Genomic DNA, 57671 nt, shown 5'->3' on the forward strand with positions numbered 1-57671 from the left:
CCCGCGACGGCCGCACCGCACCGATGGGCAAGGCCCCCGCACGCGGCACATGGCGCCGCCTGCCACGACCGGCCCTCATCCTCGGCATCCCCGCCGTCGCCGCCCTGGGCTGGGCACTGCCCATCCTGGGCATCACCCTCCTCGGCTTCCTGCTCCTGGACGTCGCCGTCGGGCTCGTCCGGCGCATGCGTGCCGGCTGACCGACCGCGACACCGCAGCCGAAGGCCCGGGCCGGGAGAACACCTCCCGGCCCGGGGCCATTTCACCGGGCAATACATCCAGCGCGCCGCACGATGTGGCTGAGAGTGGCGAGTCGTCGGGTGGGTGGGTGCGGGTTCATCTCGCTCCCTTCGGTCGCAAAGACGCCGGCTGCGGACGGGGAGGGAGGGTGCCGGGTTTTCGCGGCGGTGTGCGGGTGGGTGCGTGGCGGGGGTTCAGGCGCCGGAGCGGGGTCCCTTTCCGGGGGTGTCTGTCTCGTTGCCGTCCGCGGGTAGAGATGGCTGGTTGCCACGCCCACCCTTCGTGGATGGCGCGCCCGCCGTAACCGGCGTCTGCGGGTAATTCCCCGACAGGCGACGGGCCCGGCGGGTGGTCTGCCGAGATCGGGCTCTGTTTCACCGAAATAGTCGGCGAAAGCGGGCCCGATGTCCCCCGGCCCAAAGATCGGGCTCTGTTCCGCCGACATGTTCGGCGAAAGCGAGCCCGATCTCTCCCGGCCCAGAGAACGGGCTCTCTTCCGCCATATATGTCGGTGAAAGCGAGCCCGATCTCCCACGCCCCGCCAGCACCCCGAATCAGTCGCAGACGCCGGTCACGGCGGGCGCGCCCACCACCCACCGATGGCGTGGAAGCGGTCATCTATACCCGCGGACGGCCATGAGACCCGCGCCACCGGAAACGCGACCCGCTCCGGCGCCTGAACCCCCGCCACGCACTCACCCGCACACCGCAGCGAAGTCCCAGACCGCCACCCTCCCCTCCGCAGCCGGCCGCTCTGCGACCGAAGGGAGCGAGACGGCGGGACAGCCGCACCACCCACCCGCACTCTCACCCACCCGCCCCGCACCGTGCCGCCCGAGTGCGTTCAGGGCGGTCCGGCATGTGGATCTCCCTGTCCCCGGGCGGCGCACCCCGTAGGCTGGCGCGTGCAGCTGGTTCGCCCCGTCCGCCAGGCGGGATGCGTCGCAAGAGGGAACCCGGTGGGAATCCGGGACTGCCCCGCAGCGGTGAGCGGGAACGACCGCCGTCATACGCACTGGGCGCGCACGCGTCCGGGAAGCGACGGCCAATAGGTGTCTGCACGTCAGACGTGCCCGTGAGTCCGAAGACCTGCCACTGCCCGTGCCCCGCGGCGGGGCGCGGTTCCACCGGGACCTCGTGGGCGGGTCGGCGGCGGCCTTCGCGTGCCGTACGCATCTCCCGTGCCGGGGTCCTTGCGAACTCGCGAAGGAGAGTTCCATGGCACTCACCCACATCGGTGCGACCCTCCACGGCTATCCGCGCCAGGGGCCCGATCGGGAGCTCAAGCGGGCCCTCGAGGGCTACTGGGCGGGCCGCGTCGCGGCGGACGACCTGATCGCGACCGCCGCGTCCGTCCGGGCCGGCGCCCGGCGCCAGATGCGCACGGCGGGCATCACCGAGATCCCGACCGGCGGCTTCTCCCTCTACGACCACGTCCTGGACACCGCCTGGGCGGTCGGCGCGGTCCCCGCGCGCTACCGCGCCGGCGGAGTGACGGAGCTGGACGCCTACTTCGCCGCCGCGCGCGGCACGGCCGAGCTGGCGCCGCTGGAGATGACCAAGTGGTTCGACACCAACTACCACTACCTGGTGCCCGAGGTGGGCCCCGGCACCGTCTTCACCCCCGACTCCCGCAAGCAGCTCGCCGAGTACGCCGAGGCCCGGCTCGAGGGACTGACCGCCCGTCCGGTGCTGCTGGGCCCGGTCAGCTTCCTGCTGCTGTCCAAGCCCGCACCCGGCGCAGGCCCGGGCTTCACGCCGCTGGCACTGCTGGACCGGCTGCTGCCGGTGTACGCCTCCCTCCTGGCCGACCTGCGGGCCGTGGGCGTGGAATGGGTGCAGCTGGACGAGCCCGCACTGGTCCAGGACCAGCCGCGCGCCGTGCTCGACGCCACCGCCCGCGCCTACCGCGAGCTCACCGCAGCCGAGGACCGGCCGAAGCTGCTGGTCGCCACCTACTTCGACGCCCTCGGGGAGGCGCTGCCCGTTCTGGCGCAGTCCCCCGTCGAGGGACTGGCCCTGGACTTCACCGGCCCCGCCGCCGTGAACCTCGAAGCGCTCGCCGCCCTCGGCGGCCTGCCCGGCAAGCGACTGATCGCCGGGGTCGTCGACGGCCGCAACGTCTGGGCAGACGACCTGGAGGCCTCGCTCGCCACCCTGGCCACCCTGCTCGGCCTCACCGACCACCTCGACGTGGCGCCCTCGTGCTCCCTTCTCCACGTGCCCCTCGACCTCACGCTGGAACGCACCCTCGACCTGCAGGTCAGCCGCTGGCTCGCGTTCGCCCGGCAGAAGCTGGACGAGACCGTCACCCTGGCCCGGGCCCTGTCCGAGGGGCGTGAGGCCGTCGCCCCGCACCTCGCGGCGAGCCGGGCCGCCCGCGCCTCCCGCGCCGCCTCCGCCGTCACCCACGACCCCGCCGTACGGGCCCGCTGCGCGGCCACCGGGCCGGAGCACGCCCGCCGGCCGCAGGCGTACGCCGAGCGGGCCGCGGCGCAGCGGAACAGGCTCGCCCTGCCGCCGCTGCCGACGACGACCATCGGCTCGTTCCCGCAGACCTCCGACCTGCGCGCCGCCCGCGCCGCCCTGCGCGCGGGGACGCTGACGGCGGAGGAGTACGAGGAGCGGATCGCCGCCGAGATCCGCGAGGTCGTCGCCTTCCAGGAGAAGGCCGGCCTGGACGTCCTCGTCCACGGCGAACCCGAACGCAACGACATGGTGCAGTACTTCGCCGAGCGGCTGAACGGATTCCTCGTCACCCGGCACGGCTGGGTGCAGTCCTACGGGAGCCGTTACGTCAAGCCTCCCGTCCTTGTCGGTGACGTGTCCCGGCCCGCGCCGATGACGCTGCGCTGGACCTCCTACGCCCAGTCCCTCACCGGCAAGCCGGTCAAGGGCATGCTCACCGGCCCGGTCACGATGCTGGCCTGGTCCTTCGTCCGCGACGACCAGCCGCTCGCCGACACCGCCCGCCAGGTCGCCCTGGCCCTGCGCGACGAGGTCGCGGACCTGGAGGCGGCGGGGACCGCGATCGTCCAGGTCGACGAACCCGCCCTGCGCGAGAGCCTGCCGCTGCGGGCCGCCGCCCGCCCCGCCTACCTGGCGTGGGCCACCGAGGCCTTCCGCCTCGCCACCTCCGGGGTCCGCGCGGACACCCAGGTGCACACCCACATGTGCTACGCGGAGTTCGGGGAGATCCTGCCGGCCATCGAGGCCCTCGACGCCGACGTCATCAGCCTGGAGGCGGCCCGCTCGCACATGGAGATCGCCGGTGAGCTCGCCGCGGCGGGCTATCCCCGCGAGGCGGGCCCCGGGGTGTACGACATCCACTCGCCGCGGGTTCCCTCGGAATGGGAGATCTCCGACCTCCTCGACCGGGCGCTGCGGGCCCTGCCCGCCGAGCGGCTGTGGGTCAACCCCGACTGCGGTCTGAAGACCCGCGCCCCGGGCGAGGTCCGCGAGGCGCTGGAGAACCTCGTCGCCGCGGCCCGCCGGGTGCGGGGGTGACTGCGGTGGCCCCCCGGCACCGGACGCCCGCCGACTCGGCGGTCACGCTCGCCCACATCATGAGCGAGCACGACACCAACCTGTACGGGACCGTCCACGGCGGTGTCGTGATGAAGCTCGTCGACGACGCGGCCGCGGCGGCCGCGGCCCGCCACGCGTCGGGTCCCGCGGTCACCGTATCGGTGCAGGACATGACCTTCCTGCGTGCCGCCCACGCCGGTGACCTGCTCACCGTGCACGCCGTCGTCGAGCACGCCGGCCGCACCTCCATGGACGTCGGCGTCCGGGTCACGGCCGAACGCTGGGACACCCCCGGCCCGGCGGCCGACGTCGTGACGGCGCACCTGGTCTTCGTGGCCACGGGCGCCGACGGACGGCCGCGGCCGGTGGCGGAGCTCAGGCCGGCGTCGGCCGACGACGAGCGGCGGCAGGCCCGGGCGCTGCGGCGGCGTGCCCTGCGCGCGCGGCAGGCCGAGGCGGGCTGATCCGAGGGCCGGGCGGGCGGCGCCGGCCGCCGCTGCCCGACCGGCCCGCCCCGGACACGGCGCCCCTTCCCTCCCGGGAGGGGGCGCCTTGCCCGGGTCGTGGTGTTACGTATAACGTTCGCGCATGTCCCGTATCGCCCTGGTCACCCTCGTCGTCCGCGACCACGACGAGGCCATCGCCTTCTACACCGGCCCCCTCGGCTTCGAGCTCGTCGAGGACGAGCCGCGCCCCGGCGGCGGCCGGTGGGTCGTCGTGCGGCCGCCCGGCGGCGACGCCGCGGGCAGCGGTCTGGTGCTCGCCCGCGCCAAGAACGACGCGGAGCTGTCCCGGGTCGGTGACCAGACCGGGGGGCGGGTCGGCTTCTTCCTGCACACCGAGGACTTCGCGGGGGACTACGCGCGCATGCGCGCCGCGGGGGTGACCTTCCTGGAGGAGCCCCGCCACGAGGCGTACGGCTCGGTCGTCGTCTTCCAGGACCCGTACGGGAACCGCTGGGACCTCCTCCAGCCCGCCGGTCCCACCGCCACCACCGACCAGGAGCACACCGCGTGACCACGACCACGCCCGACACCGACCTGATCCGCCGGCTGCCGAAGGCCGTCCTCCACGACCACCTGGACGGCGGCCTGCGCCCGGCCACCCTGGTCGAACTCGCCGCGGAGATCGGCCACCCCCTGCCCGCCACCGACCCCGGCGAGCTGGCCGCCTGGTACTACGCCGCCGCCAACTCCGGCGACCTGGTCCGCTACATCGCCACCTTCGAGCACACCATCGCCGTGATGGGCACCCGCGAGGGCCTGCTGCGCGTCGCCGAGGAGTACGTGCTGGACCTCGCCGCCGACGGTGTCGTCTACGGCGAGGTGCGCTACGCGCCCGAACTGCTGGTGCACCGGGGCCTGACCCTGGCCGAGGTCGTCGAGACCGTCCAGGAGGGCCTGGCCGCCGGCATGGCGAAGGCCGCCGCCGCGGGCACGCCGGTCCGCGTGGGGACGCTGCTGTGCGCGATGCGCATGACCGACCGCAGCCGTGAGGTCGCCGGCCTCGCCGTCGCCTACCGCGACGCGGGCGTCGTCGGCTTTGACATCGCCGGCGCCGAGGACGGCTTCCCGCCCGCCGACCACCTCGCCGCCTTCGAGTACCTGCGCCGCGAGAACGTGCCCTTCACCATCCACGCGGGCGAGGCACACGGCCTGCCCAGCATCCACCAGGCGGTACAGGTCTGCGGCGCGCTCCGGATCGGCCACGGCGTCCGGCTCGCCGAGGACATCGTGGACGGCAAGCTCGGCCGCCTCGCGGGCTGGATACGCGACCGCCGCATCGCGCTGGAGGTCTGCCCGACCTCCAACCTCCAGACGGGCGCCGCCACCTCCATCGCGGAGCACCCCATCACCCTCCTGCGCGACCTCGGCTTCCGCGTCACCCTCAACACCGACAACCGGCTGGTCTCGGCGACGACCCTGACCCGCGAGATGGAACTCCTCGTCACCGAGGCGGGCTGGACGGTCGAGGACCTGCGCGAGGTGACCGTCAACGCGCTCAAGAGCGCCTTCATCCCCTTCGACGAGCGGAACGCGCTCATCAGCGACGTCGTCCTGCCGGGCTACGAGACGGTGCTCGCCGCGGGACGCTGACCGACGACGACGGCGGTACCGGGCCGGGCCCCGGTCCGGCACCGCCGTTGCGCGTGCGTCCCGTCATCGACCTCTTGGGGCCGCCTGTTCCGGATGTCCGCGGAGCGCGGCGGGAGCGTTCCATCCGCTCCGTCCGCCCGGTGCGCCGGCGTCCGGGTCGCTCTTGACGCCGCCGGGCCCCGTGCGAATGATGGCGATCACCCGCCCGTCCGCAGGCAGCCCCAGGGGGGATCCGCCACGTGACCCGTGCGCACCGCCGTCCTCGTACCGTCCTCGCCATGGGCGCCGAGGCCCGCGAGACCGTCCTCACCGCCGCGGCGCTCGAACGCCTCTCCCGTGTCGCCCGCGTCGATCCGGCCCTGCTCGTCGTGGACTTCGGCGACCCCGCCGTGGCGGAGCCGCTCGCCGAGGCCGAAGTGCTCCTCACCGGCTGGGGCTGCCCACCCCTGGACGCGGCGGCGCTGGCCCGCATGCCCGGGCTGCGCGGGGTCGTCCACGCCGCAGGATCGGTCAAGCACCACATCACCGACGCCGTCTGGCAGCGCGGCATCCCGGTCTCCTCCGCGGCCGCGGCCAACGCCCTTCCGGTGGCCGAGTACACCGTCGCGGCCGTCCTCTTCTCCAACAAGCGCGTCCTGGCCTCGGCGCGGGCCTACCGGGAGGCCCGCCACCGGGTGCCGCCGACCGCCGTGTCACCCGACGTCGGCAACTACCGCCGCACCGTCGGCGTCGTGGGTGCCTCCCGCATCGGGCGCCGGGTCGTCGAGCTGCTGCGCCCCTTCGACCTGCGCCTGCTCGTCCACGACCCCTACCTCGACCCCGGGGAGGCGGTCGCGCTCGGCGTGGAACCGGTGGAGCTGGACCGGCTGTGCCGGCTCAGCGACGTCGTCACCGTGCACGCCCCCGAACTGCCGGAGACCCGGCACCTCTTCGACTCCCGGCGGCTCGCGCTGCTCAGGGACGGGGCCACGCTGATCAACACCTCGCGCGGCTCGCTGGTCGACACCGCCGCGCTCACCCGGGAACTGGTCTCCGGCCGGCTGCACGCCGTCCTCGACGTCACCGACCCCGAGCCCCTGCCCGCCGACTCGCCGCTCTACGAGTTGCCGAACGTCCTGCTGACGCCGCACGTCGCCGGATCGCTCGGCAACGAGCTGACCCGGCTCGCCGACACCGCGATCGAGGAGATCGAACGCCTCGCCCACGGTGTGCCGTTCGCCCACGCCGTCCACCCCGACACCCTCGGACGCTCCGCCTGAGAGAGGGCCGCACGGCCGTGCCCGGGCCCACCCCCGCCCGGATCGCGTGGCAGGAGGCGGGATTCGGCCTCTTCCCGCGCTTCAGCGCTCGGTCGACCTCGACCACCTCGACCTCGCCGAGGACCTGACGGGCGGCCGGCGGGTCCGGGAACACGCCCGTCGACGCCGGCGCGGCCCTGCGCCGCGTCACGGGCTTCCGCACGGGGTGCGAGACGGGACCGGAGCCCCTCAGGTACGGCCGGTGCCGCGGTAGAGGTCGATTTCGCCGTCGAGTTCGAGGGCGAGCACGGTGGCATACGGGTCCAGCCCGCCCAGGGCCGGTGCGTCGATCCAGGTGACCCCGGGGACCTCGTGGAGCCCGCCGACCACCTGGTGGTCCAGCTCGGCGCCCGTGCCGACCACCGAGACACGGCGGATCCGGTTGCGCAGCCCCCGTACCGCGATGGTCTCGCGCGGGGCGTCGAAGCACACCAGGTACAGGGTGCGGCGGTCGGCGGACAGGGTGCTGGGGCCGTAGTGGTGCCCGGCCGGCAGGCCGGCGACGGTGCCGTACACGGCGTCGGCGTGGCCGCGGATCCAGTCGCCGAGCCCTTCCAGGCGCGCGGTCTGCTCCGGGGTGATGGTGCCGTCCTCGCGGGGGCCGACGTCCAGCAGCAGATTGCCGCCCGCGCCGATCGTCTCGGCGAAGTAGCGGACCAGCTGGCGCACCGACTTGTGCCGGTGGTCGGCGTGCTGGAAGCCCCAGGAGTCGTTCACGGTCAGGCACAGCTCCCACGGTCCGGCCGGGGGCTCGACGGGGATGCCCTGCTCGGGGGTGGCGTAGTCGCCGTGGCTCAGCATGCGCGCGTTGAGGACCGTCTCAGGGTTCCCGGCGAGGATCCGCGCGGCCAGCGCGTCCAGGCCCCACTGCTCCTCGCTGCGCTCCCACTCGCCGTCGAACCACAACAGATCGGGGCGGAAGCGGTCGACCAGCTCCCCGACCTGGGCGTCGCGGTAGGCGAGGTACCGCTTCCAGGCGGCCGGGTCCTCCTTGCCGTCGGCCGGGACGACGAAGCGGTTCGTCGCCACGTCCTCCATCGGCGGGTCGGGGTGGACGACGCTGGCGTAGTCCGGGTGGTTCCAGTCCGAGTGGGAGTAGTACAGGCCGACCTTGAGGCCCTGTTCGCGCAGCGCCTCGGCGTACGGGGCGATCAGGTCGCGTCCGGCCGGGGCGCGCCGGACGACCGACAGGTCGCCCTGCGCGGTGTCCCACAGGGCGACGCCGTCGTGGTGCCGGGCGGTGAGCACGGCGTACCGGGCGCCCGCGCGGGAGAAGAGCCGGGCCCAGGCGCCCGGGTCGTAGTGCGCGGCGGTGAAACCGTCGAGCTGGCGCATGTAGCGCTCGTGGGGGACCTCGCCGTGGTAGAAGGCCCAGGACTCGGGGACGCCGTCGACCGCGTAGATCCCGTAGTGGACGAAGATGCCGAGCTTGGCGTCGGCGAACCACGGCTGCAGGGGCATTGCTGACGCTTCCTCGGGGTGCGGGGGTGTTCGATGAACGGGTGCGGCGATACGTCGGAGGAGTCCTGTCTTCCGCCCCGACCCTAAGGGGAAGCGGGGTGACTGACAAGAAATACCTCCGATGTATCGCCGCGTTCGCTCTCCCGCGGCCCCTACTTCACGGAGCCGGCCATGACCCCCTGCACGAAGTGCCGCTGGAAGGCGAAGAAGACCACCAGCGGAACGATCAGCGACAGGAAGGCGCCCGGCGCCAGCACGTCGATGTTGGCGCCGAACTGCCGCATCTGCGACTGCAGGGCGACCGTGAGCGGCAGCGAGCCGCTGTCGGCGAAGATCAGCGCGACGAGCATGTCGTTCCACACCCACAGGAACTGGAAGATGGCCAGGCTCGCGATCGCCGGACGGCCCACCGGCAGCACCAGCTTGCGGAAGATCGTCCACTCCGTCCCGCCGTCCATGCGGGCGGCCTCCAGCATCTCGCGGGGGATCTCGGCGAAGTAGTTGCGCAGCAGGAAGATCGCGAACGGCAGCCCGTACGCCACGTGGAAGAGGACCACGCCCGCGGTCGTGCCGAACAGCCCCACCTCCCGGAACAGCCGGGCGACCGGCAGCAGCCCGATCTGCACGGGCACCACGAGCATGCCGACGACCACCAGGAAGACCCAGTCCCGCCCGGGGAACTCCAGCCAGGCGAAGGCGTATCCGGCCAGCGCGGCGAGAACCACCACGGCCGCCGTGGCGGGCACCGAGATCAGCACGGTGTTCCAGAACGCCCCGGTGAGCCCGCCGTCGCCGAGGATGGCCGTGTAGTTGTCGAAGGTCAGCGTGCCGGGGTGGAGCAGCGTCGTCCACCAGCCGGAGCCGGCGTTGTCGTCGGCGCTCCGCAGCGAGGCGAAGAACAGTCCCGCCGTCGGGGTGAGCCAGATCAGCGCGATGATCGTCAGCAGGGCCTGGACCAGACCGCCGCGCAGCGCCGCGACCAGCCGGCTCGCCGCGGAGGGGCGGCCGGGCCCGCCGGACGGCCTCCCGGGCGGGGTGGACGGGGCGGGGTGCGGAGCGGCGGTCTGCACGGTCATCGGTTGCTCCTGCGGAAGCGTCGGATGTTGAGGGCCATCGCGGGCAGCACCAGCAGCAGCAGGACGACGCCGATCGCGCTGCCCAGGCCCTGGTTGTTGCCGCCGCCGAAGGAGGCCAGCCACATCTGCAGCGCCAGGACGTTCGCGTCCTCCAGCACCGGGCCCGGAGCGATGATGTAGACGAGGTCGAAGACCTTCATCACGTTGATCACCAGCGTCACGAAGACCACGCCCAGCACGGGCGCGAGCAGCGGCACGGTGATCCTGCGGAAGATCTGCCACTCGCTCGCGCCGTCCATCCGGGCGGCCTCCAGCGTCTCGCGCGGCAGCGAGGAGAGCCCGGCGCCGATCAGCACCATCGAGAAACCGGTCCAGATCCACAGGTAGGCGCCGATGATCGCCGGCGTGACCAGTGTCGGACCGAGCCAGTCGATGCCCGCGTAGGGTTCCGCGAAGTTCTTCCCGGGCAGCCGGACGCCGTAGGGCCCGTCCCCGGCGTCCGGGAAGCGGAAGGAACCGTCGTCACCCGTGGTCGTGGTGGCGACGACCTTGTCGCCCTTGGTCAACTCGACCGCCATGCCCGGCAGTCCGCGCTCCTTGGGGTCCACGGCGCCGGGTGTGCCCCCGCCGCCCGGGACGAAGTCCAGGTAGACCACGCCGGTGACCGTGCCGTCGGAGACCTGCGCGGGTGCCGCCGGACGGGCCTGCTTCGGCAGGGACGCGGGCGGCAGGCCGACGAGGCCCAGCGTGACGTCCTTGCCCGGCTCGACCTGCGCGACCGCCTGGTAGCCGCCGTCGCCGGACTCCTTCATCACGTCCGTGCCGCGCGGCCGGGCGCCGGGGTAGGCGGAGGAGTCGCTGAAGGTGTCGTGGACGGCGACGGCGACCGCGTTCATGACGCCGCGCTGCGGGTCCTGGTCGTACACCAGGCGGAAGGTGATGCCCGCGGCGAGGAAGGAGACCGCCATCGGCATGAAGATCAGCAGCTTGAAGGCGGTGGCCCAGCGGATCTTCTCGGTGAGCACGGCGAGGATCAGGCCGACGCCGGTGAGCACCGCCGGCGCGGCCACGACCCAGATCGCCGTGTTGCGCACGGCCTTCAGCGAGGACGGGTCGGTGAACATCTCCTGGTAGTTGTCCAGGCCCACGAAGCGGTCGCCGCTCGCGTCGAACAGGCTGCGGCCGATCGAGTAGAGGATGGGATAGCCGACGAGGGCGCCGAGCAGGACGAGCGCCGGGAGCGCGAAGGCGATCGCCGTGATCCGGGCCCGGCGCGAACGCCGCCGGACGGCGGCCGGGGCGGTGCCGCCCGCCGGAGCGGACGGCACCTTGCGGGTGAGGGCGGACATGACCCGGCCTCAGCCCTTGTACGCCTTGGCGGCCGCGGCCTCGAGCTTCGCCGCGGTGGCCTTGGGGTCCGACGGGTCGCGCAGGAAGTCCTGGAGGATCTTCCACTCGCCCTTGCCGGGCGTGCCGCCGAAGGCGGGCGGCGTCTGGTCGGACATGTCGAAGCGCACGGTGTCGCCGGCGTCGACCAGGGACTTGGCGGCGGTGCGCAGGGTGTCGTCCGCGTAGGAGGCCGGGTCCAGCTTGGTGTTGGGGGACAGGAAGCCACCCGACTTCGCCCAGATCTCCGCGGCCTCGGGGGTGGCCATGTAGGCGATCAGCTCCATGGCGGCCTTGGCGTTCTTGCCGGACTTCAGCGCCACCGCGGCCTCGCCGCCGCCGACCACCGGGGCGGGGCCGCCGTCGACGGAGGGGAAGGGGAAGAACTTGGCGTCCTCGCCGACCTTGCCGCCCAGGTCACCCGAGATGACACCGCCGACGAAGTCGCCCTCGTAGACCATGCCGGCCTTGGGGGTCTTGCCGAAGACGTGGGCCACGGAGTCGGGGAAGCTGGTGCCCAGGGCGCCCTTGCGGCCGCCGGCGATCAGGTCGTCCTCCCCGAACAGCTTGGCCAGGGTGGTGAGCGCCTTGACGACGGTGGGGTCGCTCCAGGGGATCTCGTGCCGGGTCAGCTTGTCGTAGTTCTCCGGGCCGGCCTGGGAGAGGTAGACGTTCTCGAACCAGTCGGTGAGCGTCCAGCCGTCCGAACCGCCGATGGCGAAGGCGGGCAGGCCCGAGTCGGAGACCGCGCGCGCCGCGTCCAGCATCTCCTGGAAGGTCTTCGGCGGCTGCACACCGGCGGTGTCCAGCGCCTGCGGGCTGTACCAGACCGTCGACTTGTCGGACGTCTTGAAGTACAGGCCGTAGTAGGTGCCGTCGACGGTGCCGAAGGTCTGCCAGATCTTGGCGTAGTTCTGCTCCGCCGCGCCCTTCACGGCCGGGGACAGCGGCTGGAGCCAGCCCTTGCCCGCGAACTCCTTGAGCACGCCGGGCTGCGGCACCATCGCGACGTCGGGCGAGTCGCCGCCCTCGATCTTGCTGCCCAGGACGGTCGCGAAGTTGTCGCCGGTGGAGACGTAGGCGACCTTCGCCCCGGTCTTGGCGGTGAAGCCGTCCAGGACCTTCTGGAAGTTCTCCTGCTCGACGCCGGTCCAGACGGCCGCGACCGTCACCGTCTGGCCCTTGAGCTTCTGGCCGCCGGTCGACGGGCCGGAGTCGGAGGAGTCCTTGGCGTCACCGCCGCAGGCGGTGGTCGCGAGGGCCAGACCGCATATGGCGGTGGCCGCGACGAGGGTGCGCTTCATCGGGGTCGTGTCCCTTCCTCGGTGGGGTGGTGCGTGAACGGTCGTGCGTGAACGGTCAGCTCTGCGCCGGGTCGTGGACCCACCAGGCGGCGGTGTTGCCCGGGAGCAGCCCGGGCGGGCAGGTGGTGCTGGACAGCAGCGGCTGTCCCGGTACGGGGGCGGGGACGGGCTCCTCGCCGAAGTTGACGGCGCAGACCAGGCCCTCGCCGCGGACGAAGGCGAGCACGCCGGGCGGCGCCTCCAGCCAGCGCAGCGTGCCCTCGCCGAGCTGGGGCAGCCGGGCGCGCAGGCCGAGCGCGTCCCGGTACAGGTGCCAGAAGGACCCGGTGTCCAGCAGCGCGCGGTCGGCGCTGTGTTCGGCGAACCAGGCCGGCTGCGGCAGCCACGGCCGGGCCGTGCTGCCCTCGGCGGTGAAGCCGAACGGCGAGGCGTGGCCCGACCAGGGCAGCGGCACCCGGCAGCCGTCCCGGACGAAGCGCCGGCTGCCGGTGCGGTGGAAGATCGGGTCGGTCAGCACCTCGTCCGGCAGGTCCACGACCTCCGGCAGCCCGAGCTCCTCGCCCTGGTAGACGTACGCGGCCCCGGGCAGCGCCAGCATCAGCAGCGCGGCGGCGCGGGCCCGGGCGGCGCCGAGGTGGCCGGCGGCTCCTGCCTCCACGCCGCCGCCCGCGTACCGGGTCACGGTCCTGACCTGGTCGTGGTTGTTGAGCACCCAGGTGACGGTGGAGCCGGTCCCGGCGATGTCGCGCAGCGCCTCGGCGATGGTCGTCCGGAACGCCGGCGCGCTCCAGGGCGCGCTCAGCAGATGGAAGAAGAAGGCCTGGTGGAGCTCGTCGGGGCGGACGTAGCGGGCCTGTTCGGCCGGGGTGGGCACGGAGACCTCGCCGACCAGCAGGCGTTCACGTCCGTCGCGTGCGGTGTACTCCTCGCAGATCGCCCGCCACCGCCGCCACACGCCGTGCACCTCGGGGCGGTTCCAGGCCAGCGGGTTGACCGAGTCGCGGGTCCGCTCGTCCGCCTCCGGATCGGGGGAGTCGGGCAGCTCGGGGTGCTTGAACAGGCCGGCTGCGACGTCGATCCGGAAGCCGTCGACGCCCCGGTCCAGCCAGAAGCGCAGGACGTGCTCGAAGTGCTCCCCGACGCGCGGGTGGCGCCAGTTGAGGTCGGGCTGCTCCGGGGTGAACAGGTGGAGGTACCACTGCCCCGGCCGGCCGTCGGGCTCGGTCACCCGGGACCAGGCGGACCCGCCGAACATCGCCCGCCAGTTGTTGGGCGGCAGCTCGCCGTGCTCGCCGCGTCCGTCGGCGAAGTGGAACAGCGACCGCGAGGCGCCGCCGGGCCCCTCCGCCAGTGCCCGGCGGAACCACGGGTGCGCGCTGGAGCAGTGGTTGGGGACGATGTCGACGACGGTGCGCAGGCCCAGCCGGTGCGCGTCGGCGACCAGGCGGTCGAACTCGGCGAGGTCGCCGTAGACCGGGTCGACGGCCGTGTAGTCGGCGACGTCGTAGCCGTGGTCGTGCTGCGGCGAGGGGTAGAAGGGGCTCAGCCAGATGCCGTCGACGCCCAGCTTGCGCAGGTAGGGCAGGCCCGCCCGGACGCCCGCCAGGTCCCCGACACCGTCGCCGGTGCTGTCCAGGAAGCTGCGCACATAGACCTGGTAGACCACCGCGTCGCGCCACCAGGGCCGTACGGCGGTGAGTGCGGGGGAGGGGGCGGCGGCGGTGGAGGAACCGTCCTCCAGAGGGGCTGTGAACACCCGTCACCATCCTGACTGCGGGCGCGCGGACGGGCACTGAGCGCCGCGCGGGGTGGCTCGTTATACATGCATGTTAAGTAGTCATGTCCGGAGAGTGTCAACGGAACTGCCGATAGACGGCGCTTGCTGAGCCGATTTGTGTGCTTAACGCCGAAGGCTTGAGGCGTCGCGGCGTGCCGGGAGCCTGGTTCGGATACCTAACATGTAAGTAGGAGATACTCCACGGGAGAGAACCGCGGGATCAGCGGTCCCGCACGATCTCCCGCAGCTCGCGGTCCAGCCGCGCGACGGCCTGCTCCGGCGTGGTGTGCAGCGCCAGCGCGTCCCGGCTGACCGCGGCCACCGCCAGGCTCACCTGCTCGTAGCGGGCGCTCTTCGGGCGCGGCATGGCCGCCTTGAGGCTCTGCTCGAGGACCGGCAGATACGGATAGCGGCGCACCAGCGCCGGGTCCTTGTACAGGTCCGCCCACACCGGCGGCAGCGAGCCCTCGGTGAGCACCTGGCGCTGCACGGGCTCACTCGTCATGTAGGCCATGAGGTCCGCGGCCGTACGCGGATGCCGCGAGTGCGCGTTGACGGCGAGGTTGGAGCCGCCCAGCACCCCGGCGCCCGGCCCGTTCGGCCCGGGCAGCGGCACCGCGCCGAAGCGCCCCGCGACCTTGGACCCCGGCGCGGAGGCGAGGTCGTACACATAGGGCCAGTTGCGCAGGAAGAGCAGCCGGCCGTCCTCGAAGGCCCGCCGCGACTCCTCCTCCTTGAACCGCAGCGCCTCGCGCGGGATCCAGCCCTCGCGCACCCCGCGCACCAGGAAGCCCAGCCCCTCGCGGGCCGCGGCGGAGTCCACGGTGACCCGGCTGCCCTCCCCGCCGAGGATGCCGCCCCCGGCCGACTGCACCGCCTCGGTGACGTTGACGGTCAGCCCCTCGTACGGCAGGAACTGCCCGGCGTAGCCGCCGATGCCGTACTTCGGGGCGAGGGTCTTCGCCTGCTGCTCCAACTCCGCCCAGGTGCGCGGCGGTGCCAGGTGCTCCCGGTCGAGGATGTCCTTGCGGTAGTAGAGCAGTCCGCTGTTGGTGACATAGGGCACGGCGTACTGCCGTCCGTGGAAGGTGGCGGTCTCCACCACCGAGTCCAGCAGCCGGTTCATCGGCAGGCCGCGCGGGTCGACCGGGGCGATCCAGCCCGCGCCGGCGAACTCCGAGGTCCATGCCACGTCGATGTTGAGCACGTCGAAGCGGTCGCTGCCGGAGCGCAGGCTGTCGGCCATCTGCGCGCGCACCTCGTCGGCGGCCTCGGGCAGTTCGACGAGGGTCGCCCTCTCCAGGGGGTGGGCGCGGTTCCAGCCGTCGAGCACATGCTGGAGGTAGCCGGTCAGATCACGGCCGGTCGCCAGGGTCACCGGGCCCCGGCCGGTCGCGCCGGGCGGGCCGTCGGCTGCGCGGGCGCCCGCGGAGGCGTACCCGGTCAGCAGCAGGGCAGCGGAGAGCAGGGCTCTGCCCGCGGCCCGCGCCCAGCGCATACGATCCTCCAGGTCCCGCCTCCGGCGACGGCGTCGTCGTCCGGAGGGACATGTATACCTGTTGGACATGCGCGATACTAGCCATCGCGGCAAGACGGCCCGCTCGCCGATCATCGGGCTGGTGAGCGGCCCCTAACAAGCAAGTAGCCGGGGAGGAGGCAGGACGATCGTGCGCCTTCCTCTCATGGCACTCCTCGCCAAGGGGCCCGCTCACGGTTACGAGCTGAAAACGGCACTTGAGAAGCTCTTCGGCGCTGCCTATCCTCAGCCGAACATCGGCCAGATCTACGTGACGCTGGCGCGCCTGGAGAAGTCGGGACTGATCCGGGGCGAGGACGTCACGCAGTCCGGCCGGCCCAACAAGCGGATCTACGAACTCACCGACGCCGGGCGGGAGGCGGTGGCCGCCTGGTTCGACGAGCCGTCCAGCGAGCCGCGGGTGCGCGACGAGTTCTTCATGAAGCTCGCCCTCGCCCCGGCCACCGGCATGGCCGATCAGGTCTCCCTGATCAACAAGCAGCGCCGCCACTATCTCAACCTCATGCGGGCCATGTCCCGGCTCGCCGCGGGGGAGGACCGGGACGACACCATCGCGCAGCTGCTGATCGAGGGCGCGACGCTGCATCTGCAGGCGGACCTCGACTGGCTGGAGCGCTGCCAGGAGGAGCTGGAATGAGAAGGGCCGAGCCGCCCCCCGCGGCGCCGTACATGCTCCGGGTCGAGGGCCTGGTCAAGACGCACCGCGTGGACGGCGGCGAGGTCCGGGCCGTGCGCGGGGTCGACCTGGAGGTGCGCCCGGGCGAGTTCGTCGCCGTCACCGGCCCCTCAGGCGCCGGCAAGTCCACCCTGCTGCACCTGCTCGGCGGCCTCGAACGCCCCGACCGCGGCCGGATATGGCTGGACGGCCAGCGGGTCGACCAGCTCAGCGAGGCGCGCTGGGCGGTACTGCGCCGGCGCGGCGTCGGCATCGTCTTCCAGTTCTTCAACCTCGTCTCCACCCTCACCGTCGCGGACAACATCGAACTCCCCGCCCTGCTGGCCGGCCGCTCCCCCCGCCAGGTGCGCGCCGCCCGACGGGAACTGCTCGCCGAACTCGGCCTGGAGGGCAAGGAGGACAGCACTCCCGGCGACCTGTCCGGCGGGGAGCAGCAGCGGGTCGCCCTGGCCCGGGCCCTGGTCAACCGTCCGGCGCTGCTGCTGGCCGACGAGCCCACCGGCAGCCTCGACAGCAAGGGCACCCGGGAGGTGCTGCGGCTGCTGACCCGGTGCCACGAACGCGGCCAGACGATCCTGCTCGTCACGCACGACGCCAAGGTGGCCAGCGCCGCGGACCGGGTGGTCAGCCTCTTCGACGGCGAGATCGTCGACGACATCGCCCTGGACTCCCCGCCGTACACCTCGCGTCCCTCCCGAGCCGCCGCCGACGTCGTGAAACTGCGGGGCTGACGCCGTGCGCGCCACCGTCCGCTGGGCCCTCGCCGATCTGCGCACGCACCGCGGCCAGGCCCTGTCCATCGTCCTGGCCACCGCGGGCATCACCGTGGCGCTGCTGCTCTCCGTCGCCCTGCTGGTGTACGCGGCCAACCCCTGGCAGCGGATGTTCACCGCGACCGAGGGCGCCCACGTCTGGCTGCGCACGGACGGCGGCGCCGACACCCGTGCCCTGTCCCGCATCGACGGGGTGACCGCGCTCTCCGGACCCTTCCGCACCCTCACCGTCACCGCGCAGCACGGCCGGGAGAAGGCCGCACTCGACCTGCGGGCCGCGGGCACGAAGCCGCCGGCGGTGGGCCGGCCGCTGATGGACCGCGGGGGCTGGCTGGAGCCCGGCGCGAGCGACGGCATCGTGCTGGAGCGGTCGGTGGCGACCGCGCTGTGGGCCGAGCCGGGTGACGAGATCAGCGTGACCCGCGGCGGACGGCCGAGCACCGTCCGGGTGGTCGGCGTCGCCGAGACCGCGGAACCCCTCTACGCGTCGGGGGACACCCCCGGCATCGCCTGGGCGTCGCCCACGCTGGTGAGCCGTCTGGCGGACGGCACGGGGCGCCCCGGCCAGACGGTCGGGCTGCGGCTGAAGGACCCCGCGGACACCGCCTACGTCGCCCAGCGGGCCGTCTACTCCGTCGGGACGGACCGCGTCACCAACGTGGCCACCTGGTGGGAGGCGCGCGCCGACGCCGAGGGCGACAACCACCTCCTGGGGCTGCTGCTCGGCCTGTTCGGGCTGGCCGCGCTGCTGGCCGCCGCGATCGCGGTGACCGGGGGCATCGCCACCCGCGTCCTCGCGTACGTCCGCGACATCTCCGTCCTGAAGGCGGTCGGCTTCACCCCCGCCCAGGTGGTCCGGATGTTCCTGGTGCAGCACGCGGTGCTGGCCATCGCCGGTGTGCTGCTCGGCTCGGTGGCCGCGGAGACGCTCGCGCCGGGCTTTCCCGGGCCGATGGGGGACGCCATGGGCCTGTGGCAGGGCCTGCCGGAGCACACCTGGGCGCTCCCCGGCACGGCCGCGGCGACCGTGCTGGTCATCGCCCTGGCGACGGTGCTCGCCGCCTGGCGGGCCGGTCGCGTGCCGCCGATCCCCGCGGCGCGGGGGGCCGTTCCGGGACGCCGCAGGATGTCCGGCGCGGCCCGGGCCGCGCTGCGTCTGGGCGCCCCGCCCGCCCTGGTGCTGGGCTGCCGCGGCGTGCTGTACCGGCCCGCCCGGTCCGCGGCCGCCGTGGCCCGGCTCGCCCTGCCGATCCTGATGATCACCGTGGCGCTGGGCGCCTGGGCCACGCTCGACCGTTTCGAGCACCACCCGGAGAAGCTCGGCCAGGCCGGCACGCTCACCGCCCGCCCCAACGGCCTCACCGACGAGGCCGTCCGGCAACTGCTCGCCGGGCGGCCCGAGATCGCCGCGGTCCACCCGGGTGTCGAACTCCCCGCGCTCGCCCCGGCCCAGTCGCAGTCCGTCACCCTGCGGGGGCTCGGCACCACCGACGACCCCTACCCCTTCGCCGTCGCGGAGGGCCGGCGCCCCGCCGGACCCGACGAGGCGCTCGCCGGGCAGGGCCTGCTCGACGCACTCCACACCGAGGTCGGCGCATGGGTCCGGGTCACCGTCGCCGACACCCCGCACATCCTGCACATCGTCGGCCGCAGCATCGAGACCGGGCGCGGCGGCCGGGTGCTCTCCGCCCCGCTCGACGTGCTGCGGGCCCAGGATCCCTCCATCGGCCCCTCGTACTACAGCCTGGTGCTGCGTCCCGGTGCGGACCGCGCGGCGGTGCGCGGCGCCCTCACCGAGGCGTCGCACGGCGCCCTGGAGGTGCGTGAGGTCGCCGGTCCGGGTGCCGAACTCTCCCCCGTACGCGGGGTGATCATCGGGCTCGTCAGCGTCCTCGCGCTGATCGCCCTGGCCGAACTGTCCACGGCGGTCGGCAGCGGCATCCGCGACCACGCCCGGGACATGCGGGCCTACCGGGCCGTGGGTCTGACGCCTCAGCAGACCGTGGCGACGGTCGTCACCGGCGTCGGGCTCATCGTGCTGGCAGCCGCCGTGACCGGGGTCACCGCCGGGGTGTTCGCCTCCGCATGGCTGATCGACCTCCAGGGCGGTTCCAGCGGAGTCGGCGCGGGCATCGCCCAGTCCCCGCCCCTGGCGGTGCTGCTGCTGATGGTCTGCGTCTGCGTGGCGGTCGCGGTGGCGGGCTCCCTGCTGCCCGCCTTCCGCGCCGCGGGCGACCGCAACCCGCGCATGCTCCTCAACGCCCGATGACGGCAGGACACCGGGTGCGGCACCTCGCCGAACCGGGCCGCCGGGCGGGATCCTCGGTAAGAATGAATCGTGCGAGCCGGGCCGGCTGCGCGGGTCCTTGACCGCTCTGTCGGCCGTCGCCGATGCTTGCGTTGCGGCATGCGCGTTGTGTGCCGTAATGAGAAACATCCGTTTCTCAAGGATCCGTACCAGCCGAGGAGTGCCCCATGGCCCACCAGGTCCGTGCCGTCGTCGCCCGGGAGAAGGGTTCCCCCGTCAGCCTGGAAACGATCGTCGTGCCCGACCCGGGACCGGGGGAGGCACTGGTACGGATCCAGGCCTGCGGGGTCTGCCACACCGACCTCCACTACCGGGAGGGCGGCATCAACGACGACTTCCCCTTCCTCCTCGGCCATGAGGCCGCCGGCATCGTGGAGTCGGTCGGCGAGGGCGTCACCGATGTCGCGCCCGGCGACTTCGTCATCCTCAACTGGCGTGCGGTGTGCGGCCAGTGCCGTGCCTGTCTGCGCGGACGGCCCTGGTACTGCTTCAACACCCACAACGCCCGGCAGAAGATGACGTTGGCGGACGGCACCGAACTCTCCCCGGCCCTCGGCATCGGGGCCTTCGCCGAGAAGACCCTCGTCCACGCCGGCCAGTGCACCAAGGTGGACCCGGCCGTCTCCCCGGCCGTGGCCGGGCTGCTCGGCTGCGGTGTCATGGCGGGTCTCGGCGCGGCCATCAACACCGGCGGGGTCGGCCGCGGCGACTCCGTCGCCGTCATCGGCTGCGGAGGCGTCGGCGGCGCCGCGATCGCGGGCTCCCTGCTGGCGGGCGCGGCGAAGATCATCGCCGTGGACATCGACGCCCGGAAACTGGAGACGGCGAAGAAGCTGGGTGCCACGCACACCGTCAACTCCAAGGAGATCGACCCCGTCGAGGCGATCCGTGAGCTCACCGGCGGCTTCGGCGCCGACGTCGTCATCGACGCGGTCGGCCGCCCCGAGACGTACAAGCAGGCCTTCTACGCCCGCGACCTCGCCGGCACCGTCGTCCTGGTCGGTGTGCCCACCCCCGAGATGAAGCTGGAACTGCCGCTGCTGGACGTCTTCGGCCGCGGCGGCGCGCTGAAGTCCTCCTGGTACGGCGACTGCCTGCCCTCCCGCGACTTCCCCATGCTCATCGACCTCCACCTCCAGGGCCGGCTCGACCTGGGGGCGTTCGTCACCGAGACCATCGCCCTGGACGAGGTGGAGAAGGCCTTCGAGCGGATGCACCACGGCGACGTGCTGCGCTCGGTGGTGGTCTTCTGATGGCCGCCCGGATCGACCACCTCGTCACCTCGGGAACCTTCTCGCTGGACGGCGGCACCTGGGACGTCGACAACAACGTCTGGATCATCGGCGACGACACCGAGGCGATCGTCGTCGACGCCGCCCACGACGCCGACGCCATCGCCGCGGCCCTGGGCGACCGCCGCCTGGTCGCCATCGTCAGCACCCACGCCCACAACGACCACATCGACGCCGCGCCCGCGCTCGCCGCACGCTCCGGCGCGCCGATCCTGCTGCACGGCGACGACCTGCCGCTGTGGAAGCAGACCCACCCCGAGCGTTCGCCCGACGGCGAACTGACCGACGGCCAGGTCCTCACGGTGGCCGGCACCGACCTCACCGTGCTCCACACCCCGGGCCACGCGCCGGGCGCCGTCTGCCTGTACGCGCCGGAGCTGGGCACGGTCTTCACCGGCGACACCCTCTTCCAGGGCGGCCCGGGGGCCACGGGGCGGTCCTTCTCGGACTTCCCGACCATCGTCGACTCGATCCGCGACCGCCTGCTGACGCTGCCGCCGGAGACGGTGGTCCGCACCGGCCACGGCGACAGCACCACGATCGGGGCCGAGGCCCCGCATCTGGACGAGTGGATCGCCCGCGGGCACTGAGCCGTCGGGCCCGTGGCGGCGGAGCCGGACGGCTCCGCCGCCACGGGCGATCGCGGCGGACGCGACCGCCGCACGCGGCAGCGGCCGTGCGGAGAACGCGGGCCCTCAGGCCCTGAGACCCTCAGGCCCTCAGGCCCTCAGGCCCTCAGCCCGTCAGCACCCGCAGCGGCGCGCCGTCGCGGAAGGCCGCGACATCCTCGACCGCCTGCCGGAAGAAGACCTCGTACGTTGCTTCCGTGACGTAGCCCAGGTGCGGGGTGAGCAGAGCACCGGGCAGGGTCCGCAGGACGTCCCCGGCGGGCAGCGGCTCGGTGTCGTACACGTCCAGCGCGGCACCGGCGATCCGGCCCTCGCGCAGCGCGGCGACCAGCGCGGGGGTGTCGACGAGCGGCCCCCGGGAAGTGTTGACCAGCAGCGCCGTGGGCTTCATCCAGCCCAGCTCCTCGGCCCCGACGAGACCGGCGCTGCGCGCGCCGAGCTTGTAGTGCACGGTGACGACGTCGGACGAGGAGAACAGCTCCCGCTTGCCGACCGCCTGTGCGCCGCACGCGGCGGCGTGCTCCGGGTCGAGATTGGTGCTCCACGCCAGGACACGCATCCCGAAGGCGGTGCCGATCGCGGCGACCCGCGCGCCGAGCCGGCCGAGCCCGACGACGCCCAGCGTCCGGCCGTGCAGGTCGCCGCCGATCGTGTGCTGCCACTCCCCGCGCCGCATCCCGGCGGCCTCCTCGGGGATGTGCCGGGTCATCGACAGGATGAGGCCCCAGGTCAGCTCGGCCGTGGCGTGCGGGACGCTCTCCGTGCCGCACACCGTCACACCGTGCCGGCGGGCCGCGTCCAGATCGATGGCGGCGTTCGCCATCCCGGTGGTCACCAGCAGCCGCAGCGCGGGCAGCGCCGCGAAACGCTCCTCGGTGAACGGGGTGCGCTCGCGCATGGCGACCACCACGTCGAAGCCTTCCAACGCCCCGGCCAGCTCGGCCGTGCCGGCGATGTGGTCGTGGTGGAAGACCACCTCCGCTCCCAGCGCGTCCCAGTCGGCGAACCGGTGCGCCGCCTTCTGATAGTCGTCCAGGACGGCGATGCGCATGGTGCGGTCTCCTCGGCTCGATCGGTCGAACGGCTGGGTCCGGGGCCTGTCCCCCGGCCGTGTCGTCACATGCTCTCCCCCGGCCTTCGGCCGGGGTGCCCCCACCCGGCGACGCGAGGACGACTCTCCGCCATGCGACGCACCGCACCTGGGGCACCTCCCGGCGCCGGCTGGGGGAGCCGCCGCGCCCGCCCTCCGGGCGGCCGACGACACGGCCTAGTATCTGCTCGGACAGCGGCCGGAACCGAACCGAGGGGTGGGCCCGTGGAGACACCCGACCGGTACCGCAGGCTGCGCTGGTGGCCCCGCTCCCTGTACTGGCGCCTCGCCCTCGGCTTCCTGACGATCACCACGATCGGTGTCGCGGCCGCGGACGTCTACGCCGCCCGCGCGCTCGCCGACGGGCTGCGGAACCGTCTGGACCAGCAGCTCGCCTCCATCCGCGAGGACCGGCTGGACGAGCTCGAGACCAGCTCGGACCTCAAACCCGCCGGGGCGACCGTCGTGGTGCTGCTCACGGACGCCATCGGCCGGGTCGTGCAGCGGGAGTCCGGCGCCATGGTGGAGCGTGCCACCGTCCGGCTGTCCGGCACCGACCTGGACCGGATGGCGGCGGCCGGACGGGCGGGCGCCGTCGGCCCCACCCCCATGCGGGCGGTGGTCGAGAAGCTGCCCGACGGCGGCTACCTGGTGATCGCGCAGTCCACCGCCGACGACACCGCGACCGTGCACAACCTCGTGGTGATCGAGGCGGTCTCCGGTGTGCCGCTGGTCGCCTGCGTCGTGCTCGGCGCGCTCTGGTTCAGCCGGCGCACCATCTCCCCGCTCAACGAGATCACCGCCACGGCCCGCCGCTTCGCCACCGAGGGCGCCCTGTCCCAGCGCGTCTCCGCACCGGTGTCGACGGCGGAGGTGGAGTCCCTCGCGGACGCCTTCAACGCCATGCTCGGCCGGGTCGACGAGGAGTTCAACCGCCGCCGCAAGGCCGAGGAACAGCTGCGCGACTTCGTCGGCGCCGCCAGCCACGAACTGCGCACTCCGCTCACCGCGATCGGCGGCTACGCCCAGCTGGTGCGCTTCGGCGCCCTCGACGACCCCGCCCGCCTGGACGACGCCATGCGCCGGGTGCAGAACGAGACCCGCAGGATGTCCGCCCTCGTCGACGAGCTGCTGCTGCTGGCCCGCCTCGACCAGGGCCGCCCCCTGGAGCGCCGCCCCGTGGACCTGGTCGAACTGTGCGCGGACGCGGTCGCCGACGCCCGTGTCGTCGACCCCGAACGTACGGTGAGCCTCGTCGCGGCACCGGGCCCCCACCTGGTGACCGGCGACCCGGACCGACTCCGCCAGGTGGTCACGAACCTGCTGGCCAACGTCGTCGCCCACACCCCGCACGACGTTCCCGCCGAGGTGCGCGTCGGCCGCGAAGGCGCCGAGCAGATCGTCGACGTCATCGACGGCGGCCCCGGAATACCCGAGGAACTGCGTGAGCGGATCTTCGAGCGGTTCTTCCGCGCGGGCGGCGACGGAGCCGCCCGCGCCGCCCGGCGGGACGACCACGCCGCCCCGGGCAGCGGACTGGGGCTGAGCATCGTGGCCGCGATCGCCGCGGCGCACGCCGGTTCCGTACGCGTGGAGGCGTGCGAGGCCGGTGCCTGGTTCCGGGTGCGACTGCCGGCGCTCACGGACGTGTGATCGCGGGCGGCGCGGGCACGGCACACGCCCTTGCGGCGGTCAGTGCCTCATGATCGCCGCGACGGCGACCGCGGTCCTGAGTACCTGCAGGTCACGAGGGCCCTCGACGCGGCGGCCGGTCAGCTCCTCGACCCGGCGCAGTCGCCGGTCGAAGTACGTGCGGCGGAGCGTGAGCAGCTCGCAGGCCAGGTCGGTGTCGCCCTCGGCGGAGATCACCGCGCTCAGCGTCTCGCGCAGCACCCGGTCGTCGAGGACCGGCTGCACCATGCCGACCAGCCGCTGCGCGATGTCGGGTGTCTGCGCGGCCGCGTACTCGACCAGGACGTCGTCCAGCTGGTAGACGCCCGGCCCAAAACCGAGCGCGTCGACGACCGCGCAGATGTCGTCCACCAGCAGCTGACCGGCCGTCACCTCGTTGTACGGCTTCCAGTGCACCGCGAGCCGGGCCGTCGCTCCGAGGTCGCGGTGGATGCGGCCGGCCAGGTCGACGGACTCCTCGTGCCGCGCCGCCGGGGTCAGGACGTACAGACCGCGCGCCGAGGCCAGGACGGCGGTCTCGGGTCCGCCGTGGCCGCGCGCCACCTCCTCGACGTCGCGGATGGGGCGACCGGGTACGCGCAGCGCCATCACGGCGTAGGCCGGCGGGGCGTAGACCGGTTCGGGCCGCGGGGGCACCGGGGCCGAGGCGGGCGCCTCCCGTCCGGTGTGGGCGAAGAAGCCCCGGTTCAGCTCCCTGGTCACCCGGCGCCCGGCGTCCGCGAGGCGCCGGTCGAACTCGCCTCGCGCGCCCTCGGTGCCGGCCGTGGTGTACCCGCTGGACACCATGATGTGCTCGGTCGTCTCCTGGACGGCGACCCGCAACGCGCTCACCGGCTCACCGCGTGCCGCCCAGGCCACCCCCTCGCCGTGGATCCGCGCGGCGGTCTGCTCGCTCCACTCTCCCGAGCCGGAGACGACTTCTATCAGGGCCGCGAACAGCTCCCGCCGCAGCGAGGGCCCGCCGTCGCCGGAGTCGGCGAATCCGAGGTCGAGACGGGAATCCATGCCCGTGGACGCCGGTGCGTGGGTGGTCATGCGCGCAAGCCAAGCACCGGAGTATCAGAGTCACATCAAAGCGCGATCAGAGTTGCCGCTGGGGATCGCACGCGGTCACGACGGATCCGGGATCGCCTGCTCGGTCCAGATGCACTTGCCGCCGGGAACGTAGCGGGTGCCCCAGCGCTGGCAGAGGGCGGCGACCAACTGCAGCCCGCGACCGCCCTCGTCGGTGTCCCCGGCGTGCCGGATGCGGGGGGTGCTGAGACTGCCGTCCGACACCTCGCAGACGAGGGTGCGGCTGCGGATCAGCCGCAGGCCGATGGGGCCCCGGGCGTGCCGGACCACATTGCCGACCAGCTCGCTGGCGATCAGCTCCGTCGTCATGACCAGCTCGCCCAGGCCCCAGGCGTCCAGCCGGCGCCGTATGTGCTCGCGGGCCTGGCCCGCGGCGAGCGGGTCCTCGGGCAGTGACCAGGACGCCACGTCCGCGGACCCGAGGGCGTGCGCGCGGGCGATGAGCAGGGCCGCGTCGTCCCCGGCGTGCTCCTGGTGGGGGTCGAGGGCCGCGGCGACGTCGTCGCAGAGCCGGCCCAGGCGCTCGGCCTCGCCCAGGCCGCCGTCCGGCGGCGCCGCGGACGCCGCCGCGAGCGCGCCGGTGAGGGCCTTCGCCAGCCCGGCCATGCCCGTGTCGATGTCGCGGCGGGAGGACTCGACGAGGCCGTCGGTGTAGAACACCAGAAGACTGTCCTCGGGGATCTCGAGCTCCACGGTCGCGAACGGCGGCGTGGCGGCGCCCAGCGGCGGGTCCGGCGAGTGCCCGGCGAAGTGGACGGTGCCGTCGGGCAGCACCAGCGCGGGGGGCGGATGCCCGGCCCGGGAGAAGACGCAGGAGCGGGTCGTGGGGTCGTACACGGCGTACAGACAGGTCGCGTAGAAGTCGTCCCCGAGGTCGCTGACCAGGTCGTTGAGGTGGGCGAGCAGCTCGTCGGGGGGCAGTTCGAGGCCGGCCAGCGTGTGCACCGCGGTACGCAGCCGCCCCATCGTGACGGCCTCGGAGATGCCGTGCCCCATCACGTCCCCGATGACCAGCGCCACCCGGTCGGCGGAGAGCGGGATGACGTCGTACCAGTCCCCGCCCACCGTCGTCCCCTCCACGGCGGGCAGATAGCGCGCGGCGGCGCTCAGCGCGGGCAGCTCGGGCAGGACCTGCGGCAGAAGACCGCGCTGCAGCTCCTGGGCCCGGCCGTGCTCGGCGTCGTACAGCCGGGCCCGTTCCAGGGCTTGGGCGACCAGCCCGCTGAGCGCGGTCAGCAGGGTGCGCTCCTCCTCGCTGAACGGACGGGGCTCGGAGAAGGAGACGACGCAGGAGCCGACGGCCTTCCCGGAGACGATCAGCGGCAGGAACGCCCAGGCGTGCTTCTGCGACCACTCCTGGAGGTGGACGCGGGACGGGTAGGCCTCGCGGAACTCCTTGGCGGAGGTGATGTAGCGGGGGACGCGCTCGCGGATGGCGTCGGTGCTGGGGCTGCCCTCGGCGACGCGGGTCCGGCTGAGCCGGTCCATCAGGCCCGGCGGGTAGCCCACGAAGCCGACCACCCGCAGGAGGTCGCCCTCCAGCGTCTTGATGATCAGCCCGGTGGCGTCGAACAGCGGCAGCACGCGTTCGGCGGCGGCGGTGACCACGTCCTTGACGGTGACGGCCTCGGCGAGCGCCGTGGTGAGCCGCCCGATGTGCGCGGCGCGGTCGGCCGCGGTCCGGGCCGCCTTGGCGCGGGCCTCCTCGGCGAGCCAGTGTTCGGTGACGTCGGTGAGGTAGACGGTCAGGCCGTCGGGCACGGGCATGACCCGCAGGTGGTAGCGGCGCTTTCCGCCGTCCCACTCGATCTGCCCGCTGACGGACGAGCCGCCGTGCGCCGCCTGGCGGCACTGGGCCTCCAGCTCCGAGTCCCGTACGCCCGGCAGGTCCCACAGGACGTCTCCGACCAGTGGCCGCCGCGCCCCGAGCAGCCTTTCGGCCTGCGGGTTGGCGAAGGCTATGCGGCCGTCGTCGTCGACCGCCAGGAAACCGTCGCTCATGTGCCGCAGGGCCCGGCCGACCGCGTCCATGGCGACCCTGGTCTCCGTGCTGTCCCACAGCACGCCGGCCAGCCGGAGCGCCTTCCCGTCCTCGCCGAGCACGCTCCGGCCGCGGGCCTGCACCCAGCGGAAGCTCCCGTCGGGCCGCCGGACCCGGTACTCCCAGGCGAAGCCCCCGGCGGCCCGGGCGGCGTCCTCGGCGTCGGCGATCACCCAGGGCAGGTCCTCGGGGTGGACCAGCTCCACCCAGGTCTCCAGCCGCCCGTCGTACATCTGCGGCGAGATCCCGAAGACGGAGCGCGCCGTCTCGTCCAGGTAGGCCTCGCCGGTGCGGACGTTCCACTCCCAGGTGCCGATGCCCACGTCGGAAGGGGTCTCCCGGAGCCTCGGGCCCGTTCCGGCCTCGGCCAGCCGCCAGCGTTCGCGTGAGGCGACGGCGGCGGTCCGGCCCAGCCGCTCGGACACCCACGCGGCGATCTCCCGGAGCAGGTCCCACTCGGCGGGAGCCGGCGGTTCGGCCCCCGCGGTCACGACCGAGAGCGCTCCGAGCGAGCCCTCCGGGCCGGGGAGCGGTACGGCCGCGAGCCCGGACCGGCCGGGCAGCGGCCCGGGGGTCGCCTCCGTCGTCGGCAGCCACACCGGGGCGCCGCCGGTCGTCGCCCGGCTCGGGGCGGTGGCGTCGTGCGAGGGGAGGAAGAGCCAGGCCCGGGTCAGGTGCCGGGGCAGACCAACGCTCGCGGCCAGGCGCAGCGGTACTCCGCCCCGGGCCTCCTGGCCGCGCAGATGGACCAGCCCGCCCAGGCCGTTGAGCGCCGCCACGGCCTGCTGCAGCCCCAGCCGCAGCGCCTCGCGCTCGCCCTGGTCGTCACCCGAGGAGCGGAGCAGGCGCAATCGCTCCGCTCCCGGCGGCTCGAGCGGCGCTTCCGGCTCCTGGGCGGCGGCTTCGTTCGGGATCATGCCCTCTTCTCGTCGGCTGTTCCTCCGAAAGCCAACATAGCGCCGCGCGCGGGCACCGTCAGCGCGAACGGGATTCGGCCCCCTGGGCCGCCCTGACCAGGTAGCCGGCGCCCCGCACCGTACGGATGAGCGACTGGTCGGTGTCACCGAGCTTCCGGCGCAGGTAGTAGATGTACGTCTCCACGATGCCGGACTCGCCCCGGAAGCCGCAGCTCCACACGGCGTCGAGGATCTGCCCCTTGGACACCACGCGGTCCGGGTTCTCCAGGAGGAAGCGCAGCAGGGCGAACTCGGTGGCCGAGACCTGGACCGGCCGGCCGTGCCGCCACACCTCGTGGGTGTCCGCGTCCAGCTCGACCCAGCCCGCCCGCAGCCGCCGTCCGGCGGGCTCGGGAGCCCGGCCCCGGCGCAGCAGCGCGTTCACGCGGGCGGCGACCTCGTTGATGTCGAAGGGCTTGGTGACATAGTCGTCGCCGCCCAGCGCCAGGCCCCTGATCTTGTCCTCCACCGCGTCCCGTGCGGTGAGGAAGAGGACGGGGGCGGTCACCCGGGCTGAGCGGAGTCTGCGGCAGACCTCGAAGCCGTCGAGGTCGGGCAGCCCCACGTCCAGCAGGATCACGTCGGCCGCGCCCTCGGCGGCGACGGTCACCGCCTCCTCGCCGGTCCCGGCCGTGACCACGTCGAAGCCCAGGAACTGCAGGGCCATCGCGAGCATCGAGGCGATGCTCGCCTCGTCCTCCACCACCAGAACGCGGGGCTGCTGCGCCGGACCGGTCACGTTCATGCCGTGTGTCACTTCCTCCGGGCCGGATTCCGGCCGTTGTCACACAGAAGAGGAACGGATTATGTCATTCAGCTGAACCCGGACAAGCCCCGTGACCGGATCGATTCCCCACGGCCCCGGCCACGGCCCACGACCCCGGCCCCCGGAGCCGCCTCCCCGCGCCACTCGCCGGCGGCGACAGGTGACCGGGCGTCAGATGCCGGCTCCGGGGTGTCCGGGCGATGCCTTGACAGGGGTTGGGGGCACCACCACACTGATGTTGCGTCAATCGCAATCCGTTTCGCTATACGCACCGAGGTGTCATGATGATTCCCGTGTGCCGGCTCGCGGATCTCCCGCGTGGCGAGGCCTTCCGGATCGAGACCGACCCGCCCGTCACGGTGTTCCACACCGAGGAGGGCGAGCTCTACGCCATCGACGACACCTGCACCCACCAGGACGCGTCGCTCGCGGACGGCTGGCTGGAGGGCCACGCGGTCGAGTGCCCGCTGCACGCCTCGGCGTTCGACCTGCGGACCGGTGCCGTGGACGCGCCGCCAGCCAAGCGGCCCGTGCGGACGCACGAGGTCGTGGTCGAGGACGGCGTCATCCACGTGCGGTTGTCCACGGCCGCGCCCAACCTCCCTCCGTGCGTGGCCGGCCGGCTCGCCGGGGGAGCCGGGTGAGAGCGGTCGTCGTGGTCGGCGCCTCGCTGGCCGGGCTGTCGGCGGCGCGGGCACTGCGCGCCCGCGGGTACGACGGACGGCTGGTGATCGTCGGCGACGAGCGGCACCGCCCTTACGACCGGCCGCCGTTGTCCAAGGAGTTCCTCGCCGGGGACGTCGGCGAGGACGCCCTGGTCCTGGAGGCGGACGGCGAGGACCTGGGGGCCGAATGGCTGCTGGGAGCCCGGGCCGCGGCGCTCGCCCCCGGCGCGCGGGGGGTACGGCTGGCGGACGGCCGCACGGTCGCGGCGGACGGAGTCGTGGTCGCCACCGGCGCGGTGGCCCGCACGCTGCCGGGCACGGCGGGCCTGGCCGGGGTGCACACCCTGCGCACGCTGGACGACGCGCGGGCGCTGCGGGCCGACCTGGCGCGCGGCGGTCGGCTGGTCGTGATCGGCGGCGGCTTCATCGGGGCCGAGGTCGCCTCCACGGCGTACGCGCTCGGCCTCGACGTCACCGTCGTCGAGGTGGCGCCCACCCCGCTGTCGGGGCCGCTCGGTGCGGAGATGGGCGGGGTCGTGTCGGGCCTCCACGCCGACCACGGGGTACGGCTGTTGTGCGGCACCGGCGTGCGGGGGGCCGAGGCGGGCGGTGACGGCCGGGTCGCCGCCGTGGTCCTGGCGGACGGCCGCCGGCTGCCGGCGGACACGGTGGTCGTCGGCGTCGGCGCTCGTCCGTGCACGGACTGGCTCGCGGACTCCGGCCTCGAGCTGGGCGACGGCGTCGTCTGCGGCGCGGACGGCCGGACGGCGCTGCCGGGCGTCATCGCCGTCGGCGACTGCGCCGCCTGGTACGACCCGGCGACCGGCGGGCACCGCCGCGTGGAGCACTGGACGGGCGCCCTGGAGCGTCCGGCCGCCGCCGTGGCCGCGCTGCTGTCCGGTGGCGCGGCGGAGCAACGGGCGCCCCGTCCGCCGTACTTCTGGTCCGACCAGTACGGCGTGCGCATCCAGTTCGCGGGTCACGCCGCGGGGGCCGACAGCGTGACCGTCGAGGACGGTACGCCGGGCGAGCGCGACGTCCTCGCCGTCTACCGCAGGGGCGAGACGCCGGTCGCGGTCCTGGGGATGAACCAGCCCCGGCTCTTCACCCGCTGGCGCAAGCGGCTGGCCGCCGCGGCGTCTTGACAGCACCGCACCCGCGACCCATGCTGCAGTTGCGCATAGCACACTCCGTTGCTCATTACACAACGTCATCCGCAAGGAGTGCCCCGTGACCCCGACCGGCCTGCCGGACAGCCTGATCGCCACCCTCCCCGGCTCCCACTACACGGATCCCGGGATCTTCGCCCAGGAGCAGGAGCGCATCTTCGAGGCGATGTGGTTCTGCGTGGCGCGTTCCTCCGAACTCGCGGCGCCCGGCGCCTTCCGGACGGTGGACGTCGGCCGCGAGAGCATCCTGGTCACCCGGTCGCGGGACCACGCCGTGCGCGCCTTCTTCAATGTGTGCCGGCACCGCGGCGCACGGCTGCGCACCGAGGAGAGCGGCGAGGTCAGGCGGGCCTTCCAATGCCCCTACCACGCCTGGACGTACGACCTGGACGGCAGGCTCGTCGCGGCGCCCAACCTCACCAAGATGCCGGACGTCGGCCGCACCGAGTACGGGCTCGTCGCCGTCCACGTCCGGGAATGGCTGGGCTACGTCTGGGTCTGCCTGGCCGAGGACCCGCCCTCCTTCGAGGAGCAGGTGGTCGGCGAGGTCGTCACGCGGCTCGGGGACGTGGAGTCCATCGAGCGCTACGGCATCGAGAGGCTGAAGGTCGGCCGGCGGATCGTCTACGACGTGCGGGCCAACTGGAAGCTCATCGTCGAGAACTTCATGGAGTGCTACCACTGCGCCACGATCCACCCGGAACTGACCGAGGTGCTGCCGGAGTTCGCGGACGGCTACGCCGCGCAGTACTACGTGGGCCACGGCGCCGAGTTCGGCGCGGACATCCAGGGCTTCACCGTGGACGGCTCGGCGGGCGTGGACCGCATACCGGGCGTGTCCGAGGCCCAGGACCGGCGCTACTACGCGATCACCATCAAGCCGCAGGTCTTCGTCAACCTGGTCCCGGACCACGTCGTCTTCCACCGTATGTACCCGGTCGCCGTCGACCGCACGGTTGTCGAGTGCGACTGGCTCTACCTGGAGGAGGTGGTCGCCGCGGGCAAGGACGTCAGCCGCTCCGTCGAGCTGTTCGACCGGGTCAACCGGCAGGACTTCGAGGCCTGCGAGCGCTGCCAGCCCGCGATGGCCTCCCGGCTCTACGCCAAGGGCGGGGTCCTGGTTCCCAGCGAGCACCACATCGGCGGCTTCCACGCCTGGGTGCACGAGCGCCTCGGTACGGCTCAGCCCAGGTAGCCCATGCGGTGGCTGATCTCGGCGGCCCCGGCGACCAGCAGCGGCGCGAGTGCGTGCATGCGCTCCTCGGTGAAGCGGTACGACGGGCCCGAGGCGCTGACGGCGGCGATGACCTCGCCGTCGCGGGAGCGTACGGGGGCGGCCATCGCGTGCAGGCCGATCTCCAGTTCCTCCAGGGTCCAGGCGTAACCGCGCTCCCTGGCCTCGGCGAGGTTCTTCTCCAGCTTCGTCCGCGAGGTCAGGGTGTGCGGGGTGAGCTTCTCCAGGCCCGTGTCCGTGAGGAGTTCGGCGCGGCGCGCCGCGGGCAGATGGGCCAGCAGGATCTTGCCGCTGGAGGTGGCGTGCAACGGGGTGAGCTGACCGACCCAGTTGTGCGCGGTGACCGCGGCCGGCCCGCGCACCTGGTACAGGTTGATCGCGAAGTGCTTCTCCATCACGGCGATGTTGACGGTCTCGCCGACCTCCTCGGCGAGCCGCTCGCACACCGGCCGGCCCTGCTGCGTGATGTCGATACGGCCGGTCACCGCGCCCGCCAGCCGCACGATGCCGAACCCGAGCCGGTACTTGCCGCGTTCGCCGGCCTGCTCCACCAGCCCGCGCGCCTCCAGCGCGCCGAGCAGTCGGAAGGCCGTCGACTTGTGGACCTCGATCTCGGCCGCGACCTCGCTCACGCCGGCCTCGCCGCGCTGCGCGAGGATCTCCAGCACGCTGATGGCCCGGTCGACGGACTGCACGCCGCCCGGCTGCGCACCACTTGTTTCGGTATCTGCACTGAAGTTGCTCACAGCGAAACTATACGCGCGGTAAACAACAGCGCGGGGGTCCCCCGGGCGGAGTGCGGGGGCGAAACGCCACCGAAACCCCGCTGTCAAGTTGCGCGTTTCGCAACCTGGTGCGCATAGCGGCACCCGTACTAGCATGCTGCGCCAGTCGACCTGTCGACGGCGCGATCCAGACGAGCGGGACGAGTGAGACGAGGCTGGCATGGCTCCCTTGCAGTACGACTTCGTCATCGTCGGCGGGGGCTCCGCCGGCAGTGCCCTCGCGAACCGGCTCTCCGCCGATCCCGGGAATCGCGTCCTGGTGCTGGAGGCCGGCCGCCCCGACTATCCGTGGGACGTCTTCATCCACATGCCGGCGGCGCTCACCTTCCCCATCGGCAGCCGCTTCTACGACTGGGGCTACGAGTCCGAACCCGAGCCCCACATGGGCGGGCGGCGCATCTACCACGCCCGGGGCAAGGTGCTCGGCGGCTCCAGCAGCATCAACGGCATGATCTTCCAGCGCGGCAACCCCATGGACTACGAGCGCTGGGCCAAGGACCCCGGCATGGGGCACTGGGACTACGCCCACTGCCTGCCGTACTTCCGGCGCATGGAGAACTGCCTCGCCGCGGACCCCGACGACGGGTTCCGGGGGCACGAGGGGCCGCTCGTCCTGGAGCGCGGGCCCGCCGACAGCCCGCTCTTCCCCGCCTTCCTCAAGGCCGTCCAGGAAGCGGGCCACCCCCTCACCGACGACGTCAACGGCTACCGCCAGGAGGGCTTCGCGCCCTTCGACCGCAACGTCCACCGGGGCCGCCGGCTCTCCGCCGCCGGGGCCTACCTCAAACCCGTCCGCAGGCGCCCCAACCTGACGGTGCGGACCCGGACCCTGGTCACCCGCGTCCTGTTCGAGGGCAAGCGCGCCGTCGGTGTGGAGTACGAGCGCCGCAAGGGCGTCCGCGAACAGGTGCGCGCCCGCGAGGTCATCCTCTGCGGGGGCGCGATCAACTCCCCCCAGCTGCTCCAGCTCTCGGGTGTCGGCAACGCCGGGGAACTGCGCGCGCTCGGCGTCGACGTCGTCCACGACCTGCCCGGCGTGGGGGAGAACCTCCAGGACCACCTGGAGGTGTACGTCCAGTACGCCTGCACGCGGCCGGTCTCCATGCAGCCGTACCTGGCCAAGTGGCGCTACCCCTTCATCGGCCTGCAGTGGCTCTTCCGGAAGGGGCCCGCCGCCACCAACCACTTCGAGGCCGGCGGCTTCGCGCGTGGCAACGAGGACGTGGACTACCCCAACCTGATGTTCCACTTCCTGCCGATCGCGGTGCGCTACGACGGCTCCGCCCCGGCCGGCGGCCACGGCTACCAGGTGCACGTGGGGCCGATGTACTCCGACGCCCGCGGCACGGTGAAGATCAGGAGCGGCGACCCGCGCGAGAAGCCCGCGCTGCGCTTCAACTACCTCTCCACCGAGCAGGACCGCCGCGAATGGGTCGAGGCGATACGCGTCGCCCGCACCATCCTCGGGCAGCCCGCGCTCGCCCCCTACAACGGCGGCGAGGTCTCGCCCGGCCCCGGCGTCGAGACCGACGAGGAGATCCTGGCGTGGGTCGCGAGGGAGGGCGAGACCGCCCTCCACCCCTCCTGCACCTGCCGGATGGGCACCGACGCGATGTCCGTCGTCGACCCGGAGAGCCTGCGCGTACACGGACTCGAAGGGCTGCGCGTCGTCGACGCGTCGGTGATGCCGTACGTCACCAACGGGAACATCTACGCCCCCGTGATGATGATCGCCGAGAAGGCCGCCGACCTGATCCTCGGCCGCGAGCCGCTGCCGCCGTCCGAGGAGCGGTACTACCGGCACCGCGACGTCCACGTCAACTGAGCGCGCCCGAGCCCGCGTTACGGGCGGCCGGCCGGGAAATGCCGGCCTGAGGCGGGGCGCCGGGCGTCCTGCACGGGGCCCCGGCCGGTTGTGCCGTACACGCCGTGCAACCCCTTGACGGCCGGTGGCCGTTCGGACAGGGTGTTCCACCACAAGCAATTCGATGCGCTATGTGCAACGAAGCGAGGACTCCGCGCGTGGCAGACCTGTATCTGGACGGAGAGTGGCGCGAGGCGGTGGCCGGCGGTCACCGGGAGATCCGCTGCCCCGCCGACGGCAGCCTCGTCGCGACGGTCTCCGAGGCGGGCCGTGCCGACGCCGAAGCCGCCGTCGCGGCCGCCCGCGCCGCCTTCGACCACGGCCCGTGGCCGCGCACCCCGGAACGCGAACGCGGCGCCCTCCTGCTCCGCGTCGCCGACATCGTCGAGCGGGACGCCAAGGACTTCGCCCGAGCCGAATCGCTCGACACCGGCAAGCGGTTCGTGGAGAGCGAGTACGACATCGCCGACGTGGTCTCCTGTCTGCGCTACTACGGCGGCATCGCCGGGACCTCCGCCGGACGGGTCGTGGACACCGGCCGTGACGACGCCGTCAGCCGTGTCGTGTACGAGCCGGTCGGCGTCTGCGCGCTGATCACTCCGTGGAACTACCCCCTGCTGCAGGCCTCCTGGAAGGTCGCTCCCGCACTCGTCGCCGGCAACACGATCGTCCTCAAGCCCAGCGAGCTGACCCCCTCCACCTCCGTGCTGCTGATGCGGGCCCTGGAGGAGGCCGGACTCCCGGCCGGGGCCGCGAACCTCGTCCTGGGCGCGGGGCCCGAGGCCGGCGCCCCGCTCGCCGAACACCCCGGCGTCGACATGGTCTCCTTCACCGGCGGCCTGGCCACCGGCAGGCGCGTCATGGCCGCCGCCGCCGCGACGGTGAAGAAGGTCGCCCTCGAACTCGGCGGCAAGAACCCCAACGTGGTCTTCGCCGACGCCGACTTCGAGACGGCCGTGGACTTCGCGCTCACGGCCGTCTTCCTGCACTCCGGACAGGTCTGCTCGGCCGGGGCCCGGCTGATCGTCCAGGACACGATGCACGACGCCTTCGTGGACGAGGTCGTCCGGCGTGCCTCGGCCATCCGGCTCGGCGGCCCCTTCGACCCCGCGGCCGAGACCGGCCCGCTGATCTCCGCCGCGCACCGCGACAAGGTCGAGGCCTACGTCGCCGCCGGGATCGCCGAGGGCGCCGTGCTGCGCTGCGGCGGCGACCGGCCCGCGGACCCGGCCCTCCAAGGAGGCTTCTACTACCCGCCGACCGTCCTCGACGGCTGCGACCAGGGCATGCGCATCGTCCACGAGGAGTCCTTCGGACCCGTGCTCACCGTCGAGCGCTTCGCCGACGAGGACGACGCCGTCCGCATCGCCAACGACACCGAGTACGGCCTCGCCGGAGCCGTGTGGACGCGGGACGCCGGCCGCGCGCAGCGGGTCGCCCGCCGGCTGCGCCACGGCACCGTGTGGATCAACGACTACCACCCCTATGTGCCGCAAGCGGAATGGGGCGGGTTCGGGCACTCGGGCGTGGGCAGGGAGCTGGGACCGACCGGCCTGGAGGAGTACCGCGAGCCCAAGCACATCTGGCAGAACATCCAACCCCGGCCGCAGCACTGGTTCCGCGGCTGAACGCCGAAGAGAGGTCGACCGTGACCCCAGCACCGACCGATGTGCCGCAGCGGCGCGGCGCGTCCCAGGACCAGAACCAGGACCAGGACCGGAACGCGGTCATCTCCGTGCGCGGGCTGTGGAAGGTGTTCGGGCCGAAGGCCGAGCGGGTGCCGGGGTCGGAGGAACTGCGCGGGCTCGGCCGCCGGGAGTTGATGGAGCGCACCGGCTGCACCGCGGCCGTGCGCGACGTCGGGTTCGACGTCTCGCCCGGCGAGGTCTTCGTGGTGATGGGCCTGTCCGGCTCCGGCAAGTCGACCCTGGTGCGCTGTCTGACCCGGCTGGTCGAACCCACCGCGGGCGAGATCCTCTTCGAGGGCGAGGACATCCGCGCCGCCGACGCCGGACGGCTGCGCGAGCTGCGCCGCAACCGGTTCTCCATGGTGTTCCAGCACTTCGGCCTGCTGCCGCACCGCCGGGTCGTCGACAACGTCGCGTACGGCCTCGAGATCCGCGGCATGGGCAGGGCCGAGCGCGTCGGGCGGGCCCGGGAGGTCGTCGAACTGGTGGGCCTGGCGGGCTACGAGGACTCCTACCCCGACCAGCTCTCCGGCGGCATGCAGCAGCGCGTCGGCCTCGCCCGGGCGCTCGCGGGCGACCCCGGGATCCTCTTCTTCGACGAGCCGTTCTCCGCGCTCGACCCGCTGATCCGCCGCGACATGCAGAACGAGGTCATCCGCCTGCACCGCGAGGTCGGCAAGACGATGGTCTTCATCACCCACGACCTGTCCGAGGCCCTCAAACTCGGCGACCGCATCCTCATCATGCGCGATGGCAGGACGGTGCAGTGCGGCACGGGCGACGAACTCGTCGGCGCCCCCGCCGACGACTACGTCCGCGAGTTCGTGAAGGACGTGCCGCGGGCCGATGTGCTGACCCTGCGCTGGATCATGCGCGACCCACGTCCGGACGACGCCCTCGACGGACCCGAACTCGGCCCCGACGTCGTCGTCCGCGAGGCGACCCGGGCCGTGCTCGCCGCCGAGAAGCCGGTCAGGGTCGTCGCGGACGGCACACTCCTGGGCATCGTCGGCGACGAGGAGATCCTCGCGGTCGTCGCGGGCCGGGAAGGCGGAGTGTGATGGCCGTCGTCGCCTCGGGGGCGCGCGAGCGGCTCGGCACCGTCCGGGTCCGCCGCCGGACCGTCGTGGCGGGCATCGTCGTCCTGTGGCTGGTGCTCTTCACCCTGCTGCGGGGCCGGCAGACGCTCGCCCTCGCGGCCGCCGACCTCACCTCGCTGCACCGCTGGTTCAACGACGTCAACGACACGATCGGCGCCGACCGCAACAGCAACCCGCTCTTCCTCTACTTCTTCAACGAGATCCGGCTGGTCATCGACACCCTGGTGACCTTCGTCCAGACACTGATCTCGCAGCCGCCCGAGGGCCGCCCGGTGCCGCAGATCGGCTGGCTCGGCGTCGTCGCGATCGCCGGCTACGCCTCCTGGGCGCTGGGCAACGGGCGGGTCGCGCTGCTGGCCGTGGCGGGCTTCACCTTCCTCGGGCTGCAGGGCCTGTGGCAGGAGAGCATGGACACCCTCGCGCTCACGCTGTCGGCGGTGCTGGTGGCGCTCCTGTTCGGCATTCCGCTGGGCGTGTGGGCCGGGATGTCCCCGCGGGTGAACCGCGTCGTGACACCCGTGCTCGACTTCATGCAGACGATGCCGACCTTCGTCTACCTGGCCCCGCTCACCCTCTTCTTCCTCATCGGGCCCGCGTCCGCCACCATCGCCACGCTGGTCTACGCGGCGCCGCCCGCCGTCCGCATCACCGCGCACGCGATCCGCTCGGTCCCCGCGACCACCGTGGAGGCCGCGGAGTCGCTCGGTTCGACCCGGGCGCAGACCCTCACCAAGGTGCTGCTGCCGATGTCCCGGCGGACGGTGGTGATGGGCGTCAACCAGACAATCATGGCGGCCCTGTCCATGGTGACCATCGCCGCGCTCATCGACGCCCCCGGGCTCGGCAAGACCGTCGTCCAGGCCCTTCAGTCACTCGACGTCGGCACCGCCTTCAACGCCGGTCTCGCCATCGTCGTCATGGCCATCGTCCTGGACCGGGTCACCACGGCCGCCGCCGTCCGCACCGAGCGCGCGCGGGGTCCGCGGGGCCGCCTTCGGCGCCTGCGCCGCCCCCTGCTGGGGGCCGGCGCCGTGGTCGCCGCGGTCGCGGCGTGGCTGTCGCACACCTACGTCTGGGCGGCGGAGTTCCCCGGCGAGGGCGGCCTCGGCAACTCGCTGGCGAGCGCCGCCGACGCCGTGACCACCTGGGCGCAGGACAACCTCTCCGGTGTCACCAACGGCATCCGGGACGCCCTCACCACCGCCCTCCTCAACCCCTTCCAGACGCTGCTCACCGACTCGCCGTGGTGGCTCACGGGCCTGGTGCTGGTCGCCCTGGGCATGGTCCTGGGCGGCCGGGTCGCCGGCGCCACGGCCGCGGTCTGCGTGGGGCTGCTGGTCGGCACCGGAGTGTGGCAGGACGCGATGACGACACTCGCGTCGACCGTCGTGGCGACGCTCCTGGTCCTGCTGCTCGGGGTCACGGTGGGCGTGTGGATGGGCCGCAGCGCGCTGGCCGACCGGATCGTCCGGCCGAGCCTGGACGCGGCCCAGGTGATGCCGCCCTTCGTCTATCTGGTGCCGTTCCTGGCGCTGTTCGGCGCGAGCCGCTTCACGGCGATCGTCGCCGCCGTGGTGTATGCCGCGCCCGTGACGACGAAGATCGTCGCGGACGGTGTGCGGGGCGTGCCGGCGGCCACCGTGGAGGCGGCGACGGCGGCCGGGTCGAGCACCTGGCAGCTCGTCACGAAGGTGCAACTGCCGATGTCACGGGGTGCCCTGACGCTCGCGACCAACCAGGGCCTGATCTACGTGCTGTCGATGGTCGTGGTGGGCGGCCTGGTCGGCGCGGGCGCCCTCGGCTACGACGTCGTGGCCGGCTTCTCGCAGGGCGAGCTGTACGGCAAGGGGCTGGCGGCGGGACTCGCCATCGTTTTGCTCGGCGTGATGTTCGACCGGATCACTCAGGCCGCGGCCGGGCGCACCAGGAGGGTGCCCGGCGGGCGCTAGAGCAGGAGGCGGAAGAGACATGGCAACACACCTGACGGCGGCCGGCCGGCCGGCGAGATGGCGCGCCGGAGCGGCCGGAGTCGCGGCCCTCGGGCTCGCCCTGACCGGCTGCGGCGGCGCCAAGGTCGGCGAGTCGGACGCCGCCGGCGACTCCTCCGGCAAGTGCGGCACCTTCAACCTGGCCGTCAACCCATGGGTCGGGTACGAGGCGGACGCGGCGGTCGTGGCGTACGTCGCCGAGAAGAAGCTCGGCTGCACGGTCAAGAAGAAGGACCTCAAGGAGGAGATCGCCTGGCAGGGCTTCGGCACCGGCGAGGTCGACGCGATCCTGGAGAACTGGGGCCACGACGACCTGAAGAAGAAGTACATCGAGCAGCAGAAGACCGCCGTCGAGGCCGGTCAGACCGGCAACAAGGGCGTCATCGGCTGGTACGTGCCGCCGTGGCTGGCCGAGAGGTACCCGGACATCACCGACTGGAAGAACCTCAACAAGTACGCCGACAAGTTCCGCACCTCGGAGTCCGGCGGCAAGGGCCAACTGCTGGACGGCGACCCGTCCTACGTCACCAACGACGCCGCCCTGGTGAAGAACCTCAAGCTGGACTTCAAGGTCGTCTACGCGGGCAGTGAGACCGCGCTCATCCAGGCCTTCCGCCAGGCGGAGGCGAAGAAGCAGTGGGTGCTCGGCTACTTCTACGAGCCGCAGTGGTTCCTGTCGGAGGTCAAGCTCGCCAAGGTCGAGCTCCCGCCGTACGAGGCGGGCTGTGACGCCGACGCGGAGAAGGTCGCCTGCGACTACCCCGTCTACGACCTGGACAAGATCGTCAGCAAGAAGTTCGCCGACTCGGGCAGCCCGGCCTACGACCTGGTGAAGAACTTCAACTGGACGAACGAGGACCAGAACCTCGTGGCCAAGTACATCGCCGTGGACAAGATGTCCCCCGACGCCGCCGCGGAGAAGTGGGTCGAGGCCAACGCCGCAAAGGTGGAGGCCTGGATCAAGTAGTTCCGCGCCGATCCGTTCCCCGTGCCCGGCGGGCTGTCGCGACAGCCCGCCGGGCACCGTCCTTTCCCGCCCCCCGCGGCGCCGTCCGGCGGCTTGGCGGCGGCCTTCTCCCGCCCCCCGCGGGCCTCTTGACACCCTCTCCGGCGCCCGGCACATTGAGTTGCGCAACCTGAATCTTGTTGCGCTGACAGCAACTGGAGGTGTGGCGATGACGGGACCCCGAGTGGTCATCATCGGAGCGGGCGTCGTGGGCGCGGCGCTGGCCGACGAACTGTCCGCCGCGGGCTGGACCGACATCACGGTCGTGGACCAGGGTCCCCTCCCCGCCACCGGTGGCTCCTCGTCCCACGCCCCTGGCCTGGTCTTCCAGACCAACCCCTCCAAGACCATGACCGAACTCGCCCGTTACACCGTCGACAAGCTCGGCTCCCTCGACGTCGACGGACAGCCCTGCTTCCTCCAGGTCGGCGGCCTGGAAGTGGCCACCACCCCGGAACGCCTCGCCGAACTGCACCGCCGGCACGGCTGGGTGACGTCATGGGGCGTCGAAGCCCGGATCGTGGGGCCCGACGAGTGCGCCGCCCTCCACCCGCTGCTGGACCGCTCACGCGTCCTCGGGGGGCTGTTCGTCCCCACCGACGGCCTCGCCAAGGCGGTCCTCGCCGTCGAGGCGCAGACGCGCCGCGCCGCCGGGCGCGGGGTGCGCTTCCTCGAGCGCCACGAGGTCCTGGCCGTCACGCGGGACGACGGCCGCGTCACCGGCGTCGTCACCGACCGCGGCGGCGCACTGGCGGCCGACGTGGTCGTCTGCTGCGCCGGCATCTGGGGGCCCAGGGTCGCCCGGATGGCGGGCATGGAGCTGCCGCTCACCCCGCTCGCCCACCAGCTCGCCTGGACCGGCCCCGTCCCCGCCCTGGCCGGGGAGACCGAAGAGGCCGTCCGCCCGATCCTGCGCCACCAGGACGCCGATCTCTACTACCGCGACCGGCACGACCGTATCGGCATCGGCTCCTACGGCCACCGTCCGATGCCGGTCTCCGCCGACGACATCGCCGCGTTCGGCGACGCGGACGGGATGCCGTCCGTCCTGAAGTTCACCGAGGAGGACTTCGCCGACGCCTGGAGCGAGACCCGGGCCCTCCTGCCCGCCACCCGCGACGCCAAGATCGAGGAGGGAATCAACGGGCTCTTCTCCTTCACCACCGACGGCATGCCGCTGCTCGGCGAGTCGCGGGAGGTGAAGGGGTTCTGGGTCGCCGAGGCGGTCTGGGTCACCCACTCGGCGGGCGTCGGCCGCGCGATGGCCGAGTGGCTGGTGGACGGCCACTGCTCGTCCTTCGATCTCCACGAATGCGACGTCAACCGCTTCGAGCCGCACCAGCTCGCCCCCGAGTACGTGCTGGCCCGCGGCTGCCGGAACTTCGTCGAGGTCTACGACATCATCCATCCGCTCCAGCCGAGCGGGGCCCCGCGCCCGATCCGCACCAGCCCCTTCCACCCCCGCCAGGAGGAGCTCGGCGCCGTCTTCCTGGAGGCGGGCGGGTGGGAGCGGCCGCAGTGGTACGAGTCCAACGCCGCGCTGGCGGAGGGCCGTTCCATCCCCACGCCCGACGACTGGGCGGCCCGCCACTGGTCGCCGACGGTCGGCGCCGAGGCCCAGGCCACCCGTGAGACCGTCGCCCTGTACGACATGACCGCGCTCAAGCGCCTCGAGGTCACCGGACGGGGCGCCGCCGCCTTCCTGCAACGGCTCACCACCGGCAATGTCGACAAGTCGGTCGGGTCGGTGACGTACACCCTGCTCCTGGACCACGACGGCGGCATCCGCAGCGACATCACGGTGGCCCGCCTCGGCCGCGACCTCTTCCAGATCGGCGTCAACGGCAACCTGGACCTGGACTGGCTCACCCGCCACCTCCCGGCCGACGGCACGGCCGCGGTCCGCGACATCACCGCGGGCACCTGCTGCATCGGCCTGTGGGGGCCGCTCGCGCGCGAGGTCCTGCAGCCGCTCGCCGACTCCGACTTCTCCAACGAGGGCCTGAAGTACTTCCGCGCCAAGCGGGCGCACATCGGGGCCGTCCCCGTCACGGCGATGCGCCTGTCGTACGTCGGCGAGCTCGGCTGGGAGCTCTACACCACCGCGGACCTGGGCCTGAAGCTTTGGGACACCCTGCTGGCCGCCGCCCGGCCGCTCGGCGGCATCCCGGCCGGCCGCGGGGCCTTCAACAGCCTGCGCCTGGAGAAGGGCTACCGCTCCTTCGGCACCGACATGACCTTCGAGCACGACCCCTACGAGGCCGGCCTCGCCTTCGCCGTCAAGGAGGACAAGGACGACTTCATCGGGAAGGCCGCGCTCGAGCGGCGCCGGGCCGACGTACGGCGCAGGCTCACCTGCCTGACCGTCGACGACCCCCGCGCCGTGGTGATGGGCAAGGAGCCGGTGTACGACGGCGACCTGCCCGTCGGCTACGTCACCAGCGCCGCCTACGGCCACACGATCGGCAAGGGCATCGCCTACGCCTGGCTGCCCGCCGAACTCGCGGTGCCGGGGCGCGCCCTCGGCATCGCCTACTTCGACCGGCGCGTCGCGGCCCGGGTCGCCGCCGAGCCGCTGTTCGACCCGGCCATGTCCCGCCTCCGCGGCTGAGGCCCGCGGACGCCGCCACCGCGAGACCTCCGACGCCGCCGCTGAGAGGAACCCCCGCGCATGAACCCGCTCACCGCCCGCCTGTCCGAGCTGGACCCCGAGGTGCACGCCGCGCTCCGTGCCGAACTGGGCCGTCAGCGGTCCACCCTGGAGATGATCGCCTCCGAGAACTTCGCGCCCTCGGCCGTCATGGAGGCCCAGGGCTCGGTCCTGACCAACAAGTACGCCGAGGGCTACCCCGGCCGCCGCTACTACGGGGGCTGCGAGCACGTCGACGTCACCGAACGCCTCGCCGTCGACCGGGTCAAGGCCCTCTTCGGCGCCGCGTACGCCAACGTCCAGCCCCACTCCGGAGCCCAGGCGAACACCGCGGTGCTCTTCGCCCTGCTGCGGCCCGGGGACACCGTCCTCGGCCTCGACCTCGCGCACGGCGGCCACCTCACCCACGGGATGCGCCTCAACTACTCCGGGAAGATGCTCGACGTCGTCCCGTACCACGTCTCCGCGACCGACCACCGGGTCGACATGGACGAGGTGGAGCGGCTCGCCAAGGAGCACCGCCCGAAGATGATCATCGCGGGGTGGTCGGCGTACCCCCGGCAGCTGGACTTCGCCGCCTTCCGGCGCATCGCCGACGAGGTCGGGGCGCTGCTCATGGTCGACATGGCCCATTTCGCGGGGCTGGTCGCCGCCGGGCTGCACCCGAACCCCGTCCCGTACGCCCATGTCACCACCACGACCACCCACAAGACCCTCGGCGGCCCGCGCGGCGGGGTGATCCTCACCGACGACGCGGAGCTCGCCAGGAAGCTGAACTCGGCGGTCTTCCCCGGCATGCAGGGTGGCCCCCTGGAGCACGTGATCGCCGCCAAGGCGGTCTCCTTCAAGGTGGCCGCCGGCGAGGAGTTCCGGGAGCGCCAGGCCCGCACCCTGGCCGGCGCGCGGATCCTCGCCGACCGTCTGACCCGCGACGACGTCGCGGGGGCGGGCGTCGCCGTCCTCACCGGCGGCACCGATGTGCACCTCGTCCTCGTCGACCTGCGAGCCTCCGCGCTCGACGGCCGGCAGGCCGAGGACCTGCTGCACTCGATCGGCATCACCGTCAACCGCAACGCCGTCCCCTTCGACCCGCGCCCGCCCATGGTCACCTCGGGCCTGCGCATCGGCACCCCCGCCCTGGCCACCCGCGGATTCACCGAGGACGACTTCGCCGAGGTCGCCGACGTCATCGCGCTCGCCCTGCGGCCCGCGCCCGACCTGCCCGCCCTGCGGGCCCGCACCGAGGCGCTCGCCGCGGCGCACCCGCTCTACCCGCACCTGCCGCAGGACGGAGACGACGCCCGATGACCCCCCGCACCCCGGGTGCCGACCTCCCCGAGCACCCGGAGTTCCTCTGGCGCACGCCCGAACCCAAGCGCGCCTACGACGTCGTCATCGTCGGCGGCGGCGGCCACGCCCTGGCGACCGCGCACTACCTGGCGCGCGACCACGGCATCACCGACGTGGCCGTGCTGGAGAAGGGCTGGCTCGCGGGCGGCAACATGGCCCGCAACACCACGATCATCCGCTCCAACTACCTCTGGGACGAGAGCGCGGGCATCTACGAGCACGCCCTGAAGCTGTGGGAGGGCTTGGAGGAGGAGCTGGACTACCCGATCCTCTTCTCCCAGCGGGGAGTCCTCAACCTCGCCCACAGCCTCCAGGACGTGCGCGACGGCGTCCGCCGGGTCGAGGCCAACCGGCTGAACGGAGTCGACGCCCAGTGGCTCGACCCCGCGCAGGTGAAGGAGGTCTGCCCGATCGTCAACACCTCCCCGGACGTGCGGTATCCGGTGATGGGCGCGACCTACCAGCCGCGCGCGGGCATCGCCAAGCACGACCACGTCGCCTGGGGCCTGGCCCGCTCGGCCGACGCGGCCGGGATCGACCTCGTCCAGAACTGCGAGGTCACCGGCATCGACGTCAACGACGGCCGGGTCACCGGCGTACGGACCAACCTCGGGCCGATCGGCGCGGGCAAGGTGGCGCTCTGCGCCGCCGGGCACTCGTCGGTGCTGGCCGGGATGGCCGGATTCGACCTGCCCCTGCAGAGTCATCCGCTGCAGGCACTGGTGAGCGAACTGCTGGAGCCGGTGCACCCCACCGTTGTGATGTCCAACGCGGTGCACGTCTACGTCAGCCAGGCCCACAAGGGCGAACTGGTCATGGGCGCGGGCATCGACGCGTACAACTCCTACACCCAGCGCGGCGCCTTCCACGTCATCGAGCGCCAGATGGCCGCCGCGCTGGAGCTCTTCCCGGTCTTCGCCCGCGCCCACGTGCTGCGCACCTGGGGCGGCATCGTCGATGTCAGCCCGGACGCCTCGCCGATCGTCGGCCTCACCCCGGTCCGCGACCTCTACCTCAACTGCGGCTGGGGGACCGGTGGTTTCAAGGCCACGCCAGGTGTGGGCCAGGTCTACGCGCACACCATCGCCCACGACACCCCGCACGCCCTGGCCGCCCCCTTCTCGCTCGACCGCTTCACCACCGGCGCGCTCGTCGACGAGCACGGCGCGGCCGCGGTCGCCCACTGAGGAGCCCCCATCGATGCTGCTCATCCCCTGCCCCTGGTGCGGGCCCCGCGACGAGGCCGAGTTCCACTACGGCGGCCAGGCGCACCTCGCCTACCCCCGGGACCCGGCGGCCCTGACGGACGAGGAGTGGGCCCGCCACCTCTTCTTCCGGGACAACCCCAAGGGACCCTTCGCCGAGCGCTGGATGCACGCCGCGGGCTGCCGCCGCTGGTTCGCCGCGGTGCGCGACACGGCGACCAACCGCTTCGTCCCCGGCGCCGCCGCCTCTGCGCGTGCGGCGGCCCCCGCCCCCGCCGCGGCCGCCGCCCTCGCTGCGGCCGCCGCGGAAGCGCCCCGCCCCGGCCCTTCCGTGCCCCCCGCCCTTCACCCCGCGCGCGACCTCGTCCAGCCCTTCCGGCTCGCGCAGGGCGGCCGGATCGACCGCGCCGCGCCCCTGGCGTTCACCTTCGACGGGGTCGCGTACACCGGCTACCGCGGCGACACGCTCGCCTCGGCCCTGCTCGCCCACGGGGTCGTCGCCACCGGTACCGGCATCAGGTACGGCCGTCCGCGCGGCATCTTCTCCGCCGGGGTGGAGGAGCCCAACGCCGTCGTGCAGATCGAGGCGCCCTTCCCGGAACCCATGCTGCCCGCGACGACCGTCGAACTGTACGACGGCCTCGTCGCGACCGGACTCCCCGGTCAGGGCAGGCTCGCCACCGAGCCCGACCCGGCGCGCTACGACGCCGTCCACGCCCACTGCGACCTGCTGGTCGTCGGCGCGGGCCCCACCGGGCTCGCGGCCGCGGCCACCGCGGCCGGCAGCGGGGCACGCGTGATCCTCGCCGACGACCAGCCCGAACCGGGCGGCGGTCTCCTGGGCAGCGGACGGCACCTGGACTGGGCCGCGGAGACCGGGGCCCTCCTCGCCGCGGAACCAGGGATCCGCGTCCTGCGCCGTACGACGGTTTTCGGCCACTACGACGACAACCACGTCCTCGCCGTGGAGCGCCGCACCAGCCACCTCGGCGCCGCCGCCCCCGCCCACGTCTCCCGGGAACGTGTGCACCGCGTCCGCGCCCGCCGAGTCGTCCTCGCCACCGGTGCGCACGAGCGCTCGCTCGCCTTCCCCGACAACGACCGCCCCGGCGTCATGCTGGCCGGCGCGGCCCGTACCCACCTCCACCGCTACGGCGTCGTCCCCGGCCGCCGGGCGGTCGTCTTCACCACCAACGACAGCACCGACGCCGTGGTCCGCGACCTGTCCGCGGCGGGCGTGGAGATCGCGGCGGTGGTCGACGCGCGCGACGGGGAGTACGTCACCGGCACCGAGGGAGCGGACCGGCTGACGGCCGTACGGGTGGGCGACCGGCGGATCGAGGCCGACCTCCTGCTGGTCTCGGGCGGCTGGAACCCCGTGGGCCATCTCTACAGCCAGGCGGGCGGCGCACTGCGGTACGACGAGGCCCTGGGCACCTTCGTTCCCGTGCCCGGATCGTCGCACCAGGCCGTGGAGTTCGCCGCCACACCCGCCGAGGGCGTGGCCGCCGCCGCCCGGGCCCTCGCGGCCGAGGGCTTCACGCCGGTCCGGCCCGTGCTCCCGCCCGCGGAGCCGGGCCCCGGACGCCCGCCGCTGACCCTGTTCGACGTCCCCGTCCCGGCTCCCGGCCCGCGCTTCGTCGACCTGCAACGCGATGTCACCGTGGCCGACCTGGCGCGCGCGGCCGGTGCCGGGATGCGCTCCGTGGAGCACACCAAGCGCTACACCACCGCGGGCACCGCCAACGACCAGGGCAAGACCTCGGGCGTGCTGGCCTCGGGCGTCGTGGCGGGTCTCCTCGGCGTGGAGGTGTCCGCGCTCGGTACCACGACCTTCCGGCCCCCCTATGCCCCGGTGTCCTTCGCCGCGCTCGCCGGCCGCGACCGGGGAGCGCTCCACGACCCCGTCCGCGTGACCGCGCTGCACGACCTGCACGTCGCGCAGGGGGCGCTGTTCGAGAACGTCGGCCAGTGGAAACGCCCCTGGTACTACCCCCGGCCCGGTGAGGACATGACGGCGGCCGTGCTGCGCGAGTGCCGGGCCGCCCGCGAGGACGTCGCCTTCATGGACGCCTCGACGCTGGGCAAGATCGACGTCCAGGGCCCGGACGCCGCGCTGTTCCTCGACCGGCTCTACACCAACGTGATGTCCACCCTGCGGACCGGCATGATCCGCTACGGCGTCATGTGCCGCCAGGACGGCATGGTCTTCGACGACGGCACCGCCATCCGGCTCGCGGAGGACCGCTTCCTGGTCACGACGACCACCGGCAACGCGGCCGCCGTCCTGGACTGGATGGAGGAGTGGCTGCAGACGGAATGGCCGGAACTGCGCGTGCACTGCACCTCCGTGACCGAGCAGTGGGCCACCGTCGCCCTCGTGGGCCCGCGCTCCCGCCAGGTGCTGCGCTCGCTCGCCCCCGGACTGGCCGTGGACAACGACGACTTCCCCTTCATGGCGTGGCGCGACACGACGGTGGCCGGACTGCCCGCCCGGGTGTGCCGGATCAGCTTCTCCGGGGAACTCGCCTACGAGATCAACGTCCAGCCCTGGCGGGCGCGGACCCTCTGGGAGGCGGTGCGCGCCGCGGGCGCCACTCCGTACGGCACCGAGACCATGCACGTCCTGCGCGCCGAGAAGGGCTACCCCATCGTCGGCCAGGACACCGACGGTACGGTCACCCCGCAGGACCTCGGCATGGGCTGGGTGGTGTCGAAGAAGAAGCCCGACTTCATCGGCAAGCGGTCCCATGCCCGCGCCGACACCGTCCGACCCGACCGGAAGCACCTTGTCGGCCTGCTGCCCGAGGAGCCCGGTCTGCTGCTCCCCGAGGGCACCCACCTGGTCGCGGGTCCCGTCCTGCCCGCACCGCCGGTCCCGACGCTGGGGCACGTCACCTCCGCCTACCCCAGTGCCGCCCTCGGCCGCACCTTCGCGCTCGCCCTGGTCAAGGGCGGCCGGCAACGGGTGGGGGAGCGGCTGTACGCGCCCGTGGGCGACCGTCTCGTGGCGGTGACCGTCGCCTCTCCCGTGCTCTACGACCCCGAGGGGGCCCGCCGTGACGGCTGACGACGCCACCTGCCGCAGTCCGCTGTCGGCGGCGGCCGACAGGCTCGCCGCCGCCACCCGCGCCTCCGGCGGGGGCCTGCGGCTGGCCGAGCTCCCCTTCCTCACGCAGATCGACCTGCGTCTGGATCCGAAGGGCCCGGCCGCCGAGGCCGCCGGGCTCGCCCTGGGCGTGCCCCTGCCCCTCGAGCCGTGCACGGTCGCCCGCTCCGGCGACCTGGCGGTCCTCTGGCTCGGCCCGGACCAGTGGCTCGTCGTGGGGCCGCCCGGCGTCCAGGAGGACGTGGAGGCCCGCCTCCGCAAGGCCGCGGGCGAGGCGCACGTATCGGTCACCGACGTCTCCGCCCAGCGCACCACCCTGCTGGTCTCCGGCCCCAGGGCCCGTGACCTGCTGGCCCACGGGTGCTCGCTCGACCTGCACCCCCGGGTCCTCGCCCCCGGCCGCTGCGCACAGACCTCGCTGGCGCGCACCCAGGTGGTGCTGGTGGCGCGGGACGAGGCGCGGGCGGGCTTCTGGGTGCTGGTCCGCTCCTCCTTCGCCGGCTATCTCGCGGACTGGCTGCTGGACGCCGCCACCGAGTACGTGTGACGTGGGCCGCACGACCCCGTCATAACTTGAATCCGGGATTCGCATTATCTAGCCTCAAGGTATGCGCCTCACGAAGTCCACCGACCTCGCGCTCCGCGCGGTGATGGCCCTCGCCGTCAAGGACGAGCCGTCCACCGCCCGGGACGTCGCCGAGGTGATGCGGGTCCCGTACTCGCACCTGGCCAAGGTCGTGGCGCGCCTGCAGCACCTGGGCGTCGTCGAGACCCGCCGCGGACGCGGCGGCGGCCTCGAACTCACCGCCGCCGGACGGACGGCCTCGGTCGGTCGCCTGGTGCGGGAGCTGGAGGGGGTCGGCGACGTCGTGGACTGCGAGGGCGAGACGCCCTGTCCGCTCGCCGGGGCCTGCCGGCTCCGCGGTGCGCTGCGCCGGGCGCAGGAGGCCTTCTACGCCTCCCTGGACCCGCTGACCGTGGCCGATCTGACCGCCGCGCCCACCGGACCCGTCCTGGTGGGGCTGGTCGGCTCCGGCCCGCCCGGTCGGCGGAACTGACCCGACCGAACCGTCGCCCTCCGGGGCGGGCTCGCCCGTGCCCTCATGTCCTCATGCCCCATGCCCTCACGCACGTCCTCACGCACGTCCTCACGCACGCCCTTTAATGCGAATTACAGATACCAATTAGGGAGCCGTTCATGCTCAGCGAGAAGTCCGCCGCGACCGTCCGCGCCACCCTGCCCGCCGTCGGCGGCGCGATATCCGAGATCACCGCGCTCTTCTACGACCGGCTGTTCGCCGCCCACCCCGAGCTGCTGCGCGACCTGTTCAACCGCGGCAACCAGGCCGCCGGCACCCAGCGCGAGGCCCTCGCCGGAGCCATCGCCCACTTCGCCACCGCCCTGGTCGAGCACCCCGGGCAGCGCCCCGACGCCATGCTCTCCCGCATCGCCCACAAGCACGCCTCGCTCGGCATCACCCCCGGCCAGTACCACATCGTGCAGGAACACCTCTTCGCCGCCATCGCCGAAGTGCTGGGCGACGCCGTCACCGAAGAGGTCGCCGCCGCCTGGGACGAGGTCTACTGGCTGATGGCGAACGCCCTCATCGCCATCGAGCGGCGGCTGTACGCCGAGCACGGCGTGCTGGAGGGCGACACCTGGCGCCCCTGGGAGGTCGCCGAGAAGGTCCGGGAGACCGAGGACGTCGCCACCTTCCGGGTCCGCCCCGTCGACGGTCTGCCGCTGCCCGACTTCGGGCCCGGCCAGTACGTCTCCGTGCGTGTCCAACTCCCCGACGGCGCGCGGCAGATCCGTCAGTACAGCCTCTCGGGAGCGCCCGGGGACACCACGCGGCAGTTCACCGTCAAGCGTGAGCGCGGCGCCGCCGACGGCCCGGCCGGCGAGGTCTCGGGCCACCTCCACGACCACGTCGGCGAGGGTGCCCGCATCGAACTGTCGGCCCCGTACGGCGACGTCGTCCTCGACGACAACGGAGCGCCCCTGCTGCTCGCCTCGGCCGGCATCGGCTGCACCCCGATGCTCGCCATGCTGCACCGGCTGGCCGGCGACGGCTACGAGGCGCCCGTGACCGTCGTCCACGGCGACCGTTCGCCCGGCCACCACGCCCTCGCCGACGACCACCGCGCGCTGGCCGAGAAGCTCCCCGTGGGCAGTGCCCACTTCTGGTACGAGGACCCCGGCACCGCCGGCGCCCCCGGCGCCCGCGCCGGCCGGGTGGACCTCTCCGGCGTCGCGCTGCCCGACGGCCTGCAGGCATACCTGTGCGGCCCGCTCCCCTTCATGCGCGCCGTGCGCGCCCAGCTCATCGAGCGCGGCGTGCCCGCCTCGGCCGTGCACTACGAGGTCTTCGGCCCCGATCTGTGGCTGGGCCGCGACTGACCGGCCACACTGGTCGGATGGCGGAGAAGGCGGTCAAGCGCAGCGCGGGGATCCTGCTCTTCCGCGGCACCTCGGGCGGTCCGCCCGAGGTGTTGCTGGGCCACATGGGCGGCCCCTTCTGGTCGTCCAAGGACACGGGGGCGTGGACCATCCCCAAGGGCGAGTACGAGCCCGACGAGACCGCCGAGGCGGCCGCGCGGCGGGAGTTCCTGGAGGAGCTGGGCCTGCCGGTGCCCGAGGGAAGGCTGCTGCCGCTCGGTGAGAACCGCCAGCCCAACGGGAAGATCGTCACGGTCTGGGCGCTGGAGGGCGACCTCGACACCGGCCTGGTGCGGCCCGGGACCTTCTCCGTGGAGTGGCCCCGGGGCTCCGGACTCGTCCGGGAGTTCCCCGAGGTCGACCGGGCCGCGTGGTTCCCGCTCGGCCCGGCCGCCGACGAGAAGATCCTCGCCGCGCAGCGGCCGTTCCTCGACCGGCTCCGCGAGCTGCTCGCCGAGGGCGGCCCGGGCGCCGAGGGCGGCGCCGGTCAGGGGGCGGAGGAGGCGTAGATCGACTCGATCTGCGCCGCATACTCGCTGACGATGGCGCTCCGGCGGAGTTTCAGCGAGGGCGTCAGCATCCCGTTCTCCACCGAGAACTCCCGTGGCAGGACGCGGAAGGCCCGGATCGACTCGGCGCGCGACACCGCCGAGTTGGCCATCGACACCGCACGCTGGATCTCGGCCCGCACGTCGCGCTCGGTCATCGCCGTCCGCAACTGGACCGCCTCCCGGTCCAGGGTGATCAGTGCCGCGACGAACGGCCGGTTGTCGCCGATCACGATGCACTGCGAGACCAGCGGATGCGCCCGCAGCCGCTCCTCCAGCACCAGCGGCGCCACGCTCTTGCCGCCACTGGTGATGATGATGTCCTTCTTCCGGCCGGTGATCGTCAGGTAGCCGTCCGGGTCGAGGGAGCCCATGTCGCCGGTGGCCATCCAGCCGCCGCGGCGCCACACCTCGTGGTTGGCGACCGGGTCGGCGTGGTACCCCACGAAGACCGTCGTGCCCCGGACCAGCACCTCGCCGTCCGGCGCGATCCGCACGGCGCTGCCCGGCAGCGGCCTGCCGACGGTGCCGAAGCGCACCTTCCCCAGCGGCTGCGCGGTCACGGCGGCCGTGGTCTCGGTCAGCCCGTAACCGTCGTAGATGGTCAGCCCGGCGCCGGCGAAGAGCAGCGCCAGGTCCCGGCTGAGCGGGGAGCCGCCGGAGACGGTGTAGTGCACGCGCCCGCCCAGCACCTCCCGGATCCGCCCGTAGACCATGCGGTCGAAGGCCGAGTGCGCCGCGCGCAGCAGCGGCCCGGGTCCGGGCCCCGAACCCAGCGCCTGCCGCTCCACGGCCTCCGCGTAGCGCACCGCGACGTCGGCCGCCCGGTCGAAGACATGGGCCTTGCCGCCGCGGGCGGCGGTGTTCCGGGCGCCCTGGATGATCTTCTCGTAGACGTACGGGACGGCCAGCAGGATGGTCGGCTTGAAGGACCGGAACGCCGGCAGCAGTTCGCCGGGCGCGAGGTCCGGCTGGTGCCCGAGCAGGACGCCCCCGCGCAGCGCGCAGGTGGTCACCATCAGCCCGTAGATGTGCGACATGGGCAGGAACGCCAGCACCGACGGCCGCGCCCCGGCCGGCGCGAAGATCGAGCGGTACCCGGCCAGCAGGGTGTCGCACTCGGTGGCGAGGTTGGCGTGGGTGATCAGGCATCCCTTGGGCGGTCCCGTCGTGCCCGAGGTGTACGCGATGACGGCCACCGACTGCGGCTCGACCGCCCAGCGGAGCTGGTCCAGCACCACCGGGTGGACCTGCCGGCCCAGCGCCCCCAGCCACCGGACGCAGCCCGCGTCGAGCTGCCAGATCCGGCGCAACGAGGGGAGCGTGCCGCACACCGCGCCCACGGTCATGGCGTGGTCCTCGTGCTCGACGACGATCGCGACCGCTCCCGAGTCGGAGAGGATCCATCGCACCTGTTCGGCCGACGACGTCGGGTAGATGGGGACGATGCGGGCGCCGACCGACCACAGTGCGTAGGAGAACAGCGTCCACTCGTACCGCGTGCGGGCCATCACGGCCACCGGATCGCCGAAGCGGATCCCCTCGGCCACCAGGCCCCGCGCGAGCTCGGCCACCTCGTCGCGGAAGTCCGCGGCGCGGACCTCCTGCCAGAGATCGCCCTCGTGTCCCTCGCGCCTGGCCAGAACGGCGGCGTGGGGGTGCTTCTCGGCCGTCTCGTACACCGAGTCGGCGAGTCCCCCCGACCGCAGCTGCTCCACCCGGGGCGGAAGGCTGAACTCGCGCACGGTGCCCCCTTCCCCGAGCCAGTGCCACACCGCGCCAAGGGGCGGCAGGCAGGGAAGATATCCGGCGATTGGACCAGCTGCCTAGAGGTGGGGCGGAAACGTCAGCGACTGTCGCGAACGGGTCCCTCCGGGGCAGCGGTTCGGGCCGACTACCATGGCGGCGTCAGGCGCGTACCCCTCCGGGGACGCGACCGTTCACGTCAGGAGTGTGAGTCGTGCTGCGCACCATGTTCAAGTCCAAGATCCATCGTGCCACCGTCACCCAGGCCGACCTCCACTACGTCGGCTCCGTCACCGTGGACGCCGATCTGATGGAGGCCGCCGACCTGCTGCCCGGTGAGCTCGTCCACATCGTGGACATCACCAACGGCGCCCGTCTGGAGACCTACGTCATCGAGGGACGCCGGGGCTCCGGGGTGATCGGCATCAACGGTGCCGCCGCCCATCTCGTGCACCCGGGCGACCTGGTCATCCTGATCAGCTACGCGCAGGTCGAGGACGCGGAGGCCCGCGCGCTGCGCCCGCGCGTGGTGCACGTCGACGCGGACAACCGGATCGTCTCGCTGGGCGCCGACGCCTCCGAACCGGTTCCCGGGAGCGATACCCAGGCGAGCCCGTACGCGGTGCAGGTCGGCTGAACGTCCGTACGAGCGGCTGTGCTATTGTCCGGATCCAACTTCGAGGTATCCGTCCAGGTGCGGCCCGGTGGTCACGGGGCGTACCGGGACCGGGAGCGCGGTCTGTGGCCGTCGTCCTCCCACAGCACTCCTCGGGCCTGACGCATCAGCAGTTCTCCGGGCTCCGGCGGATCGCTGGGCTGCCGCGGACTTCCGTGACGGGCCCGGACATTTGTCGCTCTCGGGGGGGCGATGAGAGTACACCTTTGTTCGGCTCGAAAGGAACTGAGTCCATGCACGCTGGCAGAGGCGCCAGGCTGCGCACCGTGACCCTGGCGGTCCTCACCCTCTCCCTGACGGCCGCGGTCACTGGCTGCGGCGGCGATTCGGGCGGGCAAGGCGGCGAAGTCACGGTGGGCATCGCCCTCCCCACCAAGAAGCAGACCCGGTGGATCAACGACGGCGACAACATGTCCAAGCTGTTCAAGGCCCAGGGGTACAAGACCGACCTGCAGTACGCCGACGACAAGGTCGACACGCAGGTCGCCCAGGTCGAGGAGATGATCGACCGGGGCGACAAGCTCCTGATCATCGGCGCGGTCGACGGTTTCGAGCTGGGTGACGCCCTCCAGAAGGCCGCGCGGGCCGGCGTCAAGGTCATCGCCTACGACCGTCTGCTGCTGGGCTCCAGCAACGTCGACTACTACGCGAGCTTCAACAACACCCGTGTGGGCAAGATCCAGGCCCAGTACATCGAGGAAAAGCTCGGGCTGAAGAAGGGCAACGGGCCCTACAACGTCGAGCTGTTCGCCGGCGACCCCGACGACAACAACGTCCAGTACTTCTTCAACGGTGCGATGGACGTCCTGGCGAAGTACATCGCCAACAAGCAGCTGGTGGTGAAGAGCAAGCAGACCCGCCTCACCCAGGTGGCGACGTTCCACTGGGACGCGTCGATCGCCACCGAGACGATGGCGACGCGGCTGCGGAACTACTACAAGGACGGCTCCACCGTGGACGCCGTTCTCGCCCCCAACGACGGCATCGCCCGCGGCGCCATCCTGGCGCTGAAGGCCGACGACTACGGCACCGCGGCCAAGCCGATGCCGATCGTCACCGGCCAGGACGCCGAGGTCGAGTCGGTCAAGGAGATCATCAAGGGCGATCAGTCCATGACGGTCTACAAGGACACCCGCAAGCTCGCGGCCCGCGCGGTCGAGATGGCGCAGGACATCCTCAGCGGCAAGCGGCCCGAGGTCAACGACACCGAGACGTACGACAACGGCAACAAGGTCGTTCCGTCGTACCTGCTCGACCCGGTCGGCGTGGACAAGGGCAGCTACGAGAAGCTGCTGGTCAAGAGCGGCTACATCAAGGCCTCCGACCTCGGCTGACGGAGACCACGGGCACGGCACAGGGCCGGGAGGGACGCTGACGTTCCTCCCGGCCCTTGTCGTGTGCGCGGCCGCACCGCGTCAGATGATCACGTTGAGCAGGCCGACGTTGTAGAGGCCGCCGTAGCCGCGGCCGAACTTGTCGCCGAATCCGTAGCCGAAGTCGTCGAAGTCGAAGCCGAAGCCGTAGCCCTTGCCGTAGCCGCCGTGGCCCTTCCCGTGGTGCTTCCCGTGGCTCTTGCCGTGGCCGCCGTGGCCCTTGCCGTAGCCGTTGCCGAGGGCGTAGACGCCCTTGCCGAGCCCCAAGCCATAGCCATAGCTGACGCTGTAGGTGTAGCTGAAGCTGAACCCATATCCGTGGCGCTTCTTGTTGCAGTGCTTCTTGTGGTGCTTCTTGTGCTTCTTGTGGTGGCCCTTGTCGTGGCCCTTGCTGCCCTTCCCCTTGCCGTGGCTCTTGCCGTTGTTCTTGCTGTTGCCCTTGCCCTTCCCGTTGCTCTTGCCGTTGCCGTTGCCCTTTCCGCCGTTGTCGTCGTCCTTGTCCTTGTAGGACGCGTTGTCGCCGTTGTCCTTGCCGCCCTTGTCGCCGCCCTTCGAGCCGTTGTCGTTGCCGTTGTCGCCGTTTCCGCCGTTGCCCTTTCCGCCGTTGCCGTTTCCGCCGTTGTCCCGGCCGCCGTTGCCGCCGTTGCCTCCGTTGTCGTCGTCGCCGTTGCCGCCGCCCTTGTTCCCGCCCCAGCCGCCGTTGCCGCCGCCCTTGTTCCCGTTCCAGCCGCCGTCGCCGTCGCCGCTCTTGTTTCCGTTCCAGCCGCCGCCGCCGTTGCCCCCGCCCTTGTTCCCGCCGTATCCGCCGTCGCCCCCGCCGCTGCCTCCGTTGTCCCGGCCGTATCCGTTGTCGCCGCCGTTGCCCCCGCCGTTGTCGTCGTATCCGTTGTCGCCGTTGTCCCCGCCGTATCCGTTGTCGTCGTCGCCGTAGTCGTCGCTGCTCTTGCTGTGGGAGCCGTTCTTGTAGTCGTCGCTGCCCGGGGCGGCGAAAGCGCTGCCGGTAGAGGCGGCCAAGAGGCCGGTGGCAAGAAGTCCGGTGGCGACGCCGAGAGCGGAGCGGCGCATCAGACTGGTTCGCATGAGGGTCCTTCCTTCGGACGCGAGGCCGGCGGCCGATCGCCGCCTCTGCGATCCAGTCGTACGTCGCGCCGGGAACACCCGCCCGTCGAGCGGAGCGTCCGGGCTACAGCGTGGCCAAGGAAGTGACGCAGTGCCACGACGTACGGAGCGTCAGTCCCCGCCGAGCAAAAGGGTGTCGAGACCGCGTACCAGACCCGTGCGGGCGGCGGCCGCGCGAGCGGCGAGCAGGGTCCCCGCGACATACGGGGCCGGGGAGGTGCCCGCCTCGTGCCGGATCACCAGCCGCTCGTCCGGCAGCCCGAACTGCGCCTCGACGGCGAGGGTGTAGCCCGGCAGCCGCAGCGAGTGGACCTGCGTTCCCGCGATCGACGCGCCGCGGGCCTCCGGATACCCGGCCGTGCGCTCCGGGGGCAGGGCGTACTCGGGTCGCCGTACGACGGCCAGCTGTTCGGCGAGTTCCCGTGCCGTGCCGCTCGGGGCGTCGGGCTTCGTCGCGGAGGCGTAGTCGATGATCTCCCAGTGCGGCAGGTGACGGGCCGCCAGACGGGCGGCCGCCTGGGCCAGCGCGGCGGTCAGCGAGAAGTTCCCCGAGGCCACCACACCGACCCCGTGCTCCTCTGCCAGCGCGGCGATCTCCTCGTAGTCCGCGGCGGACAGACCCGAGGCGCCCACCACGACACCGACCCCGCGGACCACCGCCGCCCGCACATGGCGACCGACCGCAGTGTGCGAGGTGTAGTCGATCAGTACGTCGACACCGTCCAGCGCGTCGTCGACGGTGCTGAACACCGGCACCCCCAGTTCGGGACCGCCCCACACGGCGCCGAGGTCGGCCCCCGCCGCCGACCGTGCGACCGCCGACCGCAGCCGCAGGTCATCGGCGTCCAGGACGGCCCGCGCCACCGCCTCGCCGGTCCAGCCGGTCGCCCCGGCGACGCACACGTTCAGCATGTCCATCCCCTCAGCATGAGGCATGATCCCTATTCATCCCGATC

Annotated in this window: 44 protein-coding genes, 1 pseudogene and 1 riboswitch (1 of these 46 running past the window's edge); of the genes and pseudogenes, 30 read left to right on the forward strand and 15 right to left on the reverse strand. The window is 72.8% G+C overall.

Annotated elements, in window-relative coordinates; genetic code table 11:
- The 6 genes and pseudogenes from AB0F62_RS06900 to AB0F62_RS06925 form a co-directional block, all read left to right on the forward strand.
- Positions 1–200: pseudogene (locus tag AB0F62_RS06900) on the forward strand (PepSY domain-containing protein); the annotation flags it as partial.
- Between the two features lie 952 nt (positions 201–1152).
- Positions 1153–1335: riboswitch (cobalamin riboswitch) on the forward strand.
- 123 nt (positions 1336–1458) lie between these two features.
- Complete coding sequence (gene metE / locus AB0F62_RS06905) at positions 1459–3747, forward strand: 5-methyltetrahydropteroyltriglutamate--homocysteine S-methyltransferase (RefSeq protein ID WP_361792976.1); 2289 nt, start codon at positions 1459–1461, stop codon at positions 3745–3747.
- 59 nt (positions 3748–3806) lie between these two features.
- Positions 3807–4232, forward strand: coding sequence for an acyl-CoA thioesterase (locus AB0F62_RS06910; protein ID WP_361792978.1), 426 nt, complete (start codon positions 3807–3809; stop codon positions 4230–4232).
- A 124-nt stretch (positions 4233–4356) separates the two neighbouring features.
- Positions 4357–4785: a VOC family protein gene (locus AB0F62_RS06915; protein ID WP_361792980.1), complete on the forward strand. Its 429-nt coding sequence runs from the start codon at positions 4357–4359 to the stop codon at positions 4783–4785.
- Complete coding sequence (locus AB0F62_RS06920; RefSeq protein ID WP_361792982.1) at positions 4782–5864, forward strand: adenosine deaminase; 1083 nt, start codon at positions 4782–4784, stop codon at positions 5862–5864. The genes AB0F62_RS06915 and AB0F62_RS06920 overlap by 4 nt, the downstream gene beginning before the upstream one ends.
- A 278-nt stretch (positions 5865–6142) precedes the next feature.
- Positions 6143–7123 carry a hydroxyacid dehydrogenase gene (locus AB0F62_RS06925; RefSeq protein ID WP_361793431.1) on the forward strand — a complete coding sequence of 327 codons (981 nt, stop codon included), beginning with the start codon at positions 6143–6145 and terminating at the stop codon, positions 7121–7123.
- Positions 7124–7351: 228 nt separating this feature from the next.
- Here the strand turns inward: AB0F62_RS06925 and AB0F62_RS06930 are convergent, their stop codons facing one another.
- The 6 genes from AB0F62_RS06930 to AB0F62_RS06955 all read right to left on the reverse strand — a co-directional run bounded on the left by AB0F62_RS06930 (position 7352) and on the right by AB0F62_RS06955 (position 15664).
- Complete coding sequence (locus AB0F62_RS06930) at positions 7352–8674, reverse strand: alpha-L-fucosidase (RefSeq protein ID WP_361793434.1); 1323 nt, start codon at positions 8672–8674, stop codon at positions 7352–7354.
- 101 nt (positions 8675–8775) lie between these two features.
- On the reverse strand, positions 8776–9699 hold the full coding sequence (locus tag AB0F62_RS06935) for a carbohydrate ABC transporter permease (RefSeq protein ID WP_361792984.1): 924 nt from the start codon (positions 9697–9699) through the stop codon (positions 8776–8778).
- Positions 9696–11048, reverse strand: coding sequence for an ABC transporter permease subunit (locus AB0F62_RS06940; protein WP_361792986.1), 1353 nt, complete (start codon positions 11046–11048; stop codon positions 9696–9698). Before AB0F62_RS06940 ends, AB0F62_RS06935 begins: the two co-directional genes overlap by 4 nt.
- A 9-nt stretch (positions 11049–11057) precedes the next feature.
- On the reverse strand, positions 11058–12389 hold the full coding sequence (locus AB0F62_RS06945; protein ID WP_361792988.1) for an ABC transporter substrate-binding protein: 1332 nt from the start codon (positions 12387–12389) through the stop codon (positions 11058–11060).
- Between the two features lie 55 nt (positions 12390–12444).
- Positions 12445–14130 carry a glycoside hydrolase family 13 protein gene (locus AB0F62_RS06950; RefSeq protein WP_361793437.1) on the reverse strand — a complete coding sequence of 562 codons (1686 nt, stop codon included), beginning with the start codon at positions 14128–14130 and terminating at the stop codon, positions 12445–12447.
- Positions 14131–14386: 256 nt separating this feature from the next.
- Positions 14387–15664: an ABC transporter substrate-binding protein gene (locus tag AB0F62_RS06955; protein WP_361792990.1), complete on the reverse strand. Its 1278-nt coding sequence runs from the start codon at positions 15662–15664 to the stop codon at positions 14387–14389.
- 169 nt (positions 15665–15833) lie between these two features.
- On the opposite strand from AB0F62_RS06955, the gene AB0F62_RS06960 reads away from it, so the two are divergent.
- The 5 genes from AB0F62_RS06960 to AB0F62_RS06980 all read left to right on the forward strand — a co-directional run bounded on the left by AB0F62_RS06960 (position 15834) and on the right by AB0F62_RS06980 (position 21342).
- Positions 15834–16340 (forward strand): PadR family transcriptional regulator, encoded by a 507-nt coding sequence (locus tag AB0F62_RS06960; RefSeq protein WP_026251263.1) that lies wholly within the window; start codon positions 15834–15836, stop codon positions 16338–16340.
- Positions 16337–17110 carry an ABC transporter ATP-binding protein gene (locus AB0F62_RS06965; protein ID WP_361792993.1) on the forward strand — a complete coding sequence of 258 codons (774 nt, stop codon included), beginning with the start codon at positions 16337–16339 and terminating at the stop codon, positions 17108–17110. Before AB0F62_RS06960 ends, AB0F62_RS06965 begins: the two co-directional genes overlap by 4 nt.
- Positions 17111–17114: 4 nt before the next feature.
- A complete protein-coding gene (locus AB0F62_RS06970; protein ID WP_361792995.1) occupies positions 17115–19421 on the forward strand; it encodes an FtsX-like permease family protein in 2307 nt (768 codons plus the stop codon).
- Positions 19422–19627: 206 nt separating this feature from the next.
- Positions 19628–20713, forward strand: coding sequence for an S-(hydroxymethyl)mycothiol dehydrogenase (locus tag AB0F62_RS06975; protein ID WP_361792997.1), 1086 nt, complete (start codon positions 19628–19630; stop codon positions 20711–20713).
- Positions 20713–21342, forward strand: coding sequence for an MBL fold metallo-hydrolase (locus AB0F62_RS06980; RefSeq protein ID WP_361792999.1), 630 nt, complete (start codon positions 20713–20715; stop codon positions 21340–21342). Before AB0F62_RS06975 ends, AB0F62_RS06980 begins: the two co-directional genes overlap by 1 nt.
- A 145-nt stretch (positions 21343–21487) precedes the next feature.
- Here AB0F62_RS06980 and AB0F62_RS06985 read toward each other — a convergent pair whose 3' ends face one another.
- Positions 21488–22432: a D-2-hydroxyacid dehydrogenase family protein gene (locus tag AB0F62_RS06985; RefSeq protein WP_361793001.1), complete on the reverse strand. Its 945-nt coding sequence runs from the start codon at positions 22430–22432 to the stop codon at positions 21488–21490.
- A gap of 264 nt (positions 22433–22696) precedes the next feature.
- Here AB0F62_RS06985 and AB0F62_RS06990 point away from each other — a divergent pair, with 264 nt between their 5' ends.
- A complete protein-coding gene (locus tag AB0F62_RS06990; protein ID WP_361793003.1) occupies positions 22697–24124 on the forward strand; it encodes a HAMP domain-containing sensor histidine kinase in 1428 nt (475 codons plus the stop codon).
- 39 nt (positions 24125–24163) lie between these two features.
- Here the strand turns inward: AB0F62_RS06990 and AB0F62_RS06995 are convergent, their stop codons facing one another.
- The 3 genes from AB0F62_RS06995 to AB0F62_RS07005 form a co-directional block, all read right to left on the reverse strand.
- Positions 24164–25198, reverse strand: a complete 1035-nt coding sequence (locus tag AB0F62_RS06995) for a hypothetical protein (protein ID WP_361793005.1) — start codon at positions 25196–25198, stop codon at positions 24164–24166.
- 75 nt (positions 25199–25273) lie between these two features.
- Positions 25274–28195 carry a SpoIIE family protein phosphatase gene (locus tag AB0F62_RS07000; RefSeq protein ID WP_361793007.1) on the reverse strand — a complete coding sequence of 974 codons (2922 nt, stop codon included), beginning with the start codon at positions 28193–28195 and terminating at the stop codon, positions 25274–25276.
- A gap of 58 nt (positions 28196–28253) precedes the next feature.
- Positions 28254–28979, reverse strand: a complete 726-nt coding sequence (locus tag AB0F62_RS07005) for a response regulator transcription factor (protein WP_361793009.1) — start codon at positions 28977–28979, stop codon at positions 28254–28256.
- A 302-nt stretch (positions 28980–29281) separates the two neighbouring features.
- On the opposite strand from AB0F62_RS07005, the gene AB0F62_RS07010 reads away from it, so the two are divergent.
- The 3 genes from AB0F62_RS07010 (at position 29282) to AB0F62_RS07020 (ending at position 32029) form a co-directional block, all read left to right on the forward strand.
- Positions 29282–29644, forward strand: a complete 363-nt coding sequence (locus AB0F62_RS07010) for a bifunctional 3-phenylpropionate/cinnamic acid dioxygenase ferredoxin subunit (RefSeq protein ID WP_361793011.1) — start codon at positions 29282–29284, stop codon at positions 29642–29644.
- Positions 29641–30810, forward strand: coding sequence for an FAD-dependent oxidoreductase (locus tag AB0F62_RS07015; RefSeq protein WP_361793013.1), 1170 nt, complete (start codon positions 29641–29643; stop codon positions 30808–30810). Before AB0F62_RS07010 ends, AB0F62_RS07015 begins: the two co-directional genes overlap by 4 nt.
- An 85-nt stretch (positions 30811–30895) precedes the next feature.
- Positions 30896–32029, forward strand: a complete 1134-nt coding sequence (locus AB0F62_RS07020) for an aromatic ring-hydroxylating dioxygenase subunit alpha (protein WP_361793015.1) — start codon at positions 30896–30898, stop codon at positions 32027–32029.
- Here AB0F62_RS07020 and AB0F62_RS07025 read toward each other — a convergent pair.
- Complete coding sequence (locus AB0F62_RS07025; protein WP_361793017.1) at positions 32017–32763, reverse strand: IclR family transcriptional regulator; 747 nt, start codon at positions 32761–32763, stop codon at positions 32017–32019. The genes AB0F62_RS07020 and AB0F62_RS07025 overlap by 13 nt on opposite strands.
- Positions 32764–33013: 250 nt before the next feature.
- Between AB0F62_RS07025 and betA the strand changes: the two genes are divergently transcribed.
- From betA to AB0F62_RS07090, 13 genes are all read left to right on the forward strand, one after another.
- Positions 33014–34678: a choline dehydrogenase gene (gene betA, locus AB0F62_RS07030; RefSeq protein ID WP_361793020.1), complete on the forward strand. Its 1665-nt coding sequence runs from the start codon at positions 33014–33016 to the stop codon at positions 34676–34678.
- Positions 34679–34875: 197 nt separating this feature from the next.
- On the forward strand, positions 34876–36345 hold the full coding sequence (locus AB0F62_RS07035; RefSeq protein WP_361793022.1) for an aldehyde dehydrogenase family protein: 1470 nt from the start codon (positions 34876–34878) through the stop codon (positions 36343–36345).
- Positions 36346–36365: 20 nt separating this feature from the next.
- Positions 36366–37466 carry a glycine betaine/L-proline ABC transporter ATP-binding protein gene (locus AB0F62_RS07040; protein ID WP_361793024.1) on the forward strand — a complete coding sequence of 367 codons (1101 nt, stop codon included), beginning with the start codon at positions 36366–36368 and terminating at the stop codon, positions 37464–37466.
- Positions 37466–39454, forward strand: coding sequence for an ABC transporter permease subunit (locus AB0F62_RS07045; protein WP_361793026.1), 1989 nt, complete (start codon positions 37466–37468; stop codon positions 39452–39454). Before AB0F62_RS07040 ends, AB0F62_RS07045 begins: the two co-directional genes overlap by 1 nt.
- 19 nt (positions 39455–39473) lie before the next feature.
- Positions 39474–40460 carry an ABC transporter substrate-binding protein gene (locus AB0F62_RS07050; RefSeq protein ID WP_361793028.1) on the forward strand — a complete coding sequence of 329 codons (987 nt, stop codon included), beginning with the start codon at positions 39474–39476 and terminating at the stop codon, positions 40458–40460.
- Positions 40461–40668: 208 nt separating this feature from the next.
- A complete protein-coding gene (locus tag AB0F62_RS07055) occupies positions 40669–43110 on the forward strand; it encodes an FAD-dependent oxidoreductase (protein WP_361793030.1) in 2442 nt (813 codons plus the stop codon).
- A 60-nt stretch (positions 43111–43170) separates the two neighbouring features.
- A complete protein-coding gene (glyA, locus tag AB0F62_RS07060) occupies positions 43171–44457 on the forward strand; it encodes a serine hydroxymethyltransferase (RefSeq protein ID WP_361793032.1) in 1287 nt (428 codons plus the stop codon).
- Positions 44454–45686, forward strand: coding sequence for a sarcosine oxidase subunit beta family protein (locus tag AB0F62_RS07065; RefSeq protein ID WP_361793034.1), 1233 nt, complete (start codon positions 44454–44456; stop codon positions 45684–45686). The genes glyA and AB0F62_RS07065 overlap by 4 nt, the downstream gene beginning before the upstream one ends.
- Positions 45687–45699: 13 nt before the next feature.
- Positions 45700–48774, forward strand: a complete 3075-nt coding sequence (locus AB0F62_RS07070; RefSeq protein WP_361793036.1) for a sarcosine oxidase subunit delta — start codon at positions 45700–45702, stop codon at positions 48772–48774.
- The gene (locus tag AB0F62_RS07075; RefSeq protein ID WP_361793038.1) at positions 48764–49360 is read left to right on the forward strand and encodes a sarcosine oxidase subunit gamma family protein; all 597 of its coding nucleotides are present in this window, start codon (positions 48764–48766) and stop codon (positions 49358–49360) included. Before AB0F62_RS07070 ends, AB0F62_RS07075 begins: the two co-directional genes overlap by 11 nt.
- A gap of 61 nt (positions 49361–49421) precedes the next feature.
- A complete protein-coding gene (locus AB0F62_RS07080; RefSeq protein WP_361793040.1) occupies positions 49422–49871 on the forward strand; it encodes an Rrf2 family transcriptional regulator in 450 nt (149 codons plus the stop codon).
- Positions 49872–50011: 140 nt separating this feature from the next.
- On the forward strand, positions 50012–51214 hold the full coding sequence (locus AB0F62_RS07085) for a globin domain-containing protein (RefSeq protein ID WP_361793042.1): 1203 nt from the start codon (positions 50012–50014) through the stop codon (positions 51212–51214).
- 17 nt (positions 51215–51231) lie between these two features.
- On the forward strand, positions 51232–51762 hold the full coding sequence (locus AB0F62_RS07090) for an NUDIX domain-containing protein (RefSeq protein WP_361793044.1): 531 nt from the start codon (positions 51232–51234) through the stop codon (positions 51760–51762).
- Here AB0F62_RS07090 and AB0F62_RS07095 read toward each other — a convergent pair.
- The gene (locus tag AB0F62_RS07095) at positions 51741–53546 is read right to left on the reverse strand and encodes an AMP-dependent synthetase/ligase (protein ID WP_361793046.1); all 1806 of its coding nucleotides are present in this window, start codon (positions 53544–53546) and stop codon (positions 51741–51743) included. The genes AB0F62_RS07090 and AB0F62_RS07095 overlap by 22 nt on opposite strands.
- 215 nt (positions 53547–53761) lie before the next feature.
- On the opposite strand from AB0F62_RS07095, the gene panD reads away from it, so the two are divergent.
- Both panD and chvE read left to right on the forward strand, forming a co-directional pair.
- Positions 53762–54184, forward strand: coding sequence for an aspartate 1-decarboxylase (gene panD, locus AB0F62_RS07100; RefSeq protein ID WP_361793048.1), 423 nt, complete (start codon positions 53762–53764; stop codon positions 54182–54184).
- A gap of 272 nt (positions 54185–54456) precedes the next feature.
- On the forward strand, positions 54457–55557 hold the full coding sequence (gene chvE, locus AB0F62_RS07105; protein ID WP_361793050.1) for a multiple monosaccharide ABC transporter substrate-binding protein: 1101 nt from the start codon (positions 54457–54459) through the stop codon (positions 55555–55557).
- An 81-nt stretch (positions 55558–55638) separates the two neighbouring features.
- Here chvE and AB0F62_RS07110 read toward each other — a convergent pair whose 3' ends face one another.
- The 3 genes from AB0F62_RS07110 to AB0F62_RS07120 form a co-directional block, all read right to left on the reverse strand.
- Positions 55639–56676 (reverse strand): hypothetical protein, encoded by a 1038-nt coding sequence (locus tag AB0F62_RS07110; protein ID WP_361793052.1) that lies wholly within the window; start codon positions 56674–56676, stop codon positions 55639–55641.
- 150 nt (positions 56677–56826) lie between these two features.
- Positions 56827–57633 (reverse strand): 4-hydroxy-tetrahydrodipicolinate reductase, encoded by an 807-nt coding sequence (gene dapB, locus AB0F62_RS07115; protein ID WP_361793054.1) that lies wholly within the window; start codon positions 57631–57633, stop codon positions 56827–56829.
- A gap of 23 nt (positions 57634–57656) precedes the next feature.
- Positions 57657–57671 carry the 3' end of an aromatic acid exporter family protein gene (locus AB0F62_RS07120; protein WP_361793056.1) on the reverse strand. The gene runs 1242 nt beyond the window's last position, so 15 of the gene's 1257 nt are visible here — the last part of the coding sequence; its start codon lies off the right edge, out of view; it ends in the stop codon at positions 57657–57659.

It is taken from the genome of Streptomyces sp. NPDC026673 (assembly GCF_040638135.1).
Taxonomy (GTDB): Bacteria; Actinomycetota; Actinomycetes; order Streptomycetales; family Streptomycetaceae; genus Actinacidiphila.

Coding starts and splice junctions, on each gene's coding strand:
- metE (WP_361792976.1), top strand. CDS start 1,459: ATGGCACTCACCCACATCGGTGCGACCCTCCACGGCTATCCGCGCCAG.
- AB0F62_RS06910 (WP_361792978.1), top strand. CDS start 3,807: ATGAGCGAGCACGACACCAACCTGTACGGGACCGTCCACGGCGGTGTC.
- AB0F62_RS06915 (WP_361792980.1), top strand. CDS start 4,357: ATGTCCCGTATCGCCCTGGTCACCCTCGTCGTCCGCGACCACGACGAG.
- AB0F62_RS06925 (WP_361793431.1), top strand. CDS start 6,143: ATGGGCGCCGAGGCCCGCGAGACCGTCCTCACCGCCGCGGCGCTCGAA.
- AB0F62_RS06935 (WP_361792984.1), bottom strand. CDS start 9,699: ATGACCGTGCAGACCGCCGCTCCGCACCCCGCCCCGTCCACCCCGCCC.
- AB0F62_RS06940 (WP_361792986.1), bottom strand. CDS start 11,048: ATGTCCGCCCTCACCCGCAAGGTGCCGTCCGCTCCGGCGGGCGGCACC.
- AB0F62_RS06945 (WP_361792988.1), bottom strand. CDS start 12,389: ATGAAGCGCACCCTCGTCGCGGCCACCGCCATATGCGGTCTGGCCCTC.
- AB0F62_RS06955 (WP_361792990.1), bottom strand. CDS start 15,664: ATGCGCTGGGCGCGGGCCGCGGGCAGAGCCCTGCTCTCCGCTGCCCTG.
- AB0F62_RS06965 (WP_361792993.1), top strand. CDS start 16,337: ATGAGAAGGGCCGAGCCGCCCCCCGCGGCGCCGTACATGCTCCGGGTC.
- AB0F62_RS06975 (WP_361792997.1), top strand. CDS start 19,628: ATGGCCCACCAGGTCCGTGCCGTCGTCGCCCGGGAGAAGGGTTCCCCC.
- AB0F62_RS06980 (WP_361792999.1), top strand. CDS start 20,713: ATGGCCGCCCGGATCGACCACCTCGTCACCTCGGGAACCTTCTCGCTG.
- AB0F62_RS06985 (WP_361793001.1), bottom strand. CDS start 22,432: ATGCGCATCGCCGTCCTGGACGACTATCAGAAGGCGGCGCACCGGTTC.
- AB0F62_RS06995 (WP_361793005.1), bottom strand. CDS start 25,198: ATGACCACCCACGCACCGGCGTCCACGGGCATGGATTCCCGTCTCGAC.
- AB0F62_RS07000 (WP_361793007.1), bottom strand. CDS start 28,195: ATGATCCCGAACGAAGCCGCCGCCCAGGAGCCGGAAGCGCCGCTCGAG.
- AB0F62_RS07005 (WP_361793009.1), bottom strand. CDS start 28,979: ATGAACGTGACCGGTCCGGCGCAGCAGCCCCGCGTTCTGGTGGTGGAG.
- AB0F62_RS07010 (WP_361793011.1), top strand. CDS start 29,282: ATGATGATTCCCGTGTGCCGGCTCGCGGATCTCCCGCGTGGCGAGGCC.
- betA (WP_361793020.1), top strand. CDS start 33,014: ATGGCTCCCTTGCAGTACGACTTCGTCATCGTCGGCGGGGGCTCCGCC.
- AB0F62_RS07045 (WP_361793026.1), top strand. CDS start 37,466: ATGGCCGTCGTCGCCTCGGGGGCGCGCGAGCGGCTCGGCACCGTCCGG.
- AB0F62_RS07050 (WP_361793028.1), top strand. CDS start 39,474: ATGGCAACACACCTGACGGCGGCCGGCCGGCCGGCGAGATGGCGCGCC.
- AB0F62_RS07055 (WP_361793030.1), top strand. CDS start 40,669: ATGACGGGACCCCGAGTGGTCATCATCGGAGCGGGCGTCGTGGGCGCG.
- glyA (WP_361793032.1), top strand. CDS start 43,171: ATGAACCCGCTCACCGCCCGCCTGTCCGAGCTGGACCCCGAGGTGCAC.
- AB0F62_RS07065 (WP_361793034.1), top strand. CDS start 44,454: ATGACCCCCCGCACCCCGGGTGCCGACCTCCCCGAGCACCCGGAGTTC.
- AB0F62_RS07070 (WP_361793036.1), top strand. CDS start 45,700: ATGCTGCTCATCCCCTGCCCCTGGTGCGGGCCCCGCGACGAGGCCGAG.
- AB0F62_RS07080 (WP_361793040.1), top strand. CDS start 49,422: ATGCGCCTCACGAAGTCCACCGACCTCGCGCTCCGCGCGGTGATGGCC.
- AB0F62_RS07085 (WP_361793042.1), top strand. CDS start 50,012: ATGCTCAGCGAGAAGTCCGCCGCGACCGTCCGCGCCACCCTGCCCGCC.
- AB0F62_RS07090 (WP_361793044.1), top strand. CDS start 51,232: ATGGCGGAGAAGGCGGTCAAGCGCAGCGCGGGGATCCTGCTCTTCCGC.
- chvE (WP_361793050.1), top strand. CDS start 54,457: ATGCACGCTGGCAGAGGCGCCAGGCTGCGCACCGTGACCCTGGCGGTC.
- AB0F62_RS07110 (WP_361793052.1), bottom strand. CDS start 56,676: ATGCGAACCAGTCTGATGCGCCGCTCCGCTCTCGGCGTCGCCACCGGA.
- dapB (WP_361793054.1), bottom strand. CDS start 57,633: ATGGACATGCTGAACGTGTGCGTCGCCGGGGCGACCGGCTGGACCGGC.